This window comes from Pontibacter sp. SGAir0037, from assembly GCF_005491705.1.
Taxonomy (GTDB): Bacteria; Bacteroidota; Bacteroidia; order Cytophagales; family Hymenobacteraceae; genus Pontibacter.
Genome location: NZ_CP028092.1, coordinates 4,437,863 through 4,495,533, shown reverse-complemented (window position 1 = coordinate 4,495,533; position 57,671 = coordinate 4,437,863). Strand labels below are relative to the sequence as shown.

General features: G+C 44.6%; 49 protein-coding genes (2 of these 49 running past the window's edge). 17 read left to right on the top strand and 32 right to left on the bottom strand.

The window, feature by feature from the left end; translation table 11 throughout:
- Positions 1–653 carry the 3' end of a thioredoxin-like domain-containing protein gene (locus C1N53_RS18620; RefSeq protein ID WP_137760749.1) on the top strand. It extends 763 nt beyond the left edge of the window, so only the last 653 of its 1,416 coding nucleotides appear in the window; its start codon lies off the left edge, out of view; the stop codon is at positions 651–653.
- Between the two features lie 90 nt (positions 654–743).
- Here C1N53_RS18620 and C1N53_RS18615 read toward each other — a convergent pair whose 3' ends face one another.
- Both C1N53_RS18615 and C1N53_RS18610 read right to left on the bottom strand, forming a co-directional pair.
- Entirely contained in the window at positions 744–1,301 is a 558-nt protein-coding gene (locus C1N53_RS18615; RefSeq protein ID WP_137760748.1) for an STM3941 family protein, read from the bottom strand.
- Positions 1,302–1,349: 48 nt separating this feature from the next.
- Positions 1,350–1,907, bottom strand: coding sequence for a DinB family protein (locus C1N53_RS18610; RefSeq protein WP_137760747.1), 558 nt, complete (start codon positions 1,905–1,907; stop codon positions 1,350–1,352).
- Between the two features lie 238 nt (positions 1,908–2,145).
- Here C1N53_RS18610 and C1N53_RS18605 point away from each other — a divergent pair, with 238 nt between their 5' ends.
- Complete coding sequence (locus C1N53_RS18605; protein ID WP_137760746.1) at positions 2,146–2,832, top strand: hypothetical protein; 687 nt, start codon at positions 2,146–2,148, stop codon at positions 2,830–2,832.
- Positions 2,833–2,840: 8 nt separating this feature from the next.
- Here the strand turns inward: C1N53_RS18605 and C1N53_RS18600 are convergent, their stop codons facing one another.
- On the bottom strand, positions 2,841–3,392 hold the full coding sequence (locus C1N53_RS18600; RefSeq protein WP_137760745.1) for a Crp/Fnr family transcriptional regulator: 552 nt from the start codon (positions 3,390–3,392) through the stop codon (positions 2,841–2,843).
- A gap of 38 nt (positions 3,393–3,430) precedes the next feature.
- Positions 3,431–3,715 carry an acylphosphatase gene (locus C1N53_RS18595; RefSeq protein ID WP_137760744.1) on the bottom strand — a complete coding sequence of 95 codons (285 nt, stop codon included), beginning with the start codon at positions 3,713–3,715 and terminating at the stop codon, positions 3,431–3,433.
- Between the two features lie 240 nt (positions 3,716–3,955).
- On the opposite strand from C1N53_RS18595, the gene C1N53_RS18590 reads away from it, so the two are divergent.
- The 4 genes from C1N53_RS18590 (at position 3,956) to nuoB (ending at position 9,241) form a co-directional block, all read left to right on the top strand.
- On the top strand, positions 3,956–6,898 hold the full coding sequence (locus tag C1N53_RS18590; protein ID WP_240773273.1) for a glycoside hydrolase family 3 N-terminal domain-containing protein: 2,943 nt from the start codon (positions 3,956–3,958) through the stop codon (positions 6,896–6,898).
- Positions 6,899–6,992: 94 nt separating this feature from the next.
- Entirely contained in the window at positions 6,993–7,901 is a 909-nt protein-coding gene (gene sdaAA, locus C1N53_RS18585) for an L-serine ammonia-lyase, iron-sulfur-dependent, subunit alpha (protein ID WP_137760742.1), read from the top strand.
- A 171-nt stretch (positions 7,902–8,072) separates the two neighbouring features.
- Positions 8,073–8,597, top strand: coding sequence for an NADH-quinone oxidoreductase subunit A (locus C1N53_RS18580; protein WP_137760741.1), 525 nt, complete (start codon positions 8,073–8,075; stop codon positions 8,595–8,597).
- A 92-nt stretch (positions 8,598–8,689) separates the two neighbouring features.
- The gene (gene nuoB / locus C1N53_RS18575; RefSeq protein ID WP_240773481.1) at positions 8,690–9,241 is read left to right on the top strand and encodes an NADH-quinone oxidoreductase subunit NuoB; all 552 of its coding nucleotides are present in this window, start codon (positions 8,690–8,692) and stop codon (positions 9,239–9,241) included.
- Between the two features lie 51 nt (positions 9,242–9,292).
- On the opposite strand, the gene C1N53_RS18570 is transcribed toward nuoB, so the two are convergent.
- The 4 genes from C1N53_RS18570 to C1N53_RS18555 all read right to left on the bottom strand — a co-directional run bounded on the left by C1N53_RS18570 (position 9,293) and on the right by C1N53_RS18555 (position 16,348).
- Positions 9,293–12,322: an ATP-binding protein gene (locus C1N53_RS18570; protein ID WP_137760739.1), complete on the bottom strand. Its 3,030-nt coding sequence runs from the start codon at positions 12,320–12,322 to the stop codon at positions 9,293–9,295.
- 176 nt (positions 12,323–12,498) lie between these two features.
- Complete coding sequence (locus C1N53_RS18565; RefSeq protein WP_168194061.1) at positions 12,499–13,455, bottom strand: Hint domain-containing protein; 957 nt, start codon at positions 13,453–13,455, stop codon at positions 12,499–12,501.
- 98 nt (positions 13,456–13,553) lie between these two features.
- Complete coding sequence (locus C1N53_RS18560; protein WP_137760737.1) at positions 13,554–14,708, bottom strand: histidinol-phosphate transaminase; 1,155 nt, start codon at positions 14,706–14,708, stop codon at positions 13,554–13,556.
- Positions 14,709–14,758: 50 nt separating this feature from the next.
- Positions 14,759–16,348: a flavin monoamine oxidase family protein gene (locus C1N53_RS18555; protein WP_240773272.1), complete on the bottom strand. Its 1,590-nt coding sequence runs from the start codon at positions 16,346–16,348 to the stop codon at positions 14,759–14,761.
- A gap of 299 nt (positions 16,349–16,647) precedes the next feature.
- On the opposite strand from C1N53_RS18555, the gene C1N53_RS18550 reads away from it, so the two are divergent.
- Positions 16,648–17,247 (top strand): NADH-quinone oxidoreductase subunit C, encoded by a 600-nt coding sequence (locus C1N53_RS18550; protein WP_137760736.1) that lies wholly within the window; start codon positions 16,648–16,650, stop codon positions 17,245–17,247.
- On the opposite strand, the gene C1N53_RS18545 is transcribed toward C1N53_RS18550, so the two are convergent.
- Positions 17,240–17,890, bottom strand: coding sequence for a class I SAM-dependent methyltransferase (locus tag C1N53_RS18545; RefSeq protein WP_137760735.1), 651 nt, complete (start codon positions 17,888–17,890; stop codon positions 17,240–17,242). The genes C1N53_RS18550 and C1N53_RS18545 overlap by 8 nt on opposite strands.
- Before the next feature lie 134 nt (positions 17,891–18,024).
- Positions 18,025–18,819, bottom strand: coding sequence for a prohibitin family protein (locus tag C1N53_RS18540; RefSeq protein WP_137760734.1), 795 nt, complete (start codon positions 18,817–18,819; stop codon positions 18,025–18,027).
- Between the two features lie 353 nt (positions 18,820–19,172).
- On the opposite strand from C1N53_RS18540, the gene C1N53_RS18535 reads away from it, so the two are divergent.
- The 4 genes from C1N53_RS18535 (at position 19,173) to C1N53_RS18520 (ending at position 25,656) form a co-directional block, all read left to right on the top strand.
- Positions 19,173–20,384, top strand: a complete 1,212-nt coding sequence (locus C1N53_RS18535) for an NADH-quinone oxidoreductase subunit D (RefSeq protein ID WP_137760733.1) — start codon at positions 19,173–19,175, stop codon at positions 20,382–20,384.
- Between the two features lie 128 nt (positions 20,385–20,512).
- A complete protein-coding gene (locus C1N53_RS18530) occupies positions 20,513–21,373 on the top strand; it encodes a phosphatase PAP2 family protein (RefSeq protein WP_137760732.1) in 861 nt (286 codons plus the stop codon).
- A 213-nt stretch (positions 21,374–21,586) separates the two neighbouring features.
- Positions 21,587–23,998 (top strand): DUF5686 and carboxypeptidase-like regulatory domain-containing protein, encoded by a 2,412-nt coding sequence (locus C1N53_RS18525; protein WP_137760731.1) that lies wholly within the window; start codon positions 21,587–21,589, stop codon positions 23,996–23,998.
- Between the two features lie 146 nt (positions 23,999–24,144).
- The gene (locus C1N53_RS18520; protein WP_137760730.1) at positions 24,145–25,656 is read left to right on the top strand and encodes an NAD(P)H-hydrate dehydratase; all 1,512 of its coding nucleotides are present in this window, start codon (positions 24,145–24,147) and stop codon (positions 25,654–25,656) included.
- Between the two features lie 2 nt (positions 25,657–25,658).
- Here the strand turns inward: C1N53_RS18520 and C1N53_RS18515 are convergent, their stop codons facing one another.
- The 10 genes from C1N53_RS18515 to C1N53_RS18465 all read right to left on the bottom strand — a co-directional run bounded on the left by C1N53_RS18515 (position 25,659) and on the right by C1N53_RS18465 (position 35,071).
- Positions 25,659–26,564: a hypothetical protein gene (locus C1N53_RS18515; RefSeq protein ID WP_137760729.1), complete on the bottom strand. Its 906-nt coding sequence runs from the start codon at positions 26,562–26,564 to the stop codon at positions 25,659–25,661.
- A 196-nt stretch (positions 26,565–26,760) separates the two neighbouring features.
- Positions 26,761–27,321 carry an inorganic diphosphatase gene (locus C1N53_RS18510; RefSeq protein ID WP_137760728.1) on the bottom strand — a complete coding sequence of 187 codons (561 nt, stop codon included), beginning with the start codon at positions 27,319–27,321 and terminating at the stop codon, positions 26,761–26,763.
- Between the two features lie 63 nt (positions 27,322–27,384).
- Positions 27,385–29,106, bottom strand: coding sequence for an alkaline phosphatase PafA (pafA, locus tag C1N53_RS18505; RefSeq protein WP_137760727.1), 1,722 nt, complete (start codon positions 29,104–29,106; stop codon positions 27,385–27,387).
- Positions 29,107–29,279: 173 nt separating this feature from the next.
- Positions 29,280–30,173: an ATP synthase F1 subunit gamma gene (gene atpG, locus C1N53_RS18500; RefSeq protein ID WP_137760726.1), complete on the bottom strand. Its 894-nt coding sequence runs from the start codon at positions 30,171–30,173 to the stop codon at positions 29,280–29,282.
- 64 nt (positions 30,174–30,237) lie between these two features.
- Positions 30,238–31,818, bottom strand: coding sequence for a F0F1 ATP synthase subunit alpha (gene atpA / locus C1N53_RS18495; protein WP_137760725.1), 1,581 nt, complete (start codon positions 31,816–31,818; stop codon positions 30,238–30,240).
- Positions 31,819–31,820: 2 nt separating this feature from the next.
- Positions 31,821–32,378, bottom strand: a complete 558-nt coding sequence (gene atpH / locus C1N53_RS18490) for an ATP synthase F1 subunit delta (protein WP_137760724.1) — start codon at positions 32,376–32,378, stop codon at positions 31,821–31,823.
- A 56-nt stretch (positions 32,379–32,434) separates the two neighbouring features.
- Positions 32,435–32,929: a F0F1 ATP synthase subunit B gene (locus C1N53_RS18485; protein ID WP_137760723.1), complete on the bottom strand. Its 495-nt coding sequence runs from the start codon at positions 32,927–32,929 to the stop codon at positions 32,435–32,437.
- Positions 32,930–33,088: 159 nt separating this feature from the next.
- Positions 33,089–33,346 (bottom strand): ATP synthase F0 subunit C, encoded by a 258-nt coding sequence (gene atpE / locus C1N53_RS18480; RefSeq protein ID WP_137760722.1) that lies wholly within the window; start codon positions 33,344–33,346, stop codon positions 33,089–33,091.
- A 37-nt stretch (positions 33,347–33,383) separates the two neighbouring features.
- Positions 33,384–34,400 carry a F0F1 ATP synthase subunit A gene (atpB, locus tag C1N53_RS18475; protein ID WP_137760721.1) on the bottom strand — a complete coding sequence of 339 codons (1,017 nt, stop codon included), beginning with the start codon at positions 34,398–34,400 and terminating at the stop codon, positions 33,384–33,386.
- A gap of 431 nt (positions 34,401–34,831) precedes the next feature.
- A complete protein-coding gene (locus tag C1N53_RS18465; protein ID WP_137760719.1) occupies positions 34,832–35,071 on the bottom strand; it encodes an AtpZ/AtpI family protein in 240 nt (79 codons plus the stop codon).
- Between the two features lie 340 nt (positions 35,072–35,411).
- Between C1N53_RS18465 and C1N53_RS18460 the strand changes: the two genes are divergently transcribed.
- From C1N53_RS18460 to uvrC, 3 genes are read left to right on the top strand one after another with little or no spacing between them, the layout of a single operon-like run.
- A complete protein-coding gene (locus C1N53_RS18460; protein WP_240773271.1) occupies positions 35,412–38,432 on the top strand; it encodes a tetratricopeptide repeat protein in 3,021 nt (1,006 codons plus the stop codon).
- A 1-nt stretch (position 38,433) separates the two neighbouring features.
- Entirely contained in the window at positions 38,434–40,746 is a 2,313-nt protein-coding gene (locus C1N53_RS18455; protein ID WP_206077585.1) for a penicillin-binding protein 1A, read from the top strand.
- An 11-nt stretch (positions 40,747–40,757) separates the two neighbouring features.
- Complete coding sequence (gene uvrC, locus C1N53_RS18450) at positions 40,758–42,560, top strand: excinuclease ABC subunit UvrC (protein WP_137760718.1); 1,803 nt, start codon at positions 40,758–40,760, stop codon at positions 42,558–42,560.
- A 98-nt stretch (positions 42,561–42,658) separates the two neighbouring features.
- Here the strand turns inward: uvrC and gldN are convergent, their stop codons facing one another.
- The 10 genes from gldN to lipB form a co-directional block, all read right to left on the bottom strand.
- Complete coding sequence (gldN, locus tag C1N53_RS18445; RefSeq protein ID WP_137760717.1) at positions 42,659–43,522, bottom strand: gliding motility protein GldN; 864 nt, start codon at positions 43,520–43,522, stop codon at positions 42,659–42,661.
- A 25-nt stretch (positions 43,523–43,547) separates the two neighbouring features.
- Positions 43,548–45,137, bottom strand: a complete 1,590-nt coding sequence (gene gldM / locus C1N53_RS18440; RefSeq protein ID WP_137760716.1) for a gliding motility protein GldM — start codon at positions 45,135–45,137, stop codon at positions 43,548–43,550.
- A 45-nt stretch (positions 45,138–45,182) separates the two neighbouring features.
- Positions 45,183–45,986 carry a gliding motility protein GldL gene (gldL, locus tag C1N53_RS18435; RefSeq protein WP_137760715.1) on the bottom strand — a complete coding sequence of 268 codons (804 nt, stop codon included), beginning with the start codon at positions 45,984–45,986 and terminating at the stop codon, positions 45,183–45,185.
- Between the two features lie 67 nt (positions 45,987–46,053).
- Complete coding sequence (locus C1N53_RS18430; RefSeq protein ID WP_137760714.1) at positions 46,054–47,076, bottom strand: SUMF1/EgtB/PvdO family nonheme iron enzyme; 1,023 nt, start codon at positions 47,074–47,076, stop codon at positions 46,054–46,056.
- A 222-nt stretch (positions 47,077–47,298) separates the two neighbouring features.
- Positions 47,299–48,258, bottom strand: a complete 960-nt coding sequence (locus C1N53_RS18425; protein WP_137760713.1) for a type IX secretion system membrane protein PorP/SprF — start codon at positions 48,256–48,258, stop codon at positions 47,299–47,301.
- A 164-nt stretch (positions 48,259–48,422) separates the two neighbouring features.
- Entirely contained in the window at positions 48,423–49,226 is an 804-nt protein-coding gene (locus C1N53_RS18420) for a uroporphyrinogen-III synthase (RefSeq protein WP_137760712.1), read from the bottom strand.
- A 68-nt stretch (positions 49,227–49,294) separates the two neighbouring features.
- On the bottom strand, positions 49,295–50,446 hold the full coding sequence (locus C1N53_RS18415) for a DUF4271 domain-containing protein (RefSeq protein ID WP_137760711.1): 1,152 nt from the start codon (positions 50,444–50,446) through the stop codon (positions 49,295–49,297).
- The gene (locus tag C1N53_RS18410) at positions 50,430–51,479 is read right to left on the bottom strand and encodes an undecaprenyl/decaprenyl-phosphate alpha-N-acetylglucosaminyl 1-phosphate transferase (RefSeq protein ID WP_240773270.1); all 1,050 of its coding nucleotides are present in this window, start codon (positions 51,477–51,479) and stop codon (positions 50,430–50,432) included. Before C1N53_RS18410 ends, C1N53_RS18415 begins: the two co-directional genes overlap by 17 nt.
- Before the next feature lie 70 nt (positions 51,480–51,549).
- Positions 51,550–51,954 carry a hypothetical protein gene (locus C1N53_RS18405; RefSeq protein WP_137760710.1) on the bottom strand — a complete coding sequence of 135 codons (405 nt, stop codon included), beginning with the start codon at positions 51,952–51,954 and terminating at the stop codon, positions 51,550–51,552.
- Complete coding sequence (gene lipB / locus C1N53_RS18400) at positions 51,938–52,678, bottom strand: lipoyl(octanoyl) transferase LipB (protein ID WP_137760709.1); 741 nt, start codon at positions 52,676–52,678, stop codon at positions 51,938–51,940. The genes C1N53_RS18405 and lipB overlap by 17 nt, the downstream gene beginning before the upstream one ends.
- A gap of 311 nt (positions 52,679–52,989) precedes the next feature.
- Between lipB and C1N53_RS18395 the strand changes: the two genes are divergently transcribed.
- Positions 52,990–53,352, top strand: a complete 363-nt coding sequence (locus C1N53_RS18395) for a YraN family protein (protein ID WP_137760708.1) — start codon at positions 52,990–52,992, stop codon at positions 53,350–53,352.
- On the opposite strand, the gene C1N53_RS18390 is transcribed toward C1N53_RS18395, so the two are convergent.
- Together C1N53_RS18390 and htpG are read right to left on the bottom strand one after the other, a co-directional pair.
- Positions 53,349–54,275: a toxin-antitoxin system YwqK family antitoxin gene (locus C1N53_RS18390; protein ID WP_137760707.1), complete on the bottom strand. Its 927-nt coding sequence runs from the start codon at positions 54,273–54,275 to the stop codon at positions 53,349–53,351. The two genes, C1N53_RS18395 and C1N53_RS18390, sit on opposite strands and share 4 nt — an antisense overlap.
- Before the next feature lie 211 nt (positions 54,276–54,486).
- Complete coding sequence (gene htpG, locus C1N53_RS18385) at positions 54,487–56,310, bottom strand: molecular chaperone HtpG (protein ID WP_137760706.1); 1,824 nt, start codon at positions 56,308–56,310, stop codon at positions 54,487–54,489.
- Positions 56,311–56,589: 279 nt separating this feature from the next.
- On the opposite strand from htpG, the gene C1N53_RS18380 reads away from it, so the two are divergent.
- Both C1N53_RS18380 and C1N53_RS18375 read left to right on the top strand, forming a co-directional pair.
- Complete coding sequence (locus C1N53_RS18380; protein ID WP_240773269.1) at positions 56,590–56,925, top strand: hypothetical protein; 336 nt, start codon at positions 56,590–56,592, stop codon at positions 56,923–56,925.
- Positions 56,926–57,095: 170 nt separating this feature from the next.
- Positions 57,096–57,671: the 5' end (the start) of a TonB-dependent receptor gene (locus tag C1N53_RS18375; protein ID WP_137760705.1), read on the top strand. The gene runs 1,782 nt beyond the window's last position; only the first 576 of its 2,358 coding nucleotides appear in the window; its start codon is at positions 57,096–57,098; its stop codon lies off the right edge, out of view.

Here is a 57,671-nt window from a genome sequence, read left to right as displayed (position 1 = left end):
AGCAGGTGCTTACAGTAGCTGGAACAGGTGAGTTAAGTTACTATTTTGATGCTGATGCTCTTGCTGAACCTGTAAACCCGAACAGTCCCTGGGACCTGCTCCTCCTGGAGAACAGCATGTATATTGCCAATGCCGGCAATCACCAGATTCTGCGTATGGACCTTAGCACAGAAAAAGTATATCGCTTTGCAGGTAACGGGCGGGAGGCACTCGCAGACGGACCTTTATTAGAAGCAGCCTTCAATCAGCCTAGCGGACTGGCCAATAACGGGCATGTACTGTTTGTAGCCGATGCCGAGGCAAGTGCCATTCGCACTGTAAATACTAAAACCGGCATGGTGCTTACTCCTCTTGGTGTAGGGCTTTTTGATTTCGGTGATGCAGACGGACATGTAGACGATGCGCTGCTGCAGCATTGTGTCGGGGTAGAAGTAATTGACAGCAATGTATACATCGCCGACACTTATAACGGTAAGGTTAAGGTACTCGACCTGGAGCAGCAACGGGTACGCACATTGGCAGACGACTTCCATGAGCCTAATGATGTGCTTTTCCTGAACGGGCAGCTATGGGTAACCAGCACCAACAGCCATCAACTGTTCCGCATTGATTTAACTACAGGCGAGAAAGAGGAGGTAAACGTGCAGCTATAGTATCATATAACTATAGCTCACAGTGGTGTCTATAAATAGCCAAAGCCACTTATGGTGGTAGCCTTAATTTAAAACAGTATAACCTCCATTTTAGGAATGCTTCAGCACCCTTTTTAACTTTATTTGCTCCTGAAGAGCTGGCAGAGCAGCCTGGGCCGCATCTTTTCTTGTTCCTGGCACGTGTGCTACTACTTCCTGAATGAATTGTGTTAATATTTCTGCTTGAATATTTAGCCCTTCCAGTGCAAGGTTAATCTCCTGAGCTTCGTCAATACTACCTGGAGAAGCTTTCACAGCTTCTCCAGCACTATTTGTGCTCAGCAAAACCAGCTTTACAACTTCCTTGCTCTGCTTCTGCAACGGCAAAGCTTTCTGTATAACATCCCAATGTATAAGGCCTTCATATAATGTTCGGTCGTATATCCCCAACTTGTTTATAATCATCTGCGGCTTATGCTCCAGCAACCTAAGCAAACCTATAATAACACCTAAGCTACAAACCAATATACCCAGCCAAGCAAACAGCACAGATACATATACACTGTAATTAAGCAGGTATATACATAAAGCAACCAATAAAGCGGAACTGCCAATCAGCAAAAGCGTTTTGCGGGGCGAAGGGTATAGTTGTATTTCAGTATTAAGCATAACAGAAAGCAGATGCTGCTTATACGTAGCACACTAAGATTTGTAACACTAAGTTAAAATCACCTGCTTGGCCTGATGTGCCTTAACACGTAATGCCTGCTGCAGATGCCGTTCCTGGTGTGTAACAACAAATTCCAGCGTTTCTCCAATGCGCAGCTTCAGCAGTTTAAAAAATTCGACCGGAATAGCTTTTTTATTGATGTTTGCAGCTTTAGCGCTCTGTAGCAAGTTCAGTAGCTTCTCCTGGTGCTGTCTGAATTCTTCCACAGTACCATGGCCGAGCTGGCTGTTGTTCGGGTTCATGTGCTTTACGGTTTTGTGCTTCTTGCTGCTCATAGGCTGCACCATCTCCAGCGATTTTTTCCCGAACCAGCTATAACTGATCGTTGGCAGGTAATTCCCGCCTGAATTTTTGGCAATAGCTTTTGCTAAAGCAGGATTATAATAGCGGCTATAGCGGTTTAGATGCTCCAGGCATTCCAATATGCTCCAGCTCTCAGGGGCAGGCTTGTAGTTTAACACAGCCAGGTCTTGTGGCGCAAATGCTGCCATTACGGTGTCGTGCTGCTTTTTTACGGTTTCGGTGAGCTGATCCAGTGTTTTCATGAGCGCATAGTTTTATTTTGTAAAAGCAAAGGTATCAAGCCTTTCGCTTCCAAACCTTGACTAAAATCAAGATTTATAACTTTAGAGAGCTGCATCAGTTACTTCCGGTATATAGCACCTTATGCCCCATTCCCTGACACTTCAAAATATTACTAAAAATAGCTTACGCTTGCTTTATGTTATATAATTTATTTTCTATCTTTAACAGTAATCACTACATCTTTTTTGCCAATTATTTATGTATAAGTTCATCTTTAAACTTGCATTAACACTGCTTGTAAGCAATATTTTTTACTTGAATGTACATGCGCAGATTGCAATTGTTGGCGATGTGCAGGGCAGGCCTGCCGTTACCCGAAGTTTTACAGACATCCAGGGTTCTGCTTACCTCTATGATAGCTGGGAAAAAGGAAAGGTTAAGATGATGAACGGCACCATTCACGATAATATGGAGCTAATGTATGACCAGGTAAATGACGAACTGATCTTTAAAGGTTTGTCAAACCAACCTCAAACTTTTCTGCATCCTGTGCATGAATTTACCATTTCAAAAGTAGTTAATAACCATGTAGTGGAAGAGCGTAAATTTAGAAAAGGATTTTCTCCTGTTGATGGTGCTAACAATATGGCTACTTATGAAGTCCTAGCCGAAGGTAATACACTACTGTTAAAGAGAACGGCTAAAGTAGTTTTTGAAGATCTTCCGTATGGTTCTTCCACAAAAGTTAAAACTATAAGAGAGAACACCCATTACTACATTGCCGTAGCTGACAAGCTGGTAAAAATAAAAAATGATAAAAAGTCTGTGTTACAGGTCTTAAATAGTAAAAGTACCGAAATAGATAGGTTCATTAAAGAAAACAAAATCAATTTTAAAGATGATGCCGATCTTTCTAAACTGATCGCCTATTATAACACCCTCTGATGTTTCGCCTATCTGAGGCGGCTAAGCGTTTCAGGAGACATGCGCAGATACGAGGCAATATACTTTTTAGGAATGTGTTGAAAAAGGTGCGGGCTACGTTGCATCACACGCTCCAGCCGTTTTTCAGGCTCAGGCAGCAACAGGTCTACCTCCCGCTCAATTTTCCCTACCAGTGCCCTCTCCAGCTCCCGATACCAGAAAGCTTTTACGTTTGGCCGTTCTGCCATCAGCTGCACAAAATCCGCTTTGTTAATCCCCAGCAGCTCGCTTTTCTTTAACGCCTGTATATAATAAGCAGAGGGTTTATTATCGACAAAGGAGGGGAAGGAGACGATTAAAGTATTAGGATATCCAAACCCAACACAAATATCTTCTTCCTGGGTAGGGTAATAAATACGAAGTGCACCACTGGCTACAAAGTATAAACCCTGCTCTACCTGTCCCTGCCGAATCAGGTAATCATACCGGTTAAGGTGCACCTGCTTCTTCCATAGCGGCAGAAAAGCTGCTATGTCTTCAGGAGTGAAGTATGAAATTTGCTGGAGGAGGGTGTGGAGCATTTGTTGCAAAATGTTTTACTACAAGATAAGCAATATTTCTACCTCCTCACCTCAAACTCTCTAAAATCTGCTATCTGCTCCAACTCTTGCACTTCTACTTTTTCTACTCTTGCTCTGCCCGGGCCTTCATGCGTCCACTGTTCAAGCTGCTTTAATGCTGCTGCCTCTCCCTCTGCTTCCAGGTATACCGTTCCGTCAGGCTCATTCTGCACGAAGCCTGTTACTCCAAGTTCTTTTGCTTTGTCTCTGGTGCTGGCCCGGAAGAAAACACCATGTACTTTGCCGTAAACCCGAATGGCAATATGTTTTCTGCTTGTGTTCATGCTAAGTAACTTCATTTATATCTAAGCATCATACGCAGTATTTATCTTTTAAAGCCATGTAAACTGTCCGTAAAGAACAGCTTGTAAATTAATACCTCCCATGCCAGCACTTTCCGGGAAAGGCAACAATGCTTATATTTGATAAATTTACGCTTTACCTTTTACAGCTTTATGGTTCTTCATCGGCTTCATTTCTATATACTGCTCTGCCTTTTCGCCTGCTTCGCAACATCTGCAACTTTGGCACAAAAGAAAAAAGCTGCGGCTCCTGCTCCCAAAGCAACAGGGCTGCAGCCGCCCTTTTTGCAGGAAGACAGCAAAAGTAAAAGATGGGTTGATTCTGTTTTTGCCACCCTTACACCTGATGAGCGCATTGGCCAGCTGATCATGATTGCTGCTTACTCCAACAGAGACAAAGCTTTTGAAGATAACATTGCCAGCCAGATTACACGCTACAAAGTGGGCGGGCTGGTTTTTTTCCAGGGGGGGCCGGTACGGCAGGCAAAGCTCACAAATCGTTACCAGGCGGCTTCTAAGGTACCGCTCTTTTTAGCGATGGATGCCGAATGGGGCGTGGGCATGCGTCTGGATAGTGTTCTTAAATTTCCGTTCCAGATGAGCTTGGGCGCGATACAGGACGATACGCTGATCTACCAGATGGGCGTGGAAGTAGCCCGGCAGTTTAAGAGGCTGGGCATGCATATAAATTTTGCCCCCGTAGCAGATGTAAACAATAATCCGAATAACCCCATTATTGGCTTCCGGGCTTTTGGCGAAAACAAGTACAATGTAGCCCGTAAAGCAGGTGCATATATGCGCGGCATGCAGGACAATGGTATTCTGGCAACAGCTAAGCATTTTCCCGGGCATGGTGATACCGATGTAGACTCTCACCTCGATTTACCCAGCATTTACCAGAATTACAAGCGCCTCGATTCGCTGGAGCTTTATCCTTTCAAAGAATTAATGCGCCAGGGCCTGGGCAGTGTGATGATCGCACACCTCAACATCCCTGCTCTCGATACTACTACCAACCTTCCTTCCTCTTTATCCAAACCTACCATTACAGCCCTTCTAAAGGAGAAGCTGGGCTTTAAAGGATTGGTGTTTTCAGATGCCATGAACATGAAAGGCGTTACCAAGTTTTTCCCGAATGGCTCTGCTGATGCCTTGTCGCTCACGGCAGGTATGGATATTCTGGAGTTTCCTGAGAATGTAGATTCCACTTTTGCAGCTATCAAAGCAGCCGTAGCAAGTGGAAAAATCCAACAGAATGAGATAGACGAACGTTGCAAACGCGTGCTGGCAGCCAAATACTGGGCAGGGCTGAACAGGTTACAGCCAGTAGAACTCCGCCACCTGCATACTGACCTGAACAATCCGCAGGCTGCGTATATCAATCGGAAGCTAACAGAAAACTCTGTAGCCGTACTTCAAAATAACAATAACCAGATACCAGTACAGCAGCTCGACACTTTACGTGTAGCAGCACTGGCCATTGGAACGCCAACAGCAACAGCTTTTCAAAAGAAACTGGCTGACTATGTGGGTGTCGATAATTTCTTTCTTCCGGCCAATAGTTCGCTAGACAATTTATACAACCTGAAGGAAAAACTAAAGGCTTATAACCTGATCATTGTAGGTATACATGATGTAAGCACACGACCAGCTACCAACTACGGCATCACGCCTGAAACAATCCTGTTTGTAAAAGAACTGGCTGCTAACAAAAATGTGATCATGAGCATCTTTGGCAATGCTTATGCGATTTCCAAATTTCAGAACCTGGATAAGATCAACACATTGGTGATGGCTTTCCAGGAAACTCAGAATACACAGGAAGTAGCGGCGGAGCTGATCTTTGGCGGCATTAGTTCCAAAGGCAAAATGCCTGTTACCGCTACAGCCGCTTATAAAATAAACACCGGTCTGGCTACTCCACCTGCCACCCGGTTTACCTATGCCTCTCCTGAGGCTGTTGGTTTAAACTCTCAACTGCTAAGCAGAATTGATACACTGGTACAACAGGCTATTGCAGCCAAAGCCACACCCGGCGCACAGGTGCTGATAGCTAAAGGCGGCCGTATTATCTACCACAAATCCTTTGGCTACCATACCTACGACAATACCACGCCTGTTAAAAATACCGACATCTACGACCTGGCCTCTATCACTAAAATAAGTGCTTCCATTCCTGCACTTATGAAACTACAGGATGAAGGCAAATTTGATTTTAATAAGCGGATAATAGATTATTTGCCTGAGTTTAAAGGCTCCGACAAAGAACAGCTTGTTTTTAAAGATGTACTGACACACCAGGCAAGACTGAAAGCCTGGATTCCGTTCTGGCAAAACACCGTCAGGAAAAACGGCAAGTTTAAGTGGTTCACTTTTAAATCAGATTCTTCGGCCCGCTTCCCGATAAAAGTAGCGCAGAACCTGTACATGCACCGCAACTACCATAAAAAAATATACAAGCAAATCATCAACTCTCCTCTGAATGACAAGGAAGGCTATGTATACAGCGACTTATCTTTCTATCTATACCCTCTGCTTGTGGAGCGGGTAACCAGGCAGAAATTTGAAGATTACCTGCGCGAAGAATTTTATAAACCGCTTGGCGCTACCACACTCACCTTTACACCTGAAAACTATTTCCCGAAATCGCGCATTGTGCCTACCGAAGTAGATACCGCTTTCAGAAAGCAACTCCTGCACGGCACAGTAGACGACGAGGGAGCTGCCATGCTGGGCGGTATATCAGGCCATGCAGGTTTATTCGGCACTGCTAACGACCTGGCAAAGCTTATGCAACTATACCTCCAGAAAGGGCAGTACGGAGGCACCCGCTTTATCAGCGAAGAAACTATTAACACCTATACCAGCTGCCAGTTCTGCCCTACTAACCGCCGTGCCCTCGGGTTCGACAGAGTAAACTCGCCTTACATCGAGAATGGCAATACAGCCAAAGGTGCCAGTGCCGAAAGCTTTGGCCACTCAGGCTTTACCGGCACTTTTACCTGGGTAGACCCGGTGCACGACCTTGTATATGTATTTCTTTCGAACAGGGTGCACCCTAACAGAGAACCCAATATGTTGGGAAAACTGAATACCAGAACGGCTGTGCAACAGGTTATTTACGATGCCATTGAAGCCGCAGGAAAAGCAGCTGCCAAACAATAAATAAAACAGCAACAGAAGCCTTAAATTTTTTGTTCTTTTGTAGTGTAAGAGCCTTTGTTGGCTTTTTAGCATCAGAACAGAAATACTAAATTATATGTCATTATTATTTAATGATTTTAAAAGCTGGGAAAAGCATTGTGCCGAAACAGGTGAACCGCTTTACCAGGCTGTATTGGAGTACGAGATCGACCAGAAAGGGCGCACCGAAGCATTTATCTGGGAAAATATAGCCAGGGCTTACGATGTCATGAAAGATGCCGTACAAACCGGCCTGACCGAAGACATGAAATCCCGTTCAGGTATGGTGAACAACGGTGCTAAAAAAGTAGCCAAAGCACCTGTTACAGTACTTTCACCTGAATTCCAGAAGCTCATTTCCCGTGCTTTGGGGGCCAAAGAAGTGAATTCCTGTATGGGCCGTGTGGTAGCTGCTCCGACAGCCGGTGCTTCGGGTATATTGCCTGGCACCCTTACCACACTGCAGGAACTGCACAACCTGGACGATCGGAAAATACACGAGGGCCTTTTAGTTGGTGCAGGTATCGCTCTTATTATTGAACAGAATGCTTCGCTGGCCGGCGCTGTAGGCGGTTGCCAGGCCGAAACAGGCAGTGCCGCCGCTATGGCGGCAGGTGCTATCGTTTACTGCCTGGGCGGCTCTGTTGACCAAACGTTTGCTGCCGTTGCCATTACCATACAATGTATGCTCGGCCTGGTATGCGACCCGGTGGCCGGACTGGTAGAAGTACCCTGTATTGTGCGCAATGCCAGTGCAGCCGCTATTGCTTTCTCCTCGGCACAGATGGCTATTGCAGGCTTAAACCCCGTTATACCCGTAGACCAATGTGTGGCAGCGCTGGGCGAAGTAGGTGAAAGTATGGAACGTAAGTATAAAGAAACAGCCGAAGGCGGATTAGCCAACACTCCCAAAGCCCGCGAAATAGAAAGCTTTGTACTGGTGCAGGATGTGGAAATCCTGCCGGACGAGACAGAGGAGAGCTAATGTGCATTTAAGTAAATCATTCATCCTGTTCAGTTCAAGTGGTAAATAGTCTTTCCAGAGAACATAATTTCTAATTTTTAATTTAGAAGATTACTCGTGCTGTGCCTTTTAAGAAGTATACATGGAGAGTAAGCTATAATTATTGTAGTTTTGCAGAAACAGCGCTAAGCTATGGCAGAAACATATTTATCGGATTTTGGAACAATCCTGCTATTCCTGATTGGCGGTGCTATTTTTGTTATAATAGGTCTGTTTACAGCCAAGCTTTTAAGGCCACACCGACCTAACCCTGAGAAGCTATCTACCTACGAATCAGGGGAAGAGCCCATTAGTAATGCCTGGATACAGTTTAACCCAAGGTTTTATGTGGTGGCACTTATCTTCATTATTTTCGATGTGGAGCTGGCCTTTCTGTTTCCGTGGGCTACCGTGTTTGGCAGAAGAGATTTAATAGAAGCCACCAACGGCACCTGGGGCTGGTTTTCACTTATCGAGATGTTTATCTTTATTGCGGTACTAGCTCTTGGTTTAGCTTATGCCTGGGTAAAGGGCCACCTCGACTGGATTAAGCCACAGCCTGTTGTTCCGCAAAGTCGCTCTAAAATACCTATGGAGGTATACCAGCGCGTAAACGAAAGGCAGTATAAAAGAAGAGAAGCAGCCCCTACCTCTAAGACCGATCCGCAAGATAGTTAGTGTCGGATTGGCAGACAAACTGAAGTTAGCGCTATGAGAGAAACTTGCTGATAACTTCCAATTCATAATTATTAATTTCTAATTCTAAACGTATCGTGAACGCAAAGACAGGAGAAGGCGGGGTAGTGATTACAAAACTGGACGACCTGATGAATTGGGCTCGTTTATCAGCACTATGGCCTATGGGCTTCGGGTTGGCTTGTTGCGCTATCGAAATGATGGGTGCTTATAGTTCTGGCTACGATATAGACCGTTTAGGCGTTATTCCGCGCGCTTCGCCCCGGCAGTCGGATGTGATGATTGTGGCAGGCACTGTTACCTTTAAAATGGCTGACAGGGTGCGCAGACTATATGAGCAGATGCCGGAGCCGCGCTATGTTATTTCTATGGGCTCCTGCTCTAATTGCGGCGGCCCTTACTGGGAGCACGGCTATCATGTAGTAAAAGGTGTAGATCGTATTGTTCCTGTAGATGTATATGTGCCTGGTTGCCCGCCACGTCCGGAAGCTTTGATAGGCGGCTTTATGCAACTGCAGGAAGTTATCCGGAAAGAGTCGCTTCGTGCTCCACGGGCAGTGCAACAAATTATGGCAAAGCGGGCAGCACAAATGCAGCAGCCTGTGGCCAATGCCGGTAAAGTATAGCAAGCTAAAAGACATAAGCTTAACTTCGCTTTGGTCTTCTAGCTTGTTCCCTTAATCCTTTGCTACACGCAAACTATATGGTTTCAGGTGCACTTCAAAGGTGGTGCCTTCTCCAGGTTGACTGCGTACCTGAATACGACCGCCATTTCGCTCCACCATATTGTTTACTAGGTATAAACCGAGTCCGTTTCCCTCTGCCTGATGTGAAAATCTTTTAAAAGGTTTGAACAGCTGCGCCCCGTGCTGCTCCAGATTTATTCCTATGCCATTATCTTCTACCTTCAGCACCACCCCCTCCTCATCAGGTTCTGTCGAAACATAAATAACCGGAGGCCTTTCAGCAGCACTGTATTTGAGCGCATTATACACCAGGTTCTTTATAATACTAAGCAGGAAAGCCTCCTCATATACAATGGTTTCCGCCTTGCTGAAATCTGCTAGCACCTGCCCCTGCTTTTGCTCTAAAGCAAGCTGCAACTCAGGCATAACCTCTTCAAAAGCATGGCGAAAAGTTATTCTATCGGCTCCCCTGTTCCCCCGCGTTTCAAGCCGGATAATATTCAGCAAGCCTTTGATAGTCATGTCGAGACCTCTGACAGAACCTTGTAACATGGCTAACAGCTTTTTCTGCTGTTCAGGATTGGCCTCATACTCAAATACCTTTAGCAGTCCCTGCAGGTTATTCACCGGCGTTCTAAGATCATGAGCAGCTATGTGTACAAAGTTATCCAGCATCTCATTCGATTTCTGTAAAGCATGATTTCTGCCTTCCGAATGATCCACAGCTTCCTGTAGCACCTGCACTACCTGGTTTCGAAGGTTTACCAGGTGAAGGTTTGTTTTTACTCTCGCTTTCAGCTCCCGTTCATTGAAAGGTTTTATCAGATAATCGTCGGCTCCCATTTCAATACCTTCCGCCCGGGCCTCTTCCCCAGCCCTTGCCGACAGCAGTAGGACAGGCATAAGCTTGGTGCGTACATCAGCCCGGATACGCTGCACTAACTCAAAACCGTCTGATTCAGGCATCATAACATCCGAAATTACCAGGGCAGGAGACTGTTCTGTTATCATACGCCAGGCTTCTTCTCCGTTAGAAGCTCTTACTATGTGGTAATCGTCCTGCAGTATGCGAGACAAATACTGCTGCATATCTTTGTTATCATCAGCTATAAGAATGGAAGGTTTAGTTCCGGCACTTGTGGAGCCTTCTTTAACTGTACTGCTATGATCTTCGGCTGGCAGAACTGCATGTTCCCATCCCAGAATGGGTGCTAAATCATTCTCCCAGGGCTTATCATGCCGCTCAACATGTGTGGAGTCCTGTGATACAGATGCAGCTGGCAAATGCTCTTTACCTAATGGTATAGCTACAGTAAAAGTAGTACCTGCCTCAGGTATGCTTTTTACATCTACCGTTCCACCGTGCAGCTTTACCAATTCCTGCACCAAAGCCAAGCCTATACCTGTACCTTCAAAGCTTCGGCTTCTAGCTTCTTTTATACGATGAAACCTTGAGAAAACCCGCTTCAGCTCTTCTTTAGCTATACCTACACCTGTATCCGAAACAGTAAGCACAGCCTCCTGCCCCTGTTGTGTAACCGATACCCTTATCTCTCCTTCAAATGTGAAGTTCAGGGCATTAGAAAGCAGGTTAAACAAGATACGCTCCCAAAGATCTGCATCAAGGTATACTGGCTCTTTTATAGGAGTACACCATACCTCGAATTTTAAACCGGCTGCCTCCACTGCCGATCGAAAACTGCTGCATATATCCGTAGTCAGAGCAGTTATATCCACAGGTTTAAAATAAGCCTGCAACCTGCCTGCCTCTGCTCTTGAAAAATCCAGCAGCGAATTTACCAGCTTCAGCATCCGCTCGCCATTCCGCTTTACCAACTGTAGCTGATCCTGAATATCAGTCGGCAACTCCTGCTCCAGCACATGTCGCAAAGGCCCCAGCATAAGCGTAAGCGGTGTGCGGAACTCATGACTGATGTTATTAAAGAAAACTGTTTTTGCTTTGTCTATCTCGGCCAATGCCTCCGCGCGCCTGCGTTCTTCTTCGTAAGCCTCTGCATTGGCAATGGCGCGGCTTGTATGCTCCGCTATAAGTCTGTAAAAGGCAATATACTCATCATCTACTACTCTGCGTGCACTGAAACCCGCTACTAACACGGCATAGGGCAATTCTCCTTTATCCTGGCCCATACGGTTTACCGGCAGCACCAATGCCTGCCCCGGCGATTCCGGCCAGGCTCCTCCTGGCAAAGCACCGAAGCGCCCCGCCAGGTCTGTTAGCAGTTCCTGTTCTCCCAGGCGTGCTACTTTTGCCACAGGCCAGCCTTGGGTTACGTCAGTTAGTTCCTGCAGCTTAATTGTTGCCGGGCTTACAGCGGTATCTGCGTCTATAGTAACGGTAGCTGCCAGGCGGGCTACTTTTTCATTTTTATCGATAAGGTATAGTAAAGCAAACGGAACATCTTCAGGATTAGTGGCTAAGGAAGCTGCAATAGCTTTACACGCTGCCGCTGCATCTTTTGCTTCGTTAATGGTTGCTGCTATATGGCTAAGCATCGCCAGCCGGCGCTGATTTACCACATCCGTTGTTGTTTCAATCGCTGTGGCATAAATACCTCCTACTTTACCAGTTTCGTCATATATCGGGCTGTGCGAAAACGTAAAATAGGCCTCTTCTAAAAACCCGCGCCTGTTAGGCAATACCAGCTGGTCTTTAAAATAAGTGGTTTCCCCATCCAGCACCTGTTTAAAGATTACGTCCAGAAACTCCCACATCTCGCTCCACCACGGATAGGCGGGCTCTCCTAACGCACCAGGATGCTTCGACTGCATGATAGTCGCATAGCCATCGTTGTAAAAGTGGATGAGTTCCGGCCCCCAATGAATCATCATCGGGATTTTAGAAGACAGCATAATGCTAACAGCAGTGCGTAAACTCTGTGGCCATGTATCAATGGGCCCAAGCTTGGTTTCAGACCAGTTCAGCTGCCTGATACGGTCTCCCATTTCACCCCCACCTTTAAAGAATTTTTCGGCACTTACACTAGTCGCTCTATTCTGCATAGCTGCTCCTCTAACGCTTTTAAAATCACCTACTATAACCAAATTATGCTAAGTTATAAATAATTAAAGGCCGCACCAAACCTGATTAGGTATACCCCACCAAAACAAGAAACCCTGTAGTTCTGGCCACAGGGTTTTTGCATGACAAGGATTAATAAACTATTCTAATTTTATCTTTATTTCTGTTTTACTACCACATCGTTCATCAGAAAAGTAGTACCCTGATCGGCTACCATGTTGTATACCTTCTGTACGCCACCTGCAAACTCTTTCTTACGCAGCACGGTGTAAGGTTCGTATGAATTTGTTTCTTTGTTAAAGCACAAGATTTCTTCTCCCTCGGCTATCTCTCCTATCTTTTTGTCGCCTGCCCTTGTTTTCATCGGGTGATTCGGAGTAGCCTCTAATACTTTGTCCTTTAGATGTATTGTAGTCTCTTTTTTGCCAGCCTTCTCTTCTGCAGCTATAACTACCAGTTGCGTAATGGCATAATTCTTTGCCTCGTGTGCCACCAGCTCTCTTACCTTAGTCACAGTTTCCAGCTTTGTTTCAGGATTCACGGTCACCACTTCGTCGCCTGGTAAAATGTCTCTCAGCAGCTTTCTGCTGCCGTTGGCCATAGCTACTACCTGGTCGCCCGGAAAACAGATGTCATTCCCGTAGGTAGCCGACTCTGCTTTTAGATCTTTACCCTGATTTATTACCTTATACTGCTGGAAACCTAATTCTTTCGACAGGATATAGGAGAGCTTCAGCACATAGTTTTTCTCTTCTTTATCGATGGCATGAATATCTTCGAAGTACTGCTCCCATACCTTGCCGTCGGCTGTAAAATTGGGTAGCACCGCTTTATACTGTTTGCCTTTCTCGTTGGTATAGAAGATCATCAGGCCCAGCTCCTGCATCCCCTCTTTTGCCATCAGTTTGTACAGATCGATGCGCTTTTTCAGCCCGTCGTCACCTGTAATAAAATAGGGCTTGCGCATTTCATAACGATCCAGTATGTAAGTATTTTCTATTTTCACATAGGTGTCTTTATCTAAATTGTTAATGGCAAAAGCTTTTGCTTTCTTATACTCATCCATGGTAAGCGGGCGAGGATTTACAGCTGCAGTCTGAGCCTTTGCTGTCATACAGGTAGTTAGAACAAATAAGTAGGCTACTATAAATATCTTATGCATGATAAAGCGTAAAAGTTAAAACAAGTGGTTTATTTAAAGGAGAAGGTTTTTTATGAAATCTGCCCAAAGGCTTCGGCAAAAACCTGCATTTCGTCCATGCGCCCGATGCTCACGCGGCACCAGTCCTGGTTATTGAAAGCCCACGTTCTGATGCTGACTCCCCGCTTCATCATTTCTTCGCTAAAGCGCCTGCCCTCCATGTTGATCGGGAACATAACAAAATTGGCTGAAGACGGGATATACTTATAGCCTTCTTTATCGAGCACGCTGTACAGAAACTTTTTAGATGCCATTGTCTTCTGCAGGGCATCTTTCAGGAAAGCCTGATCCTGATAGCTGGCCAGGGCTGCCTGAAGCGAAGTACAGGAAATACTGCCTCCACCTGAAGTAAGCGCCTTTAGTTGCTTAATCATATCGGGTTGTGCGATGGTATACCCTACACGCAAACCTGCAAAACCATAAAGCTTGGAGAAAGTACGGGCAACAATAACGTTTTGGCCTTTCTTCACATTCTCCATCAGGCTGGCACTTTTCGGATCATCGAGGTAATCTATGTATGCTTCATCTATGAACACCGGTACTTTTTTGGATACACGCTCACAAAAAGCTTTCAGCTTCGCGGTGTCTACTACCGTGCCTGTCGGGTTGTTGGGGTTGCACAGGTAAACAAGCGCGGTACTGCTGTCTATCTTTTTTTCCATGGCATCCAGGTCCAGTTTGTAATCAGCCGTAAGAGGCACTTTTACAATATTGGCACCAAACTCACCTGCTGTTTCGGGCAGATCGGCATAAGACGGATCGCCAGTGATAATAGAACCGCCTTTTTTGCTGAAATGCATGGCTGCTGCATGCAGTAAGGGCGAAGAACCTGCATCAATTAATACCTGCTCCGGCTTTACTCCCTCGTAGGCTGCAATTTTTTGCGTCAGCTCCCGGCCAGCCACAAAAGCATACTGGTAGCTTGTAGAAAGCGAGTCCATAATAGCCTTCTTGGCTTTCTCAGATGGCCCGAACGGGTTTTCGTTGGCACTTAACCTGGCTTTTATTTCGGGCGGAGCTGCCAGTAAAACAGATTCATCCGTTATAAATTCTCTGATGCCAGGTACAGGAGCAGCCTTGGCTGTAAGCGAAGCCAGGCCAGCCGGCAGTACAGTAAGGCCGCCAGCCAGAAAAGCACTGGACTTTAGCCATTTTCGGCGATTCATAGGATGTGACATGGTAGTTTAGATTTAGGTAAGTTTATAGTTTCAGCTTGTTAGTTACTTCCTACAGCAGGATATGTCACCCGCTGCTCATTCACACGGCTATGCACCGCTGCTACCACACTTCTGGCAGATTCAAATGCTCCGGCCATCCAGGCGGTTAAATAAGTCATGTGCTCCCCTGCAAAGTATACCTGCCCTTCCGGCTTCTGCAGCGCCTGGTAGTGTGTTTTCCGGTCGTCGGAGCTATACACGGCCCAGCCACCCAGGCTGTATGGCGACTTGTGCCAGCTTACCGAATAAGAGGTTTCGAATTCTTTAGGGTATTGCACATGTATCTGGCTTCCTTTCTGCAAGGCAAACTGCTCACGCTCTATATAAGAAAGCTCTCCTATTCTGGCAGCTTTATCGTTAAAATTGTAGTACCCTATTAGCACACCCTTTTTGCTGAGGTAATCGTTGGAGGGGTAAAAAATCTGGGTGAGGTCGTTGTTGGTGTGGGTAATGCCGCCAAAGATATGTTCGTCTTCTTCCCAGAAACGGCGCTTGAACTGCAGCCCGATTTTCCCGGTCTGGATATAAGGCACAAAATCAATAGCACGACTTACATCAGAAGAAAAGTTATGGTTAATGTTGCTTAGCACAGGTAGCGGCAATGTGCAGATGCACAGGTCTCCTGTTATAGTTTGTATGCCTTTTTTATCTTTATACGTAATCTTTACACCCTGCTCCTGGTTCCGGATATCCGTTACCTCGGCCCCAAGCTTTATACTTTTAGCTACCTGCTTCTCCAGGGCCTGTGCAATTCTATCCATACCGCCTACAGCCTGGAACATAGTCATCTGCAGTTCATATGTATATTCGGCTACATTGTAGAAGTCGGGGTCTATCAGGCCCGATTGAATGATATCAGCCAATTTATGCGGATCGGCTATCTTCCCTGTTCTCTCACCTGCTCCCGGAGCTTCTATGTATCCTCTTCTGGCAGATGCCTTGTACAGTTTATCTATATCCAGGCCACCCTCTGCCCGCAGGTACTCAATTACTTTAGCTGCATCTTCGTGCGAAAGCGCTGTATCTACCTGTTTCTGGTCGATGGCTTTTGCAAGAAGTTCACTCATGTAGCCCCGCATATCGTTGTGTATTTCGCGGGCCCTTACTTTTTTATTAGATAAGCTACCATTGCCTTCGCTATAGAAGTAAGCGCTTTCGTTTACGTTGTTATAAACTTCCAGTGGTACGCCCAGTTCCCGGCAGTAGTGCAGGCTCAGTTGGTGATGGTGTGGAATTCGCGAAGGGCCAGCATTAAAATACAACCCGCTATCGAAGCTGGCTGTTTGGCGCAGATTAGATGTCTCTGTTTCTGTAGCACCGTTACGCACGCTCCAGCAGCGCCCCCCGGTTCTTGTTCTTGCCTCTAAAATAGTACACTGGTAACCAAGCTTGCCTAATTCATAGGCAGCCGTCATGCCTGCCAGTCCTGCCCCTAATATAATAATGTGTTTGCCTTTACTTTCTCCTTCCAGTTTAAAAGCATGTGCAGGAGCAGCAGGCATTAGTCCCAGTGCCAGCGCTGCCGGATAAGCGCCTCCAGCCAATATGGCACTTTTAGTAAGGAAATCTCTTCTGGATAAACTTTTCAACGATAATTCTTTATGTTTTCAAGTAATTTATCAAAAGAAAACATAAAATAAAATCATTTTTATAAAATTATAATAATTATGATGATAAAAAATCAACAACACCTCTTTTTTGTTGAAAATAATTAAGTATTTACTACTAACCATATGGCAGCGTTGCAGTAATTACCTATATTGAGAAGGCTGATTTGCACAAGTATTCATTTATAGCTAAGGCACCTGTATTGTAGGCAAGTTTATTTTAACTTTGCACCGGTTGTGGCTGCCAGAGCCGGTTTGTTTTTAATGTTATTTGTAAGAGCATGTTATTTGAAGAGATAAAGAATTTTATAACTGAGCAGTTTGGGCAGGATGTGATTGTAGCAGAGAATACAAATAACCTGCAGCCTTACCTGGTACTACAGGCAGAACGCCTGCCGGAGGTGTGCCTGGAGCTTCACGACAACGAACAAACCTATTTCGACTTTCTTTCCTGTATAACGGGTTTAGACAATGGCCCGGCTGCTGGCACTATGGAGGTGATCTACAACCTTTACTCTATCCCTTACGACCATCACCTGATGCTAAAGGTTACAGTTCCCCGCCATCCGGCTGACGCGCTGCTGCCGGAAGTGCCAACTGTAAGCCATATCTGGCGCACTGCCGACTGGCACGAACGCGAGGTATATGATCTGTTAGGAATATCTTTTAAAAACCACCCGGACATGCGCCGCATTTTATGCACTGCCGATTGGGAAGGGCATCCGCTCCGGAAAGACTATAAATTACAGGATTATTATCATGGCATTAAGGTAGCGTTCGACGATCATAACGAGTTTAATGGCTTTAAAGGAGAGCCACATGAATTAACGGGTACTCCGACACCTTTTTCGGATAAGCGTGAAAAGCCTGGCACTACTTGATAGGTTTGTACGACAGGAACCAGTAGTATTGCATATTAACAAAATTTATGTCGGTTGCCTTGCCGTCTAAAGCTTCTCTAATAAGCTGCTCGGTAGGGAAGTTCTTCAGCACCAGGTGCTCCGATCCGTTTTCGAGTGTACGCAACTGGTACGTGTTGCCATGCTCATCCTGCTTTACAATAGGAGAACTGCTACCCTCTACATAGTTATTATCTATAAGCACTACGGAGCCGCCTATATCTACAAAGTTGTTGATGATATTAACAAACTCATCCAGGTTCTCCAGTTTAATATGAGACCAGATAAAGCCGCCAAAAAGGTTGCGGCATTTCAGCACGCTGTCTTTCAGATCAAAAAGATTAATTTGTTCAAAGCTGACATTAGCCTTTTTATAGCCTTTTGATTCGGCCACTTCGAGTACAGCTTCGTTAATATCGGTGGCCAGCATGGCTTTTGCGACAGATGCTATACGCTCGGTCCAGTAGCCGGTGCCACAGGCAATTTCAAAAATCAGTTTTCCAGCAAAAAACTCCTGCAAAAGATTTGTTAGCTGTAAAAGTTCCTCCTGCCTCTCTGGCTTTTGGTAAATGCATTCATACTCTTTCGCCCTATCTCTGTAATAAGTAGTCAGATCCGTATTCATTCTTTTAAGCTTTTGCTGATTTTTGCTGAAACTGTGCTGGAATTTATATTCTAACCACAATTTACTTAAATAAAACGCATAAACTACTATGAATAATGTCCTAACACTTAAAAAAACAAGGCTTTTACCATCTTTTACTGCACATTCCGGAAGAACACAGGCGAATTACCATACAGTGCTGTTTTACCATCCCACTTTTCTATAAACTGCTGCTGGATAAGTAAAGGTGTAAGCGTTTGTTGTCGTAGCTGGTTTGCTTTTGCCTCTGCTTCGGCTTCTATAATCTTTTTCTTAGCCTGTGCTTCGGCCACTTTCAACTCGTTTTCTACCTGCATGGCCTGCTGTACTGCCTGGTTTTTCAGGTTTACAGCTCGCACAATTTCTTCCGGGTACTGCAGCCCGCTTGTCATCTGCTCTAGCTCAAATCCTTCTTTTCTTAAAGATTCGCCTAGTGCCTGCTGCACCTTGTCCTCAAAAGATTGCCTGTTAGAGATAATACTATCGGTGCTGTATTGGTTAAATTGAATCCGGAAAGCATCTCTGGTATAGTTGTAAAGAGTAGTTTCGGTAATCTGCTCGATGGCTTTGCGGTATTTGCTAAAGATACGGGGGCTTTGGCCGGCAATTACTCTAAAAGAAATTGTTGGGTCTACGGTAAAAACCGAACCATCTTTGGCATTTACTGTGAAAGCAGCATAATCTACTGTTTGCACAAAAGTAGGAAACTGAAACACGTCTTCTGTTAACGGATTATACCATACACGCCCTGTTACCAGCGATACGTCCTGTACGCCCTTATCAGTGCCATACAGCTTCACCAAAATTCCCTCGTGCCCGGCATCAATGCGGGTGCAGGAGGTCATGGCTGTAACAGAGAAGAGGATTATCAGAATAAAGGCAAGGCTAAAGGTAAAAATCTGGCGGCTCATCAGGCTTTTAGTTTGGTGATTATGTATCGGATAATTATGAAATTGAATATCAGCAGCAACAGAAGCAAAAGCACTCCTCCTGCCACCGCCATATCAGATGGAGTTCTTAGCAAGGCCGCTATCTCCGAAAAAGTGAGAATGTCTGTCAGTATCAGCAGCGGTATAAGAAGCAGGGATCGATAGTTCATAAGGCAAAACCAATATATTCAAACATAATCATATTAATGCTAACTCACAAACTTAAACCTGGCTATAAAAATCAGCCTCAACAAAGCTACCCTTGCTTTCAAACCTACTGCTTAAGTCGTGTTTTTTCACGAACTTTGCTCTTATTCATCATTTAGAGTTTATCATTGAGCACCACGTCCATCTACAAAGAATACCTGCTGCAATCGGAGCCGAATAAGTTTGAGGCGGAAAACCTGAAGGCGGGTGAAATGATTATCAACATGGGCCCGCAGCACCCTTCCACGCACGGTGTACTGCGCCTGGAGGTAGTAACGGACGGAGAGCTGATCGTAGATGTGGCTCCTCATATTGGCTACCTGCACCGCTGTTTCGAGAAGCATGCCGAAAGTATGGCTTATAACCAGACTATTCCTTACGTTGACCGCATGGACTACCTGGCCGCCATGAACTCAGAACATGTGTGGTGTATGGGCGTAGAGAAGCTGTTAGGTATAACAGACCAGATTCCAAAGCGTGTGGAGTATATCCGGGTGCTGGTGGCAGAACTGAACCGCATTGCCTCTCATTTTGTGGCTATTGGTACTTATGGCATCGATATAGGCGCCTTTTCACCTTTTCTGTGGCTCATGCGGGACCGGGAACATATACAACGCCTGCTCGAATGGGCCTCTGGCGCGCGTATGCTGTATAACTACATCTGGGTAGGTGGCCTGTACTACGACCTGCCTATTGGCTTCGAAGAGCGTTGCCGCGAATTTATCAACTACCTGCTGCCTAAGCTTGATGAACTCGATACAATTCTGCTTACAAACAAAATATTTATAGACAGAACTGCCAATGTAGGCATTTTACCCCTGGATGTTGCCATAAACTATGGTTGCTCCGGCCCTATGCTGCGATCTTCCGGCCTAAAGCATGACTTGCGTCGGGTAGATGGTTATTCTGTTTACCCGGAACTGGATTTTGAAGTACCTGTGGGAACAGGTTTGGTAGGCACTACAGGCGACTGCTGGGACCGCAACTATGTTCGGGCACAGGAATGCCGGGAGTCGGTAAAAATTATTCGCCAGTGCCTTGATCAGCTGGAGGGTGCGCATAAGCGTACACCTGATTTTGACCCACAGGCTGCTTGCCCGAAGAAGCTGCGCATGACTGGCGAAAAAGAGCTTTATTTTCGGGCCGAAACACCACGCGGCGAGTTAGGCTACTTTTTCCGTACCACCGACCGCAGCGATGTGCCTTTCCGCTGCAAGGGCCGCTCTCCCTGCTTCTCAAACCTGTCGGTGCTCCACGAGATCAGCAAGGGTTGTATGGTAGCCGATTTAATTGCGATAGTCGGCTCCGTAGATATTGTACTGGGAGAACTGGACAGGTAACAGGTGAATCCTGCCTTATCAGCTTCCTTTATTACTAAATTGTTAAGTAACACGTATAAGGTCAGGTATTTTATATAAAAAGTAGAAATGCCTGACCTTATACTATCATTAAAATTTCCTCACCAGTAATGTCGAAAGTTTTAAAAGTACCCCAGTTTGCACTTATACACTTCTTTTGCCTTGTTTTCTTGATAAACCCTGCTTTTGCACAGGAACAACAAAAGCAGGAAAAAACCATTGAGCTTTCGGATACGGCTAATGCCCTTCCTCCCGATACAGTTCTTCCTGGCCAAAAGAAACCATTTACCGATGCCCAACGCTTAGAGGCCGATAATGTCCGCTTTCTGAAAAGAGCGGTGCTGCCCTCAGCAGTTCTGATTGGAGCAGGTATTTACACTGTAGGTGGCAGAGGTATTTTGAGCAGCCACGACGTATTCGACTACAGAACCAGAACGTTCCCGAACTTCAGCACCAATGCCGACGATTTTATAATGCTGGCCCCACTGGTCGGGCTCTATGGTTTTAACCTGATTTCTTCGCAGCATCGCCACGAGCTTCCTCGCCAAACGCTGCTGCTCATCTCTGCAGGCGCCTTAACTTCTGCCATTGTATGGCCTGTAAAAACAATAACTGATATCGAGAGGCCTAACGGTAAACCTACGGCATTTCCTTCCGGGCATACGGCTTATGCTTTTACGATGGCTACTTTCATGGATAAGGAGTTCCGCCACAAAAGCCCGTGGGTAAGTGTTGCCAGCTATGGTATAGCAGGTGCTACAGGAGCTATGCGAATTCTCAATAATGCCCACTGGTTTTCTGATGTACTGGCCGGTGCTGGCGTGGGTATCTTATCTGTAAACACTGTTTATTGGATACACGGCAAGCTGGTAAATAACAGAACGCTGAAAGACAGAGGCATTAATACTTCTTTTGTGCCTGTTGTACTGCCTACCGGTAATATGGGCATGGGGCTTTCGCTGCAGTTTTAAAAACTACGACAAACGTATCACGCATCAGGACACGCGACTTTCTGACAAAGTGTTACAAAAAAGTTAAGATGCGCTCTGCCACTTGTTATGCCTTTAATAACCTGCTCACCGAACAGGCAAACCCGGAAAATATTAAGCATATCATTTTATTTAAGATTTTAATGGCGTTTCTTCCAGAGCAGGAGGAAACGCTTTTTCTTTTATATTTACCTTATGCCACATATCCGACTGCTACTCCTGCTTTGTACATTGTTCGTTTCTGCCACTGCTTTCGCACAGGTATACACTATACGCGGCACTGTGCGCGACGCCGAAACAAATGAGAAGCTTGCCTTTGTGAGTATAGCGGCCAATGCCGGAGAAGCAGGCACCACAACCAACTTGGAGGGGCAGTATCAGCTTCGGCACCAGCAACCAGTTACTAGCCTTCGTTTCAGCTACGTTGGATACACACCGCAGGTGCTTGTGCCTGATTCAACGGGTGTGTTAAATGTATACTTGCGTCCGGCAGCTGCCCGCCTGCAGGAGGTGGTGGTACGCTCCGGCGAAAACCCGGCACACCGTATTATCAGGCTGGCCACCCGCAACCGCTCCCGCCACCATACAGGTAATTTAAAAAGCTATACTTACCGCACCTATAACAAATTTATACTTACCGCCACCGATATCACCAACCTGGATCTGAGCGATACGCTGCAGCTAGCGCCACAGGATTCTTCTTACCTGAAAATGCGCAGCCTGCTGGCCAGGCAGCACCTGTTCCTGGCAGAAAGTATAACAGACTATAGTTATCTGAAACCTGACCTGAGTAACGAGAAAATATTGGCAACACGGGTATCAGGCCTGCAGCAACCCAGCTTTGGCATAGTGGCAGCAGAAGCCAGAAACTTCTCTGTGTATGAAGACATGCCCGATTTTTTTGGGAAACGCTATTTAAGCCCGCTTAGCCCCGGCAGCACACGCCGCTACCGCTTTACCCTGGAAGAGACTGCTGTTATAGGCCAGGACTCTGTTTTTATTATTTCTTTTGAGCCTGAGCAAGGCAGAAATTTTGATGGGCTTCGTGGCCTGCTGTATATCACCAGCGATGGTTGGGCGGTTCAGAATGTGATGGCAGAGTCGGCAGTAGCAGACGACAAAAGAGGCATGAAGCTACAGCAGCAGTTCAAAAAAGTAAATAACCAGCAGTGGTTCCCGACAGAGCTGGATGTTGAAGTAACTGTACCACAGATTGTCATGCGTGGCCATCAACCTTACGGCCATATCCGTACCTACATCACAAACATAAACCTGAACCCCGATCTGCGCCGCCGCGACTTTAGCCCCATTGCTTTATCGCAGGCTCCAGGTGCACACCGCCAGACAAAGATGTTTTGGCAGGAGCAAAGGATAGATTCGCTTCAGGAGCAGGACCTGCGCACGTATCAGCGCCTCGATAGTGCCGGGAGAGCTGTAAACCTGGACAGGAGCATCCGCCTGATGGAGTACCTTACTACAGGGCAATTGCCTGTAGGCATTATCAGCCTGGACCTGCGCCGAATCCTGCGGGTAAACAGTTTTGAAGGATTGCGTTTGGGTATAGGTGCACATACCAACAAACTTTTGTCGGAGCGTTTTACCATAGGCGGCTACTGGGGCTATGCCTTTGGCGATCAGAAACAGAAATACGGAGCCGATGCTTCTCTCATACTGCACAAACCCTCTGCTTTAGCCTTGCAGATGGCTTTTTCTGAAGATATAGCTGCTCCCGGAGAGCGCCACTTTCCTTTCCGGAAACGCTCTATTATCAGGGACTACCGCCCGTACCTTCTCCCCCACCTCGACTATGTAACCGAATACAGCACTTCCCTTTCAGGAAGAATTGCACGGTACATGCAGGCTCAGGTAGAGATACGGCAACAGGAACGCAGGCCAACTTTGGTGCCGCCGGCAACAGATGCGCCTGCTCCTGCCTATCAGATAGCAGAGGCTATTGTGGGGCTTCGGTATGCATACGGCGAGCAACTGATGCAGCAGTTTAACCAAACAATGGCTCTCCCTTCTTCTTATCCTGTGCTGTGGTTGCAGTATACCAAAGGGCTCGACAATATGTTAAACGGCAACTACAGTTACCACAAATTTGATATACGCGCAGAGGCTTCTTTTCAGCAGCGAACCTTAGGTGAAACCAGGTTTACGCTGGCAGGTGGACTTGTACAGGGAGATGCTCCTTTTGTGAGTTTATATAACGGCTATGGCAGCTACAGCGACCGGCATCATATTTATGCCGGAGAAGGCTTTGAAACGATGTATCCCTACGAATTCTTTTCTGATCGTTATGCAGCTCTCTTCTTGCAGCAGAACTTTGGCAAGCGGCTTTTACGAACCAAGTTCTTTAAGCCAGACCTGGTGGCGCTCACCAATATTGGGTTTGGAGATATTGATCACGAACTTCCGGCTCTCGAAGGAATGCAGTACAGCTCCATGCGCAAAGGCTTTTATGAATCCGGGCTCCTCCTCAACAACATTATCGGCTCTGCCTTTACAGGTATAGGTGTTGGCGCCTTTTACCGCTACGGCCCTTATGCGCTACCTCAAGCCTCAGATAATTTTAAGGTTAAACTTACCCTCACGCTAAGCTTTTAATGCAGCTCCAGGTTTGTAACAGTTATCACATTATCCAAAAGCCTGCATTTAACGTCTATTATGATACAACAAACTCTGTAAGATCACTTAATTAAAAAAATATCAGGCGCATTTATGCGTGCACCGGTTTTAACATGCTAATTCCTATGAAAATTTTATCTGCAGCACAAACAAGAGAAGCCGATGCCTATACTATAAACCAGGAAAACATATCATCTGTGGAGCTAATGGAGCGTGCTGCCAGGGCTTTTACAGGATGGTTTGAAAACAAGTTTCCTGCTCCTCAAACAGTTTATATTTTCTGCGGGCCAGGCAACAACGGTGGTGACGGACTAGCGGTAGCCCGCCTGCTTTGTGAGCGGTTGTATAAAGCAAAAGTTTATGTCGTTGGCGATTCCGCAAAAGCATCTCCTGACTTTAAAAAGAACTTCGACAGATTACCTGATGAAGTAGATTACCTGCACATTTCTTCTTCAGAAGCCATACCTGACCTGCCTTCAGGCGCCTGTGTAATAGATGCGCTTTTCGGCACCGGGCTCAACAGGCCTGTTACAGACTTGTTTGCTCATGTAATCAAAAGACTCAACAACAGCCGTGCCTGCATCACTTCCATCGACATGCCTTCCGGTTTATACACCGATAGCCAAACACCAGCCGAAGGTGCCATTGTAAAGGCAGCTTACACCATCAGTTTTGAACTACCAAAGCTTTCTTTTTTTCTGCCACAGCACGAGTCATACATCGGTGACTGGCATGTTGTACCTATTGGCCTTTCTGCCGACTTTATTTCATCTGTTGATACAGATAAATATTATACTACTGCTACAGATGCGCAACGCCTGCTGAAGCCCCGCAAGAAGTTCTCCCACAAAGGACTCTACGGGCATGCTTTACTGCTAGGTGGTGCCATGGGTAAAATGGGAGCAGCCGTACTGGCAGCAAGGGCCTGCCTGCGCTCAGGAGTCGGCCTGCTGACGGTACAAACGCCGGCTGTGGGTTATAGCATTATACAAACTGCCGTACCGGAAGCCATGACGTTGGTAGATAAGAACAGAAAGTATCTTACAGCGCTGGATGAAAGTATAGAAAAGTATAATGCCATAGGAATTGGCCCGGGCATTGGCACCGAAAAAGTGACAAAAACACTTATAGGGCAGTTGCTGGCTACTACCCAGGCACCTTTGGTTATAGATGCCGATGCCATTAATCTTATTGCCAGCAGCGATAGGCTAAAATCACAGTTACCTAAAAACAAGGTTATTTTCACACCTCATCCCAAAGAGTTTGAGCGGCTGGTTGGAAAAACAAAAGATAATTATGACCGGCTGGAGCACCTGCGGGAGTTCTGCCAGGAATATGCCTGCTATGTTGTTCTAAAAGGAAATCACACAGCTATTGGCACCCCGGAAGGAAAAATTTATTTTAATACTACAGGTAATGCAGGTATGGCCACCGGTGGAACTGGCGATGTGCTTACGGGTGTACTTACTGCACTGGTCGCACAGCAATATACCCTGGAAGAAGCTTGTGTTTTAGGGGTATACCTGCATGGTTTGGCCGGTGATTTAGCGAAGAGCCAAGTAGGCGATGTTTCCATGATCGCTTCTGACCTGATTGATTATCTGCCACAGGCATTCCGGCAAATGGTCCAGGTATAGGCTCAGCTGAAGGCAATATACACCAGGCCAGCATGCACTAACATAGCACCATCTGCCAGAAGCGCATAGTAAATGCGGGGACGATCTTCGGCAGAGAGCACAACAACAGTAGCAGCCACAACCGCACCCAACAACAGCATAAGCAGAAGCGAACCACTTGCAGAAAGGAAGCTGAGCAATGTATAAAACAGCAATAAGCCCAAAGACAACAACTTGGTGTTACGAATGCCAATCAGCCCGGGGAAGGTAAGCGTCTGGCTGTCTCTATCATAGCTATAATCTCTGATATCGAACAGCAAAGCTAAGGCTCCTATAAAGAGAAACCGCCGGCCAAACAATTCCAACACTTCTCCCGACCACGTGACCTGCTGTTCTGCATGCATCAGCGGGAAGAGTGTTGTTACAGCCGCCCATACGTAGGTAATCAGGAACACCTTCAGCAGGGGGATGCTCCTTAAAGGCCTTACTTTCTCTCGCTTATAGATAATGGGAATGGTATAGCCTACCGATAAAACAGCCAGATGAACAATAAACCAAAAGTTAATCCTGAGCCCATATCTAAAGTAGACCACAGCAGCTGCTCCTATGCTAATTAACCCTGTTATGGCCAGCAGGCGCTTGTGACGTATGCCCCATGGTTGCCCTTCCTGCACAATAAGCTGCCTGGGGTTAAGCAATATACTCTGGATGCTGCTAAGGTTGTAAGTAAAAAGAGTAGCCATAAAAACAAACACTGCCATTGGCAAAAAAACTGGCAAACCAGCCAGCAAGTATGTTTCTATAGTTAGAAAGAAGGCACAGAATGAGATAAAGACATTACTATACAACAATGCCTCCAGCATGAGATGCAGACTTTTCCTGAGGCTTGTCGTCTTCGCTATGTATGCTATGCTACTTTTATCTTCCATGAACCAACCTGCAATTTCGCAACAAATCCTTAGCTATAAAACCAATTGTACGCATTTAGAACAATGGCCGGTACATTGCTTTAAGTATACGCCTGTTCACAATTTCCTGAGCCAGGATATTCGACTCAGCCTATAAAACAAAAAGCCTGACGTACTATTGCGTACTACGTCAGGCTTAACAGGAAGTGTAAAAGTGTTAGATCACATTCTTAGGTTGTGGCACCCCGAATGTTGTGTTATACAACTCTATACTCTCCTGAATAATTTCGTAAGCTCTTTCGCGCCCCAGGAACTGCTCTACAATAACCTCTTTATGCTCCAGTTTCTTATAGTCTTCGAAGAAACGGCGCATCTCCAGCAGCGTGTGCGGTGGCAGCTCCGAAATATCGTTGATATGGCGAACAGACATATCGTTGTTTGCAACAGCGATAATTTTATCGTCTTCTTCGTTATTATCAATCATCTGCATCACACCAATTACTTTGGCATCAATCAGACACATTGGCTGCACATCAATAGAGCAGATCACCAATATATCAAGAGGGTCTTTGTCGTCGCAGTATGTCTGCGGAATAAAGCCATAGTTGGCAGGGTAGTGAATGGACGAGAAAAGTACACGGTCCAGCTTCAGCATTCCACTTTCCTTATCTAATTCATATTTCGCTTTCGAACCCTTCGGAATTTCGATTATGGCTGTTACCACACCTGGAGCTTCTTCCCCGAAACTCACGCTGTGCCATGGATTGTTATTCTCCATATCTTTATAAATTAATATGTTGTTTACTACTTTATGTATCACAGGCTTTATATAAAGCCTTTATTATTTCATCAATTCCTGTAAGGGCTTGCCGGTAGCGCCGTTTGGTTCCATAATGTACAGCCATGATGCAATGGTGGGAGCTATATCTTCTACATGCACTTCTGTAGAACTCTCGCCACTTTTCACTTTCCAGCCATAATATACCATTGGTATGTGTGTGTCGTGAGAGCCATAAGAACCATGCGTGGTGCCTTTTGTTCCTGCGCCATCAAACCAGGCTGGCTCCAGCAGTACAATAACATCACCTGATCTTTTTAAATTATGTCCACGGCTTACTTTTCCCATTGTACCATCTGTCCAGTCAGAACTGTGCACATCGGCAGCAACAACTGCTTTGCTCACTCCTTTAAACTGCAGTACATAATTTGCTACTTTTTCCTGCATTTCCCGCAGGTTCAGTTTTTTCTCTCTGATCAGGTTGTGGTTTAAATAAACCTGCATGTTTATAGTGTACTCCACCCATTTGCCCTGACCATATTCTTTTGTTAAGTACTCTTCCAGCGACTTTGTAAGCTCTCTTGCATTAAACACGCCTGCCGGCACTTTGTTATCTGTTAAGAATGCGGGCACATGGGCAGCACCGTGATCAGCGGTAAGAAACACTAATACGTTTTCTGTACCAATTGTTTCATCTAAATAAGTTAAAAATTTTTCCAGTTCCTGATCAAGCCGTAAATACACATCCTCTACTTCCACTGAGTTCGGGCCAAAGGCATGCCCGACATAGTCCGGAGAAGAAAGGCTTAAGGCCAGAAAATCTGTCTGCCCGTTTTGGCCTAGCTTTTCTCCCTCTATAGCCGCTCTGCCAAAATCAAAGGTAAAGGTATTACCAGCAGGCACAGAACGCAGCAGCTCATAATCTTTTCCTCTTAAAGACGGTAGATTATGCGGAAATACCGGCTGATCTTCTCCTCTGAAGGCACTCTCGTATGGTGTATTATCTGCGGTGCTTTCTGTATACTGGTCTATCGGCAACAATGTGTTCCAGGGCTGGCTCAGGTGCTGATCCGGGTATTTCTGGTTGTTAAACTCCTCTACCCAGCCTGGCAGCGACGGCATATAAAATGTACTTGTTACCCAGTTCCCGGACTTCCCGTCAAACCAGTAGGCTCCGTTTGCCATATGCCCGGCTGGCAATATCGCTCCTCTGTCTTTTAAAGCTACGCCTATCACTTTAGATTGTTTGTTGGTAGCCAACCGTAACTGATCTGTGATGGTAGTGGTAAGAAGGTTTGCCGGCGACATTTTGCCAACTTCCTGGTTTGTGCTTCCAACAGTCTGTACTGTAGCATCATCGGTACAATATACCGAAGCTTTTAACTCCCGGTTATACCAGTTATTGCCCACTATACCGTTTACAGCAGGTGTTGTTCCGGTGTAAACCGAAGCATGCCCCGGACCTGTATAAGTTGGCACATAATTGTAATGCGCATTCTTAAAGTTGTATCCTTCTGCTACCAGCCTTCTAAATCCACCGCTTCCGTATTTATCCCAGTAACGGAACAGATAATCGTAACGCATCTGATCTACCACAATGCCAACTACTAATTTTGGCCTTGCCAGAGGAGACTCTTTCTTAAGTTGTGAACTGCTATTCTCAGCAACCGGACCTGAAGAAGATGCCGTGTTTGCAGATCCCGTGCATGAGGCAAAGGTTGCAATAACACCAATAAGAATAGATTTGATAAAATTATTTGATAAAATTCTCTTTTGTGGCTCCATTATTTTTGTTTAGCTTATTACAAATATAACAAGCTATTGCAGCATCACTTTGGTTACCTGCTATAAGTTAAAGTTTTAACAATTAAATAACATATAAAAGTAATACCTAGTCCTGAAAAAAGCAACGCCCACCTTTTGGGGTGGGCGTTATACTTATTTAATATTGTTTTTCCTTATTCTGCTGCCAAGGCTTCTGCACCACCCACAATTTCCAGAATTTCTTTGGTGATAGCTGCCTGTCGGGTTCTGTTATAAGTTAGTTTTAACTGTTTCAGAAGCTCTCCGGCGTTTTCTGTTGCCTTATCCATTGCGGTCATTCGGGCTCCATGCTCAGAAGCATTCGATTCAAGCACTGCTTTGTAAACCTGTATCTTCAGTGACTTAGGAATTAATTCTTCAATAATTTCTTCTTTTGAAGGTTCGAAGGCATAGTCCGGTATAACAGAAGAGCTTTTGTTTTCTTCCACAGGTTTTTCAACTATTGGTAAAAACTGCTCAGTACGCACAATTTGTGTTGCAACGTTCTTAAACTCGTTATACACCAGTACTACTTCATCAAACTCACGGTTTACAAACCCGCTCATAGCTCGTTCAGCAGCGCCTCTCACAGTATCAAAAGAAAGATTTGAGAAGATTGTACTATAGTCAGAGATAACCTTGTAGCCTCTTTTTGCAAAGGCTTCAGCACCTTTTTTACCTATACCTAAAAAAGTAACGTTGCCTGCTGCAAACTGGCTGCTGTACTTTCCGTTGATCAAAGAGGTAGCAGCTTTGATAATATTTGAATTAAAAGCACCCGCCAGACCACGATCTGAAGTAACAGCAATAATCAGCACACGATTTACTTCGCGCTTTTCTGAGTATTGGTTTGTTACCGAACCCTCATCTGTGATAGAAGACAAATTCGTTAAGATCTCATTCAGGCGCTGCGCATAAGGGCGCATACGTATGATGTTATCCTGCGCACGTCTCAGCTTCGCAGCCGCCACCATTTTCATGGCTTTTGTAATCTGCTGTGTAGACGATACCGATGTAATACGGGCTCTAACCTCTTTTAAACTCGCCATATTTTCTTTGTTATGAGCAAAAGAAAGGATATAGGCTTAAGCCTATATCCTTTATGCATAACTTTTAGTTACTGTATTTAGATGAAAGCTCTCTGGCTACCTGCTTCAGAACACCTGTCGTTTCATCGTCAAGTTTACCAGCTAACAAGGCATTCAGCGTGCCTACGTGTTGAGCACGTAATGTACGGGTAAAGTCTTTCTCGAAATTTCTTACTTCGTTTACAGGCACTTTATCCAGAAGGCCGTTTGTAGCGGCATAGATAACAGCAACCTGCTCCTCTACCGGCACCGGAGAGAATTGAGCCTGCTTCAGGATTTCCAGGTTACGACGACCACGCTCAATCGTAAGTTTGGTAGCAGCATCCAGGTCAGAACCGAACTTAGCAAAAGCTTCCAGTTCACGGAACTGAGCCTGATCCAGCTTCAGCGTACCAGCTACTTTTTTCATAGCCTTAATCTGAGCAGAACCACCCACACGTGATACAGAAATACCTACGTTGATAGCAGGACGGATACCAGAGTTGAACAAGTTAGTTTCCAGGAATATCTGACCATCGGTAATAGAAATTACGTTTGTCGGGATATAGGCAGAAACGTCACCGGCCTGTGTTTCGATAATCGGAAGTGCTGTTAAAGAACCGCCACCTTTTACCAGGTGCTTGATAGAAGCAGGCAGGTCGTTCATATTGCTGGCAATTTCGTCAGAAGCATTTACCTTGGCAGCACGCTCTAACAAGCGGGAGTGCAGGTAGAATACGTCACCAGGGTAAGCTTCGCGGCCTGGTGGTCTTCTTAACAGAAGAGATACCTCGCGGTAAGCTACTGCCTGCTTCGAAAGATCGTCATAAACAACCAGCGCCGGACGGCCAGTGTCACGGAAGAATTCGCCAATGGCAGCACCTGTAAATGGCGCAAAGAATTGCATTGGAGCCGGATCAGAAGCAGAAGCCGCAACAACTACTGTATAGTCCATTGCACCGCCATCCGTTAATGATTTTACTACTTGTGCTACTGTAGATGCCTTCTGGCCTACAGCTACATATATACAGAATACAGGCTGTCCTTTTTCGAAGAACTCACGCTGATTCAGGATTGTATCGATTGCCACAGCCGATTTACCAGTCTGGCGGTCACCGATGATTAATTCACGTTGGCCACGACCGATTGGAATCATAGAGTCAATCGCTTTGATACCAGTTTGCATTGGCTCGTTTACCGGCTGGCGGAAAATTACGCCAGGAGCTTTACGCTCGATTGGCATTTCGTACAGCTCACCAGCAATAGGGCCTTTACCGTCTATTGGCTGGCCAAGAGTGTTAACAACACGTCCGATGATACCGTCTCCTACTCTAACAGAAGCAATGCGGTTTGTTCTTCTTACTGTGTCGCCTTCTTTAATTTCGCTGTAGTCACCAAGCATTACGGCACCTACATTGTCTTCTTCCAGGTTCAGAACAAGTGCCTGAAGTCCGTTTTCAAACTCTATAAGCTCGCCAGACTGTGCTTTTGAAAGGCCATAGATACGAGCGACACCGTCACCCACTTGCAGTACTGTACCAACTTCTTCCAGTTCTGCCTCAGAACGGAAGTTTGATAACTGCTCTCTTAGTATGGCTGATACTTCGTCAGGTCTTACTTCTGCCATGATTATAATTTATTGATATAGGAGTTGTCTGTAAAATTATTTTTAAGCTTGCGAATTTTATACTTCACAGAGCTATCTATTTGTTGGTCGCCAATACGAAGCACAAAGCCTCCGATAAGCGACGGATCTACTATTTCTTCTAATTCGACTGCTTTACCAGTTTGATTGGCAAGGCGCTGTGCCAGTTCCTGGCGTAGTGCAGGTGTAAGCGGAGCTGCTGACGTAACAGTTGCTTTCTGAATGCCCTTTCTAAGGTTGTACTGCGTTTTAAACTCAGACGCCACAACATCAAGCAGGGATTCACGGTTTTTACGTGCCACTATGTTAAAGAAAGACAGCGTCATGTCCTGCACCTTTCCTTTAAAGATGCCATTGATAACAGCTAGTTTCTTATCAGATTTAACAATCGGGTTACGCAGCAACAGTTTGAAATCGCGGTTTTGAGAAACAATGTTTGAGAATAATTTCATATCCTCATTCACCTGCTCTAAAACGCCTTTTTCTTCTGCCAGCTCTATCAGCGACTTTGCGTATCTGGAAGCAACTCTAATTTCTGACATATTGCTTTTTTATAATCGAAGATGTTGCTCATGAAGAGCCGCATCAGCTATGTTTATTAGTTTAGCGTTACTTCGTTAATGTATTGCTGGGCCAACGCCTGCTGCGCCTGAGGATCGTTTAACTCTCTTCTCAAAATACGCTCTGCAATTTCTAATGACATAGCAGCCGCCATATTTTTTACTTCTGCTATAGCAGCACGCTTCTCCGTTTCAATTGCTTCGCGGGCACTGGCAATCATGCGCGATCCTTCCTCATTAGCTTTCACCTTAGCCGATTCTACTATGTTATTACCAGCTTCGGTAGCTTCTTTCAGAATTTTATCACGCTCTAAACGTGCTTCAGCCAAAAGTTTTTCGTTTTCAGCTTTTAAACCCTGCATTTCGAGCTTTGCCTTTTCAGCAGCACTTAATGCATTTTCGATGTTTGTTTCACGCTCGCGAAGAGCATTCATGATTGGCTTCCAAGCAACCTTAGAAAGCAGGAACAGAACAATAAGGAATGTTAATGTCTGCCAGAAAATCAGCCCTATACCAGGAGTTACTAATTCCATTTTTTATGAATGTTGTGTATTTAATCGTCTAATACCGCTACTCTTCACAAGTAGCTTACAACTATAATTACAAATTTAAATCTCTACGTCTGGGCCATGCGCCCAGACGAGAGATTAGCAAAAGCTTGTTAGCCTTTGATACCTTTACAGAAGGTTGCCTTATAGAACGACAATCAAAAGACAAACTACCACACCGAACAGGGTTACACCCTCGATAAGAGCAGCTGCAATGATCATCGCTGTCTGGATTTTACCACCAGCCTCTGGCTGACGTGCAATAGACTCCATAGCAGAGCCACCGATTCTACCGATACCTAGACCAGCGCCAAGAGCTACTAGACCAGCACCGATACCAGCACCAAGGACACCTAAACCAGCACCTTCTGAAACAGCTTGAAGCAAGATTGCTAACAACATAATTATAGTTATATAGAGTTAAAAAATAAAATTCCTATTAATGATGCTCCTCTTCATGGTGATGTTCTTCAACAGCACCGCCAAAATACATGGCTGAAAGAAGCGTAAATATGTACGCCTGCAACAGCGCCACAAATAACTCCAGGAAGTTCATGAATGTAGCAAAGGCCACGCTAAGAGGTCCTACTGCAAAACTTCTGAAGATGAAAATCAAACTAAAAAGCGAAAGAATGATGATGTGACCAGCTGTGATGTTTGCAAACAAACGCACCATCAGCGAGAAAGGCTTTGTCAGGATACCGATCAATTCCACTGGTATCATAATCGGAGCAAGCCATCCGGGCACACCTGGTGTAGCAAATATGTGTTTCCAGTAGTTCTTATTTCCGCTAAACACTGTGATCAACAGCGTAATCAGTGCCAGCACAAGCGTAACTGCTATATTACCTGTTAAGTTGGCTCCACCTGGCATTAAGCCTAACAGGTTGTTAAACCATATAAAGAAGAACACGGTAAGCAGGTATGGCATATAGCGCTCATACTTAGGACCAATGTTTGCTTTGGCAATCTCATCACGAATAAAGATAATGATAGGCTCAAAGAACGACTGTATTCCCTTTGGAGCTTTACCAGGATTTTTCTTATACATTCCTGCAATGGTAAAGAACACACCAAACAGCAACGCTACACTAACAAACATAGAAGCCACGTTTTTAGTGATAGACAGGTCATACAAACCCGACTGATCTTCTGTAGGCTCGCCCTCTGCATTCGCCCGGTAGATATGCCCATGCTCTAACACATAACCATTATAGGGAACCGTTTCGTGGTTTTCGTCATAAAAATTATGCGAGGAAAACACATTCACGCTCCCGTTATCGATCAGGATAACAGGCAGGTACAGCGTAGCACCATCTGCAAAGTGCCAGTTGTAATCATCAGCGATGTGATGCGTGATCATATCACCGGCTTGAAATTCCCCGCCTTCCACAGGAGCATCAGCAAAAGCTGATATATTTAAGAAGGAAAACAACAGAACAAATAACTTCTTCATTAAGAATAGTTTAGAAGCAATATTTACGAGCAAGAACACACTTACTTAGTATGCCTTTTCAAATTGGGCCGCAAGTTAGCCAACAAACTATAAATTTCAAACCCTGTAAAGAGGAAATATAACATAAAAAAGTTCAAAACGAAGATAAGTATACCTGCCTTCACAAAATAGGCATAGCCCAGCACCACCGCCAGACTTAGAACAAACCGGAAACCTACCGCGCTGAAATAATATACCTGAAAATTTTCGGGATCGTTTTTAACGCCTAAGTCTGTAATATAATAGGCGAACCCTGTCACAAAAACAAAGAAAGCTCCTATGTACCATATATACTGATGCACCAGCATATGGCCTGTAAAATACATCAGCATCCAAATGACAAGACCTATGATACCCGAAAAGATGACTAGATTTCTATAAAAGAGCACGTATTATTTTTTTATAAGTGACATAACTGCTAAAACCATTGAAGCGACAATTGCAACTATTAAAAATGTTATAGTGAACCATGGTTTGTCTGTTCCTAGTGCTTTATCCAGCTTCTGGCCTGCAAAAGCCGCTATCACCATAGCACCAATCATCTGGAAAGCCAGACCGGAATATCTAACATACTCCTTTATATTATCTCCACGCTGAGGCTTTTCAGGCTTTTGTTCTGAAGTATTTCCCATACCTTTAAAATGCATACAAAATTACTGCTTTTTACGTGGTTCACAGCAATTAATGCTTTTCAAGCTAAAATAAAGGAGTAGCTGTTCCTTTGCAGCTTCACAACTCTGCCTGAAACCAATTCTTATTTTCTATAGTTCAATAGCAGGTTCTAAGAATGACTGTTAAGCTATAAACACATACTTTAGTTAATATTCAATACTTTATTATATTTTTGCAAGATTACCTGCTACTGTAAACTTTTAGTGAAGCAGTAACCTGTTGTAGTTGCTATACTTAACAGAATAGCCGCAGCGTTATTTATAATATCGAATAAAATTAGTGTTTTAGCCACCATATCACGTGTACGTTACTATCTTGAATACCCGGTTTATCTACATACTGCTTTTAGTTGCTGCCACACTTACCACAGCATGTTCTGTTGAGCGCAATAATCCGCTTAGCAAAGCCTACCATAATACTACTGCGCATTACAACGGCTACTTTCTGGCAAATGAAAAGATGGCGGCTATCGAGAAAAGCCTGCAGGAGCAGATGGTTTACGACTATAATCTCATGCTTCCTGTTTACCCTGCCATAGACTCAAATACTTATAAAGCATTTGAGTCCGACCTAGAAGATGTGGTAAAGAAGGCATCTTTCCCGATTCAGTATCATAAGAACAGCAAGTGGATAGACGACAGCTACCTGCTGGTTGGCAAAGCACGCTACTACCAACTTAACTTTACAGAAGCCGCGCAAACCTTTAAGTACATTAACACCAATAGCACCGACCGCCATACCCGCCACGAAGCTCTGGTGTGGTTGATGCGCTGCTTTATGCAGGAAAAGGAGTGGGATAATGCCTGGGCAGTTTCTGATGTGCTGCGAAAGGAACGATTGAATAAGGATAATGCCCGGGAACTCTATCTGGCACGCGCTCAGTATCACCTGCACCAAGGCGACACAGCAGCTCTTATGGAAAACCTGGCTCTTTCAGTACCTAACTTTGAAGAGCGGGACGACCAGTCGCGTGTCAGGTTTTCATTAGGAAGGCTTTACCAGTTTACAAGCCAGGACAAGGAGGCCTTTAAGCAATATAATAGAATTCTGAAACGTAACCCGCCTTATGACCTGGCTTTCTTCAGCAGGTTATACCTGGGGCAGGTAACAGAGCTGTCTAACACCCACGACAAAGATCGTATAGCAGGTTATTACCGCAAAATGCTTAAAGACAGTAAAAACACAGAATACCGGGACAAGATATACTATGAAATGGCGCTGTTTGAACTCCGCCAGCAAAATTACGATAAGGCAATGGACCTCCTGCAGCAGTCTTTGAAAGAGAATGGAACACTGCAAAACCAGAAAGCCTATTCTTACCAGTTGGCAGGTGAGATTTATTTCGAGAACCTGGGCAAATTTACACTGGCACAAGCCTATTACGATAGCGCCGTTCAGGTGCTCCCTCAACAGGCACCGGGTTATGCACAGGTGGTGGAAAGAAAAGATGTACTAACAGACTTTGTTACACAATACAATACGATTCAGACACAGGACAGCCTGCAGCGCCTGGCTAAACTCAGCGACAGCGAACGTATGGCTTACCTGCACCTGGTTGTGCAGCAGGAGGAAGAGCAGCGCCTGCAGGAACTGGCCCGGCAGCAGGAAAGACAGCAAAACGATGATATGCGCGCCAGCAGCCCTGTGAACAGCAACAGGAACAATACTGCTTTTGCCAGCAATACTACTACAGCCAGTGGCGTATGGTATTACGATAACCCGGCAGCCATGGCAACAGCACGCTCAGAATTTGTGCGCAGATGGGGCAACAGACCACTTCAGGACAACTGGCGCCTTCAGAACCGGGGCAACAATGAAGAACCGGCCCCTGCTATTGCTCAGGCTACAGCAACAGAAGCTCCGGCCGAAGATACTGAAGCCCGCCAGGAGGCACAAGTACAGACATACCTAAAAAACATCCCGCTTACCACATTGGCGATGCAGCAGTCAGAAAAACTGATTGAGGATGCTTTATTTAACCTAGGCAAAATTTATAGCCAAAAATTGAACGACAGCAAGCAGGCTGCCGATACATATGCGCAGCTTTTAAAGCGCTACCCTAATTCTGAACATGCTCCGGAAGTAAACTATAGCCTGTACCTGATCTACGAAAAATTAGACGATGCACAAAAACAAACCTACTATACACAGCTGAAGCAGAAGTATCCGAATACAATTTATGCGAAACTGGTAGATGATCCTGCCTATATGTCTCAGAATGCAGAGGAGAATGTAAAAGCGCACCAGCTGTATGATTCTGCTTACGGTTTGTATGAGCAACGTAAGTATGAGCAAGCCTCTGCACTCCTTAAGCAGTTGCAAAGCCATTACCCGCATAACGATATCAGCGATAAAGCTGCTTTTTTAGGCGTAATGATAACAGCCCGTACAGAAAAGCCACAGGCATTAAGGGAGCAGTTAAACCGCTTTAAATCCGGTTATCCAAGAAGCCCGTTAATTGATAAGGCAAATCAGTTGTTGGCTACCTACTCAGATCTTGAGCAGAAGAACCTGCTACGGAAGGACGCGCCGTCTGCCGCAGCGGCTACTGATCAGGAGGCACAGCTATCCCAGGCCAAAGCTAACCTGGATATGGCAGCGACCGCTGTTGCTTCTACAGAGAACAGAGCAGTTCCTCAGCCGAAGCAGCAGCAGGAGAAAAAGCCAGAAGCTGCCAGCCCTGCCGTTACTATATCAGAAACGCCTAAAGCTGTAACTACTCCTGAAACAGTAAATCCGGTTGAAGTAAAACAGGAAGCTCCGGCTAAACCGGCCACGCCTCCAACTGCGGCCAAAGAAGATGCAAAGCAGCAGGAAGTAGCTACGCAGCAAGCAGAAGCCCGACAGGCAGCCCAGGTGGAGCAGCAAACCAATGCTGCTATAACACAGGCCAAGCCAGAAGACCTGGTGGTAACAGATTCTGAACTTGCCCCGCGCGACGCTTCAGCCGATTCGTTACAGTACTCCACCGATCAGGACTCTATTTACTACTATGTTATAGCGTATCCTTCTAACTCTCCTGCCTTTAAAGACATGAGAGAGAAGTATGAAAAGTATAACAACACTTATTATAAAAACCAGAACCTAACTGTTGAAGCTATCCGCTACGAAAGAGATAAAGTCATACTGGTAACCCGCGCTTTCAATAACTTTAAGATAGCGCAGGATTATAATATAAAACAAAAAGGACCTTTGGCACCTGTCGGAAGAATTAGAGGAGTAGATTTCACTACCTTTGTTATCTCTTCTGCCAACTATAAGATATTTTTGCGGAAGCAAGACTTAAAAGACTATCTGAACTTCTTCAGAACTAATTACTAAAATGAGTACAACCACCACTCGTCAGAAAGAAAAGAAAATTTACCCAAAGGTAATCACAACATTATGGCTGCTTTTTGTGGGTGGCTTTCTAGTTTTTGTACTGTATGTATACGCAGTAAGCATTAACTTTCTGAACCTGTTCGGAGAGCTACCTAACCTGCGCACCCTCGAGAACCCTAAAAGCGCTTTGTCTTCTGAGCTTTACTCTGCCGATAATGTTGTGCTGGGAAAATATTTCCGTGAGAATCGTTCGCCTGTTGAGTACGATGAACTTCCCCAGAACCTGATTGACGCCCTGGTAGCCACAGAAGATATCCGTTTCGAAGAGCATGCCGGCATCGATCCCGAAGCCATGGCACGCGTAGCAGGCTCTTTATTGATAGGCACTTCTAAGGGTGGTGGCAGTACCCTTACACAACAGGTAGCTAAAAACCTTTTCAGAACCCGTGGCGAAGAGTTGAACACCGGCTCTTTAAACGATGTTCCTGGCTTGCGCACGCTTATTATCAAAACAAAAGAGTGGCTAATGGCCGTTAAGCTGGAGCGGTCTTATACCAAAAAAGAGATCCTGGTAATGTACCTGAACATCTTTGAGTTCGGGAGTAATGCTTTCGGTATAGAATCCGCTGCTAAAACCTTCTTTAACAAGAAGCCTGGCGATCTGGAAGTTCAGGAATCGGCAGTGTTGGTGGGCCTTTTTAAAAACCCGAACTACTATAGCCCTAAATTTAATCCTGAGAACTCTAAAAGGAGGCGCAATGTGGTGCTATCTCAGATGGTTAAGTATGGCTTTCTGCCCCAGGAAGAGTATGATAAGCTAAAAGAAATAGATATAAAGCTTGATTACCGGGTAGAAAACCAGAACATTGGCCTTGCTCCTTACTTCAGAACGGAAGCAAGCAAGTTTTTACAGCAGTGGTGCCGCGAAAATGGGTATGACCTTTATGCCGATGGTCTTAAGATCTATACAACCATCGACTCTCGTATGCAGCGCTATGCCGAAGAGGCCATGGTGGAACACATGAAAGAAAAGCAAAAAGAGTTTTTTGATCATTGGAAAGGCAGAAACCCTTGGATAGATCGTAACGGAGCCGAGATAAAAGATTTTGTTCAGACTGCTATTAAAAGAACAGACCGCTACCGCAGCCTGAACAGAAAGTATGACGGCAACCAAGACTCCATCAACTATTACCTGAACAAGAAAGTACCGATGACTATTTTCACCTGGAATGGTGAAAAGCAGGTAGAGATGAGTCCAATAGATTCGCTGAAGTACTACAAGCACTTCCTGCAGGCCGGTTTTATGGCCATGGAGCCTCAGACAGGTTATATCAAAGCATGGGTGGGTGGCATTAACTATAAGCACTTTAAATACGACCACGTAAAGCAAGGGGCCCGTCAGCCTGGGTCTACGTTTAAGCCATTCCTGTATACAGCGGCTATTGAAAGCGGTTATTATCCATGCTACGAAGTTATTGATACGAAAGTATGCGTCCCGCTACCTGACGGCAATATGTGGTGCCCGAACAATTCGGATAATAAGTATTCAGGGAAAAAGTACACCCTTAGAAATGCGCTTGCAGAATCGGTAAACTCAATTTCTGCCTTCCTGGTTAGTAAAATTGGCCCCGAGGCAATGGCTGAAACGGCTAAGCGAATGGGTATTTCTACTCCTCTGGATGCCACTCCATCGCTGGCTTTAGGCGTAAGTGACGTAACGCTTTACGACATGGTTGGTGCTTATGGTACGTTTGTAAATAGTGGAACCTGGACTCAGCCAACGTATATCACACGCATTGAGGATAAACATGGTAATGTATTGGCTGAGTTTGTACCTAAAAAAGTAGATGCGCTTAGTGAGGAAACAGCCTATATGATGGTGCACATGTTAAAAGCTGCTGCCGAACCAGGTGGTACCGCTTATTACGGCCTGCGCCATCGGAACGGGTTGAAAAATGAAATAGGCGGTAAAACAGGTACAACACAGAATCAATCTGATGCGTGGTTTATGGGCATTACGCCAAATCTGGTGTGCGGCACCTGGGTCGGTGGCGAAGATCGTTCCATTCACTTCAGGAGCATTGCCCTGGGGCAAGGCAACAAATTAGCGATGCCGGTATATGGCAGATTTATGCAGAAAGTGTATGCCGATAAATCGCTCGATGTGTCAAAAGAACCTTTTCCTAAACCTTCTACGCCTTTATCTGTAGAATTAGATTGTTCTAAGTATAATAACGGGGCACCTGCAGACTCTACCAAACAGGGTGAGTTTTTACAACTGCCTACCGATATTGACCTGGACGCTGTTATCTAATAAAAACGTGCATGGCTGCAAATGAGAGGCTGAGGGAGAAGATATCGCACCTTCCTCATAAGCCTGGTATATATAAATTCTTCGACGAAAAAGGTATTATCTATGTTGGTAAAGCAGTTGATATCAGGAAACGCGTTAGCTCCTATTTCAACCGCTCTACACAGCATAATAAGAAAACACTAAAACTGGTTTCCCAGATCAAGGATATTGAGTTTACCATAGTAGACACAGAAGCAGACGCTTTTCTGCTGGAGAATAACCTGATCAAACAATACCAGCCGAAGTATAATATCCTGCTAAAGGACGGCAAAACGTATCCTTACATTTGTATAGTGAATGAGCGTTTTCCACGGATCATTAGCACCCGCAATAAAATAAACGATGGTTCGCGCTACTTTGGCCCTTACCCAAGTGGTACTACTATGAATGTGGTGCTGGACCTCATCAGGACGCTTTATCCTTTACGTACCTGTACCTACAACCTATCTCAGGAGAACATTGCGGCCGGTAAATTTAAAGTATGCCTAGAGTATCATATCGGCAACTGTAAAGGCCCGTGCGAAAATCTGGTGGATGAAACAACTTATAATGAGTACATCTCCCAGATCAGAAGCATTTTGTCTGGTAACTTGTCTATTGCAAAAAACTACTTTAAAGAGCGCATGGCAGTTGCGGCTGAAGAATATCAGTTTGAGGTAGCGCACCAGTATAAGCAAAAGCTGGACATGCTGGATGATTTTCAGGCCAAGTCTACAGTGGTAAGTAATACATTAACAAATATTGATGTATTCACGATTACGTCTAACGAGAAGTGCGCCTTCATTAACTACCTGAAAGTGATGAACGGTTCTATTATCTTAACGCAGTCGCTGGAGATACAGAAAAAGCTGGATGAAGCAGACGAAGACATTATGGCCTCTGTTATTGTGCAGTTGCGCCATGAATTTGAAAGCACGTCCCGTGAGATTATTACCAACATAGAACTTACACTTCCTTTAGATAATGTAACTGTTTCTCTTCCCCAGATCGGCGATAAGCGCAAGCTCATAAACCTATCGCTAAAGAACGCGTTGTACCTGCGCAAGGAGCGGGAGGGCCGGCAGGAGAAGAATAAAGACCTAGGTGAGCAGCGCGAGCTCCGTGTGCTCGAGACAATGAAGAAAGACCTGAGGCTTACTGAACTGCCACGCCACATTGAGTGCTTCGATAACTCTAACTTTCAGGGCGATAATCCGGTGGCCTCTATGGTGTGCTTTAAGAATGGCAAGCCGAGTAAAAAGGACTACCGCCACTTCAATATTAAAACTGTGGTTGGGCCGAACGACTTTGAGTCGATGTACGAAATTGTTACCCGTCGCTATAAACGACTGCTAGAAGAAAACCAGCCACTGCCTCAGCTCATTATTATTGATGGCGGTAAAGGACAGTTGAGCTTTGCGGTACAGGCACTTAAAGACCTAAACCTATGGGGGCAAATAGCCATTATTGGTATTGCGAAGCGACTGGAGGAAATCTTTTATCCAGGTGATAAACTGCCTCTGTATATCGATAAAAAATCTGAATCGCTTAAACTGATACAGCGGCTGCGCAACGAAGCACACCGTTTTGCTATCACCTTCCATAGAAGCAAGCGTGATGCCAGCACTTTAAAGACAGAGCTAACTGAAGTAAAAGGAATTGGCCCCGCCACCGCACAAGCACTTCTTTTAAAATACAAATCTGTTAAGAAACTGAAAGAGCTGTCGCAGCAGGAACTGGAAGAAGAAGTAGGCCAGTCTAAAGCGCAGATTTTATACAATTTTCTGCACCAGTAACATTTACTTCAGGAACAGGTAGGATGGCATAAAAAAGAAGCGGGAGGCTCTGTTGAACCACCCGCTTTCTTTTTGTATAGTTAAGCTAAGTTATCAGCTTAGTAGCTCCAAAGGCTATATTCATACTCTATAAGAGCTTCAGCAGCGTCCTGAGCAGCTAACAATCCTTTTCGTCCACCACCGTAGATGTCAGCAAGACCTCTATCGTTCGGGTTAGAAATTTTTGTGATGTATGAGCTGAATAACCACAGGTCGAAAGCGTCGGCAAGGTTTTTATGCTGTGCATCATTCTGAGCATTAAACCAGATAGCCACATCAGGATTGTTCCTGAACACTTTTACCAAGTCATTCATCCTGAAAGTACCTACCGTCTGCTCAAACCCTAATGGGTTTAGAGTAGCAGGCACTTTGATGCTGATTGTCTGAATGTCATGATACATGCGTGAACGCTTCTTATCAAACACGACATTCTCTTTCAGCTCAAGCAGGTATAGTTGCTTTGCAAAATATTCGTTGCTTGCCGGAGCAGAAGTCTCGGTGGCTGATGAGCCTAAAGCTGCGCCCCATGCATCATCTTCACTTTCCTGCTGCTCACCAAAACCTGCTGCAATTTCTTCTTCTGTTAATGTCGCCCCTTGTTCTTTTGGAGTCATATTTCCAAGAAACTCCTCTTTCGTGAGTGGTACATTTACAGAATCAGTCTTATAAGCAACAAGTTCTCCACTTTTCACAGCATCAATTAAGATTCTGGTAATCTCTCTGTTTTCAGAGAACATAGGCGTGTTTTGCTTTTCACGCAAATCGATTTTACGCCAAACTGTTTTCTTAAACAAGATATCGTGCTCCGGAATCGGCCTTGCCGACGGGCTGCTTGATTGCGTATTAGGCACTTGCTGTGCAAAAGCTCCTAAAGAGAGCAGTACACCTGCCGCTACACCACCTATTGCTTTTATCAGTTTCATACGCTTTGTTAGCTTCTAATTTTGATTAATTAAGCGGAACAGTAAAAATTCCATCTCCGCCGGCATTTGCTGCCACAGCATTGCCCTGGTAGTTCAGGCGCTTTACTTCAAGTACCTCAATGGTAACCCGATCACCTTTACCCGCCTTAGATGCAAATCTGCTCAGGTCAGCATTTGGCCCATTAAATTCAGCCTGATCGATAGGGTTAGATCCTCTTACCAGGAAAGCTCTCCATTTGGTTACTCTGAAACGAGCTTCCTGTGGTAAAGCCTGGCTAAATCCTTCGTCAGCAATGGCACGCATTTCTACGGCTCTGATAGACTGGGCTGGAATACCTCTTTTCTGATCGATTGGCTTACCGTTTACTACTACGGCAAGAGAAGGTTTCGGAATCGGACGGACTCTGAATTTTTCAGAACCAATTGCGTTTCCACCGCTACTCACATTAAGAGTAACTTCAGTTGCGTTAGGAATAATTGTTACTAACCCCTTTTTAGCACCTTTTATAGCCGAACCGCCTGAAGCCGAGAAGCTAGGATCATATACCGCACCTAAAGCAGGTACTTGTACGTTCAGCTCATTGGCACACTGGAAGTACAACTGCTGAATAGCAGCAGATTGAATCTGGATAACTGGCTTTGCCACTATGTAAGTTTCTTCAACCGGAAGGGTTTGTGTGTTTCCTCCCTGGTTAATAGTTACCTGCCCTTTCCATGTCTGCTTAGAGTTTCCTTCTGCATCATAATTATTAGCAGCAGCCGTAAATTCAATAATACCCTTTCCGCCTTCTACTTTCACAGGTTTACCCTGGAACGTCATCGTTGGTGTAATGGCATCTGAAGAAGCAGCAATAAACATTTCTGCTCTATATTTGGTACCAGCTGCAACTACTTTAGACTCTGCACGAGCCATGGCAAAAATTTTCTCAAATTTGATAATATCCGCACCTACTTTAGCAGCTAAACTTTGCAAAGCATCCGCTTCATACTTCAGCACTTCAGATTCTTTCTGGGAAAGGAAAGCCAAAGCAGCTACAAGTGGCGTTTCTTCAAAGCCCAGGTGCGCAAAATCCTTTCTTCTCTGCACCGGATCATTCTTTGCAATAGGATCTTCGTTACCATCTAATGCAATGCTCTGAGGGATGTTTTCGTTGTACTGACGCAAAAACTTAGCATAGTTGTTCAGCCTGTCCTTCAGTTCATAAGCAGCGCCGTTGTTAGAACCACCTATCATGGTCATGTTTACAATCTCATTTGCTTCAGGGTTCACGTAGTGCCCTTCGGCATTCACATCTCCAGCTCTTCCGATCAGTTCCTGTCTTACGCCTCTTATGTAGGTAATAAGTTCTTCTGTTTGTTTTCTAACAGATTCTGCATTTGAAAGTACCCGTTTGTCGTTTTCTGTTCCGGGGCCTTCACTCACAGACTTTCTGATATTTGATACTACGCCGGCATTATCTGATATCGTTTTATCATTCAGTTCCTTTAAACTGTTATCCAGGAACTCAAACTTTAACAGAATAGCCGAACTCACGTTCAGAGCTAAAAGAGCGGTAAGTACTAAGTACATCATACCGATCATCTTCTGCCGTGGGGTCTCTTTTCCTCCAGCCATTTTTTATACTATAGGGTCTTTGTCTTTTGTTGATTTTGTTAATAGTTAGCTTTTCATAGCTGTTAACATATTACCATACACTGTGTTAAGAGAGTGTAGGTTCTTTGTTAATTGTGCTACTTCCTGCTTAAATTGTTCGGTATCTTTTCCTGCGTCAGTCAGGTTTTCCATTGCTACGCTCAGGCTACCATAGAACTTGTTCATGGTTTTCAGGTGATTATTTGTATCCTGAAGTTCCATTTCATACACAGCGTTTAATGCTCCAAGGTTGCGTGTCATGTTCTGCACCTGGTTGTGGTACTCTTTTGCATCTACAGCAGATCCTGCCATTTGCGACAAGGCATCAGCAGTAGCAGCATAAGCTTTGTTTATTTCGCCTAACTGACCTGCAGCATTTCTTACTTTAATAGTATAATCATCTGTTGCGGCAGCAGCCTGGCTCAAGTCTGCCATTTGAGCAGTTGTTTCGCTCAGACGGTTCAGGCCCATACCAAGAGAGTTCATAGTTTCAGGAGTTACGTTGGCATCACGCAGCATATCATCCAGTTTTCTAGTTAAACCAGATCCGCCGCCTACTGCTGTTGCTGTTGCAGGCATTAAAGCTTCTCCAGTATAATCGTCTGCTAATTGCGGATAAACACGTGCCCAATCCGGCTCATGCGACTGTGGCTGAAATGCACTCAGAGCAAAAATAATAGCTTCTGTACTAAGACCTACTATCAACATCAAATCGGCACCATCCCAGTGTTGTATTTTAAACAACGCTCCCACAATAACAACCGCAGCACCAAGGCCATATATTTTAGGCATTAATACATCGAATAAAAAGTTGCCTCTAGCTTTGCTCATTTTATTTTCTAATTAGATTTTGAGGTTTAATAAATATAAAGGTTTGAAAATTAAGTTTGTTATGCGATTATCTTCTGAATTCTCTTCCGGATGATCTTCCCAAATAAGTCACCACGTTTCGGAAGCCAATGTAGGATCTGGCAGAATCCTGGTACTCGAAGTTTCTGGTACCGGTCTCCAGGAAGTAAGCTATATCTTTCCATGATCCGCCTCTCACAATTTTGCGGGGCTCGTTGTCGTCGTTATAAACCGGGTTAAGGTCCCAAACCAATGGAACAGCAGCATCAGCATAGGCATCTTCGCACCATTCTGCCACGTTACCAGACATATCGTAGAGGCCAAAGTCGTTCGGGAAGAATTGCGCTACAGGGGCCGTATAAGTAAAGCCATCGCTGTAGTAGTCGCCTCTGCCGGGTTTGAAGTTTGCCAGCAAACAGCCTTTTGCATTGCGCAGGTAAGGTCCGCCCCAAGGGAATGTAGCCATATCGCGTCCCCCTCTTGCGGCATACTCCCATTCTGCCTCAGATGGCAACCTGAAGCCCGGGATTGGGGCTCTTCCTCTTTCGGCATTTGCCTGGTTTTTGTGCTTGGTGCGCCAGGTACTGAATTGTCTTGCCGCAAACCAATCTACACCTACTACCGGATATTCATCAAAAGCAGGGTGTGTATAGTAATATTCCATCAGCGGGTCACCCATGTGATAAGAGAAGTCTCTCACCCATACCGTTGTATCAGGATATAACTGCGACATAATGTACTCCTCTCCCAACACATCCAGAGAGTCTTCCATCATCACATTCATAAACTGGCGGTATTCATTGTTCGTGATTTCTGTTTCATCCATATAGAAACCACTTATAGTTACCTGCTTATTCATATTAGCCATAGTGGCCGCAATGTCCTGATCTGCCTGTCCCATGTGGAAAGTTCCACCAGGGCAAGCCACCATACCGTAAGGGACTTCCTGAGCATTAAATTCTGGCCTATCTTCTGCTCCGACAAGATCACCTTGCGGACCTCTTCCCATACCACAGCCTGCTAGTATCACCACCGCCAAACCGAAGAAAGACAGTTTATGTAATTTGTTCATGATGATTCTTAAAAAAGTAAAATTTCCTAGTATAAATAACTGCACGCATTTATAGGTGTAGCAAATATATGAGAATAATAAATAATTAAAACAAATATTTGTTTTAGCATTAAATTATATTATCTCAACGGCACTACCTTCCCTTTATTGTTTATAATTGTTTGTATTTTTTCTGTTTTTGTAAAAAAACTTATTTAGACATTTTCTTGATAAAAGCATACTTTATCTCGAGAAATAATAACGAGGAGTTCGAACTGGCGGACGGAACCTGACAACTGGTTCAGGCAATCTGTATGACATCATCACCTCATGTGACGATGGGGCTTTTGCATATCTATTTAATGTAGTGAAATCAAAAGCATATCCAACTCTTAGTGCATTCCCCTCAAATAAGCTTATACCTACAAGCGCACTAACAGCTTCTTGATGCCGATAATTCAAACCGAGCCAATATTTTTCCAGAAAAGTTGCCCTGGCTCCTGCATCGAACGAAAATGTCTCAGTATCATGCTTTAATAATACTGTTGGTGTTAAAGTGACATCCCTAGTCAAAGGAAAATTATAGCCTCCTGTTACATAAATATGGTGCTCTCCTAAGACCGTTCCCACACTATCTCCTGTCACATCCTCAAACTCATACTTTGATTTAAGTAAATTTGTTACTCCCCCACCTGCATAAAATGTTGAAGATTCGTACCAGACGCCTGCCCCCAGATCATACTTGGTGTCGGAACTATTAAACGGTACATGAGGATCGTTATCCTGCCTGGCCCTGTAGCTACCTTTTTTATAATTATTAATATTTCCCTGAACCCCCACTCCTAGTTTACCCTCGCCGATATTAATATGGAAAGAATAAGAAAGTGCTGCATTGGTAACCGTAGTGTTGGCAATTTGGTCTCGCAAAAGATTTATCCCTAAACCTCCCTTTAGAAAATGGACCGGCGTGTGTGCTGAAATGAGCAAAGTCTGAGGGGAGCCACCATCATCGAAAGATGCATTATAGCCAAGCCACTGATACCTAAAAAGTGACATAACCTCAGGGCGGTTTGTGATGCCGGCATAAGCAGGACTTATGTACAACCCATTAAAACCATAATGGCTAAACTGAGGCTGCTGTTGCGCCTTTGCAAAGGGCTGGCATAGCAGCAACAGTAAGACTATTGGTAAAAGCTTTCTCATAGGCTGTTGCAAGAAGGCAAGGTATAGTTAGACAGAATACGGAACAACAACAATCAAATATAGGTATTAAACGCTAAAACGCAAAAGCAAGTATGTTTGATACATATCTCGCTTTTGCGTTTTAAGTATTATGGAAAAATAACGTAAAAGTTACAGCCTTCTACTTATTTTTTTGCCTTCATATTCTGAATGTATACCTCTATTGCTCCGGTCATGGAAGGGGCATTTGGCATAGGGGCCTCAATATCCAACTCTAACCCGGCATCGCGCACAGCCTTAGCAGTAGTTGGCCCGAAAGCGGCAATGCGTGTGTTATTCTGCTTAAAGTTCGGGAAGTTGATAAACAGCGAGCTTATTCCTGACGGGCTGAAGAAAGCTATACAATCGTACGTTACATCATCCAGATCAGAAAGATCGGCTGCTACCGTCTTATAAATAATAGCTTCTGTATGCTTGATTTTGTTTGCCTCCAGAAACTCCGGAATATCTTCCTTCCGAATGTTAGAGCAAGGGAACAGGAATTTCTCGTTCTTATGCTTTTTAATTACCTCGAACAGATCCTTGGCTGTTTTTTCACCTACAAATAACTTACGCTTGCGCAGCACGATGTACTTCTGCAGATAGTAAGCTGTCTGATCTGAAATACAGAAATACTTCATATCGGCAGGCATCTCAATTTTGCTTTCCTGGCAGATTCTGAAGAAGTGATCTACTGCATTACGGCTGGTAAAAATAACGGCTGTATGTGCCAGAATGTCAACTTTATCTTTTCGAAATTCTTTATAAGGAACTGGCTCAACCTCAATAAAAGCTCTGAAATCCACCTTAATACCATACTTTTCAGCAATAGACAAATAAGGAGAATTGTCTGTAGTTGGTTGTGGTTGCGTTACAAGAATGCTTTTAATAGGAATTTCGTGTCTGTCTGGATTAGCCCAAGGCGTTACCGTTACATTACTCTCAGCCATAATGTATAGAAGTTATTTATTTTTATACCCGCTCTTCCCGTCGCTGAATAGCAATAATATTCTAAAAGTTAGAAAACAATTAACTTTAGCACTACAGCCAACGGAATTACTTCTGTGGCGCAAAGGTATGAAAATAAATGCAAATTTAGTACTGTGGCTTTCTTATTTACAGTTATAAAAACCCTGAGAGTGGTGATTATCAAAAGTAAGGAAACAGCCAGGCTCGATACTAACAAAATGGTTTGAGGCTGTGATGTGTTTAGCCCCAGGTACAGGAGCATAATAAAGGGAAGAAAAATACCCAGGAAAAGTATCGTTCTTATAAATTCATTGTACTGCACATGCACGACCTGCTCCAGCTCGAAAATAAAACCCATTACTTTTAAGAAAAGGTATTTGAGCAGGATAAACACAAAAACTACCGCTGTATAAAACAGGATTCGGGTAATAATATCTGCCTCTGAAACAGGAAACAACCTGCTTATAAACTGCACCTGCTGTACATTGGTGTGTATGGCAACAATAAGAAGTGCCATAGAAAGCGAGAAAGCAATTACAAATAAAATACTGGACCATGAGGTGATAGGCTTTGCAAGCGTTCCTTCCTCCAGTTTATTTGCTTTAAAAAAAATACCCGGGTTGTAGATGTTTTGAAAGTCTGCCGTAAAATTAGTTCTCAAGCTCCCATACAGCAAGCCGATTAAAAGCACAAACACTACAAAGGCCGTATGGTTGGGATAGTTGCTTAACCTTGTAAAATTAAACCTGCTCCTCCTCTGCTCCGTGCTCTGTTCCGGCAAATGATTTTTGTATGTGCTCACAAGCGGTTGCTGTGCCGGATGCCAGGCCGTAAGCAGATATTTTCCCTGAACCGCATCAACTCCTTTACTGTAAGCAGACAAATCCAATGTATAATTTGCTGTTGAATCTGCCAAAAAAATCAGCTTATTGTTCAGGTACAGGCATAGGTTCTGCTTGGCAGCAAAGTCGATCAGGAATGGTTGCCGGGGGTTGATGAACAGCCACTGATGCACCGCATTATAGTTCGCATGCTCTCCTGCTATGTAAGGCACAAGTTGCCCCGAGGCCGGGTTTTGCACCATCCAGTCGGTACTGATTGTGTTCTTTTGCTCCAGCGGTAATACCTGTGCCCTGAGGGGCTGCAACAGGCAGAAAAAAATAACTACAAATAATAAACCCGCCTTAAACTTTTGAAGCATGAGGCTCACTCTTTGATTTATAAACACCTAAAAATATGCTTAGTAAAATTGACAGGAACAGCAAACTTAACAAAATGCTCATGTTCCCCCATTGCTGAAAACTCACAACAAAAATAATAACCAAAACATTTATGGCACCCAACGTCAGCACTGTTCCTATCTGGCTAAAGCCCATCAGCAACAGGCGATGGTGAATGTGATTTTTATCCGGGATAAAAGGAGAGTTGCCTTTCAGTATTCTGATGGAGAAGACTCTTAAGGTATCGAATACCGGAATAAACAGGATACCCAGCGCAACAGCAGGCGAAGCAGCAGACTGCCTCATCTCGACAAACTGAATAGCCATTACCGAAATAATGAATCCGCAGAGCAGAGAGCCGGTATCGCCCATAAAAATGGTAGCTTTATGAAAATTGTACCGCAGGAACCCGAGCACTCCCCCTATCAGGCAAAATGCTACAAAAGCATAGTTGCTATAGGTGTTGCCTCCAAATATAAAGAAGAACACTCCAAAAGAGCTGGCAATAATTAACACAATAGTTCCTGCCAATCCATCTAGGCCGTCAATCAGGTTAATTGAGTTTGTGATGCCTATAATCACCAAAAAAGTAAAGGCATAGCTAATGCCAATCTGCAGCTCTCCTACGCCAAATATACCCTGAAAGCTTGTAATCCGGATGTCGGCCACAAACATTACAATGCCAGTTGCCAATATTTGTACGGCAAATTTTTTCATTGGGGCAATAGCCACTAGGTCGTCTTTAAGTCCTATAAAGAACATGATCACGCACCCTGCCAATAACTGCTGCACTCCGTTATCCAAATCTACAAAAATGGTAAGAGACGAAGTAAAACCGGCAAACATAGCCAAGCCTCCTAACCGGGGCGTAAGCGCATCATGCACTGTCCGGAGGTTAGGCTGATCCAGTATATTTTTAAGGTGCGCCACTCTTATGATAGACGGAACCGCGAATATAGCAATTAGGAAAGCCCAGATACAGGATAAAATCAGAGATAACAATCTTGGTTCCATAAGCTGATTGGCAGCACAGCACAGGTTATGACTACTGGTGCACCCGTTATATAATTAGAAACTGCTATACCTATGAGTGAAGCACTCCCTGCATTTGCAGCATACCAATATTAATAAAGTTCTCTTCAGTGATAGAGTCCGGCACGAATACAAATTTTTTATCGTAGATCTGCCGGCCAATGTAGTAGCTCACCCAATACTCATTGTTGATATGAAAAATTGCCGGATCGATGGGTTCTATCTGTACGAAGCTTTTGGCCTCTACTTTTTCAAACATGTGCCGCAACACCGATGTTTTTACCTCATTCCCCTCTGATGTACCGTATCCTTTCGACGAGACCAGCACGTTTTCAATAGGAAAGGGATTGTTATTTAATAAATAAACATTCCACTCCTGCACATTTAACTCGTTATGCTGTGTGGCAATAGCTACTGATATACCTTCTACTGTATCAAAATTAATGTCTTTCTTCATGTGCAGCTGTTATGATTTTAGCCTCAAAAAGGTGTGCCAGGTGAGTAAGCAGTTTTTCTTCCACCTCAGGCAAAGGCACTTCCCGCCCCAGCTCTTTTGCTAAAGAGGTAACCTGTTTATCGGATATACCACAAGGTACTATATTATTAAAATAATCTAAATCGGTGTTTATATTAAATGCAAACCCGTGCATGGTTACCCAGCGGCTGCACTTTACCCCCATAGCGCAAATTTTGCGGGGGTTGTTTTGCTCCACATAGTCAAGCCACACCCCTGTCAGGCCCGGAATACGGCCTGCCTCCAGGCCATAATCTTTCAGTGTCAGAATAATGGCCTCTTCCAGAAAACGCAGGTATTTATGTATATCTGTAAAAAAGTTATCCAGGTCCAGAATCGGGTAACCTACTATCTGGCCAGGCCCATGGTATGTTATGTCTCCTCCCCTGTTTATCTTGTAAAAAGTAGCTCCTTTCGCCTGCAGGCCAGCTTCATTGATGAGCAGGTTCGATTCGTGGCCGCTTTTGCCCAGTGTATATACATGCGGGTGCGAACAGAATAAAAGGTAATTGGGTGTTATGGCCTGGCTTTCAGCTTCAGCAGTTCTGTTCTGCGCTTTTAGCTCCAGTATAGCATTAAAGAGCTTATCCTGGTAATCCCACGCCTCTTTGTAGTCTATCAGGCCCAGACGCTCAAACTGTATTTCCTTATTTTGTAATAAATTCAACTTTCTTGCTCCCAAATTAAATTATAGCAACTATAACACAAAGCAGACTTTTTTAATATCGCTGAGCTTCAACATTACTACAACATGCTTCTGAAATACCTGCTGCCTGCTTTAAAGTCGCTTTCTTTACCTCTTTAACCACAACAGTTAACAATTTATAGTTCAAAGATAGATTTACAATTATCTATAAGCAAATAAACTGAATGCAGGTCTACAGAAACAACCAGTACATTGCATTATACCTATACTATGAGCAACAACCTGCTGCTACAGTTAAGGGTATAGCTTTAAGCAATAGCAAACAACTTATAATGACTTCTCAAAAAGGCGAGCATATTCGTACCGGGCAAAGCGGTGAAAGGCAGGCAGCTGTTTACCTGCAGCAGAAGCAGTATACTATCCGCCACCGAAACTATAAGTATAAACGGGCAGAGATTGATCTGATAGCCCAGAAAGATGATACCCTGGTCTTTGTAGAGGTGAAAACACGTGCTACAGACAAATTCGGGTTTCCGGAAGAAGCCGTTAACTGGAAAAAAGAAAAACAGATCTTAAAAGCGGCAGAACAATATATTCAGGCTGTCAGTTGGGAGCAGGATATCCGTTTTGACATTATATCTATTACTTTAACGGAACCTGTTACCATACATCATATAGAGGATGCATTCCATTAGCGCTGCGCCGCAGATCGCTTATCCAGCTTGTCTTTTTCGTACACTAAGGTGCCATGCCTGTCATACTCTCTGATTAAAACAGGCTCAGCGGGTGCATCAAAAGAACTTTTGGGATACTGAAACTCATAGTGGCGGCGGTTTCGGAAATCATAATGCTTTATCCAGATGCCGACTTTGCGGCCTTTATCATACTGCCCAGACCACTCTACCTGCCCGTTCTCATAAAAGCGATAATATGTGCCCTGCACCTGCCCATAGGCATAAGGAATAACCTCTTTGATTTTTTTTGCCTCACCGGGATAGTACGACACCACCGCATCTCGCAGAAAGCCTTTCTCATAGTGTGCTTTATCTACGAGTGTGCCTTGTTCATCGCCTCTGTAGCGCTCCCACCGCAGATGCTTGGTACCCATAAAAAAGTACCCCTCTTCTATTACCTGATCACCTCTTCGCTTCTTATAAGGGCCATGCAATATTTTGTCTTTTGCAGGGTCTGCATCGGCACTTGTAACACGTATTTTCCCGCTCTTGGTATTGTAATAGTATTTCTGCTGTACGTAAGGGTCGGTTTCTGTATGCTGAGGCAGGTAGCTGAAAATTTCCACAATTTGCTTATCACCTCTGGGTCCGCTTTTTGTAAAGCCCCTGCTTACTTTCTGGCCCATAAAGTAGCGCTTGCTGGGCTTTTTCTTTTTCTTTTTTTCCTCCTGCCCCTTGCCTTCATCCAGGGGAAGTTTGGTTTCCAGCGATGGTTCTGTTGTATCACCTTCCGCCACGGCTATAGCACCCGCTTTACTTCCGTTCTTTAACTGCGCTTGGCTCAGGTTATAGTCGCTGTTATACTTAGTTGCGCCACAGCCACTCATAACGGTAGCTGTTAAACTCCCTAAAACCGCCCAGACCAATAAGAAGGATTTACGCATTTTTTGTTTCAAAAGTAATTGGTGCTATAATTTAAAATACTTTCACAGAACAACGTAAAGATGCATATAAATCATATACACGCCAATATTGTAACCGATGTTCCCTATAACTTTACGAATGGGCTGTAAGTTCACTAAGCCCGTTTTGGAGAAAGCAAAAAAAGCGGCACCAAACGGGCACCGCTCTTTGAAAGATAGGTTATTACTGTAATTATTCTTTATCTATCAGCTCTACGCTACGCTTAACGAAGGCTGTAAGCGCAGAACCGGAAAGCATGTTCTGAGACAGCAAAGCCAGGTCGAATGCCTGACGGGCAATACGCTCTTTGTTCTCATCTTTTGCCTTTAAAATGCGTTGGTTAATGCTATGGTTGGCATTGATGGCTACCTGGTAAGTATCCGGCATATCGCCCATAAACATCATACCGCCACCGCCTGTGCGATTCATATCTTTCATGCGGCGCATAAATTCTGGCAGAGTAATTACCACTGGTGCATCGTTCGGAGAAAGCGGCTCTACCTCTACCATCATGTGTTGGTTACTGATCGCCTGCTCGTAAATCTTTTTAAGATCCTCTTTCTCTGCATCACTCAGCACACTTTCCTTGTTCTCGTCTTTGGCAATCAGCTTATCAATGGTTTCAGAGTCTACGCGCTTGAGTGTGGTTTTCTCCAGCTTCTGCTCCAGCAACCCGATAAAGTGGCTGTCAATAATCGTATCAAGCTTCAGCACATCATAACCTCTGTTCTGAGCAGCCTCTACAAACGCATGCTGTTTATCTGCATCAGTGGTGTAAAGCAATACCAGCTGATCATTTTTGTCAGTCTGGTTTGCCTGCGTCTGCGCCTTGTATTCCTCTAAAGTATAGCATTTGCCTTCTGTGTTCTGCAGCAGCACAAAGTCTTTTGCTTTCTCATAGAACTTATCGTCTGAAAGCATGCCATACTTCACGAATACATTAATGTCTTTCCAGTTCGTTTCAAAAGTAGCTCTGTCTTTTTTAAAGATCTCTGTCAGTTTATCAGCTACTTTTTTCGTTACGTACGTGTTGATTTTTTTAACGCTGGAATCGGCCTGCAGGAAAGAGCGGCTTACGTTCAGCGGAATATCCGGCGAGTCGATCACGCCATGCAGCAGCATCAGGAACTCAGGCACCACATCTTTTACCTCGTCGGTAATAAACACCTGCCGTGAGTACAGCTGAATTTTATTGCGCTGCAGCTCAAACTCGTTTTTAATTTTAGGGAAATACAGGATACCTGTCAGGTTGAAAGGGTAGTCTACATTAAGATGAATCCAGAACAACGGCGGTTCAGAGAATGGATACAGCTCTTTATAGAAGTTCTTGTAGTCATCTTCAGCCAGTTCGGATGGCTGCTTCGTCCAGATAGGAGTTGGGTTGTTGATTACCTCTCCTTTGAACTCCACCTCTACTGGTAAGAACTTGCAGTACTTGTCCAAAATGGTTTTGATGCGGCTTTCTTCCAGAAACTCTTCTGAATCCTGAGCAATGTGCAGAATCACATCTGTGCCACGCGCTTCTTTTTCAGCGTCTGTTATAGCAAACTCTGTGCTGCCATCGCAGATCCAGCGGGCAGGCTCAGCGCCTTCTCTATAAGATCGGGTAATAATTTCTACCTGATCTGCCACCATAAAGGCAGAGTAGAAGCCAAGACCAAACTGGCCAATAATCTGGTTTTTATCGCCAGACTCTTTAAAGCGCTCTACAAATTCTGTAGCGCCCGAAAAAGCGATCTGGTTGATATATTTTTTAATCTCATCTGCTGTCATACCGATACCCCGGTCTGCAATGGTGATGGTTTTAGCATCTTTATCTACCGTTACCACCACTTTCAGCTCGCCCAGATCACCTTTAAACTCACCAATAGAGGATAAGCGCTTGATCTTTTGAGTGGCATCTGCAGCATTGCTTACCAATTCACGAAGAAAAATTTCGTGGTCAGAGTAAAGAAACTTCTTGATGATCGGGAAAATGTTTTCGGTGTGAATCGAAATATTACCTCTTTCTTCCATGTTTATATCTTAAAAATTTTGATTTCTACTGGAATAAATGTCCTCAGCAACAATTGTCAAATCCTGTTCCAGAGAAAGAATATGGCAAAATTTGTGACAGGTTGGCAGCATCTGCTGCTATTAGCATAACCAGGCAAGTCATAGACCCGCCTGAAACTAAAATTTTGGCATATATCGGGCATAAACGAAAGCTTTAGAAGCACCCGTATTTTCAGAGGTTTGCAACAAAGATGCAGGTTTATTGAAATTTTTATACATTTGCCTTCGTTGTAATACAGCTTGGAATTTTTCCTGAGACATATCGCCCTCTTTTTGCTCCTGCTTTTTGTGCGGGTAATGGTACCTGACGGCCTGGTGCTGGCAATGCATACCCATACCCATACACCCCACGAAGAGGGAATGGTAGTTAAGCAACATCCCGGCCTGGAAAAGGTGGATACGGCGCATATACATTGCCCTGTTGAAGATTTGTTCGGAGCCCCTTACCATGCTAGTTTAAACCACATCCGTTTTAGCCAGCCGGCGCCTTACAGCATGTATGTGGCTGCCAGAGCTTCTGCCTGGGGAGGTTTGCCTGGCTCCTCCTCTCATCTTCGGGGGCCTCCAACTGCTTAAGCATTTTCTGTTTCCTGCTTTCTGCAAGCCACTTTTTCAGGTAATCTTTACCTACGTTTTATTCTGCACATGTACGTCTTCCTGTAGTAAAAAAGGCGCGGTATGCACAGTACCTAAGTCCTTGTTACTATAATGGCTATACTTCTGATGCAGCAATTAATTTTTTTCTAGTGATAAGAATAAGATATTATTTTCTGGGTCTGCTGTTGCTGGCTGCCACTACTTCCATTGCCCAGATGCAAGCCCCTTCCGATACCCTTCTGGTGGAGGAACAGGACTGCGGGCTTACGATTTCTGGTAAAGCAATCGACCATGACACGCGAGAGCCATTGGTCGGAGCTACCATTTATATTCCGGAACTGCAACGAGCTGCTATTACGGATGAGTACGGCAACTACCACTTTCACCACCTTTGCCGTAACGCCTATACACTTTTGGTGAGTTACATCGGCTACGAAAACGAACGCATATCTCTGAAACTTAGTGCTTCTGTGGTTCGCAATTTAACAATGCATACAGATGCGCGCCAGCTCGGAACGGTAGAGATACGCGGGCAACGGCTTTCGGAACAGGCACAGGCTTCCGAAACACTTACAGGCAGAGCACTGGCAGAAACCCGTGGTCTTTCTTTAGGAGAGTCGCTAAAGAAACTGACAGGTGTAAGCTCCGTACAAACGGGGCCCAACGTTTCTAAACCTGTTATACATGGCTTATTCGGAAACCGTGTCCTGATTATGAACAATGGC

Coding starts and splice junctions, on each gene's coding strand:
- C1N53_RS18465 (WP_137760719.1), bottom strand. CDS start 35,071: ATGGGAAATACTTCAGAACAAAAGCCTGAAAAGCCTCAGCGTGGAGAT.
- gldN (WP_137760717.1), bottom strand. CDS start 43,522: ATGAAACTGATAAAAGCAATAGGTGGTGTAGCGGCAGGTGTACTGCTC.
- C1N53_RS18605 (WP_137760746.1), top strand. CDS start 2,146: ATGTATAAGTTCATCTTTAAACTTGCATTAACACTGCTTGTAAGCAAT.
- uvrC (WP_137760718.1), top strand. CDS start 40,758: ATGGCTGCAAATGAGAGGCTGAGGGAGAAGATATCGCACCTTCCTCAT.
- pafA (WP_137760727.1), bottom strand. CDS start 29,106: ATGGAGCCACAAAAGAGAATTTTATCAAATAATTTTATCAAATCTATT.
- C1N53_RS18615 (WP_137760748.1), bottom strand. CDS start 1,301: ATGCTTAATACTGAAATACAACTATACCCTTCGCCCCGCAAAACGCTT.
- C1N53_RS18570 (WP_137760739.1), bottom strand. CDS start 12,322: ATGCAGAATAGAGCGACTAGTGTAAGTGCCGAAAAATTCTTTAAAGGT.
- C1N53_RS18560 (WP_137760737.1), bottom strand. CDS start 14,708: ATGAATCGCCGAAAATGGCTAAAGTCCAGTGCTTTTCTGGCTGGCGGC.
- C1N53_RS18600 (WP_137760745.1), bottom strand. CDS start 3,392: ATGCTCCACACCCTCCTCCAGCAAATTTCATACTTCACTCCTGAAGAC.
- C1N53_RS18510 (WP_137760728.1), bottom strand. CDS start 27,321: ATGGAGAATAACAATCCATGGCACAGCGTGAGTTTCGGGGAAGAAGCT.
- atpG (WP_137760726.1), bottom strand. CDS start 30,173: ATGGCGAGTTTAAAAGAGGTTAGAGCCCGTATTACATCGGTATCGTCT.
- C1N53_RS18530 (WP_137760732.1), top strand. CDS start 20,513: ATGTCGAAAGTTTTAAAAGTACCCCAGTTTGCACTTATACACTTCTTT.
- C1N53_RS18545 (WP_137760735.1), bottom strand. CDS start 17,890: ATGAATACGGATCTGACTACTTATTACAGAGATAGGGCGAAAGAGTAT.
- atpH (WP_137760724.1), bottom strand. CDS start 32,378: ATGTCAGAAATTAGAGTTGCTTCCAGATACGCAAAGTCGCTGATAGAG.
- gldM (WP_137760716.1), bottom strand. CDS start 45,137: ATGGCTGGAGGAAAAGAGACCCCACGGCAGAAGATGATCGGTATGATG.
- C1N53_RS18595 (WP_137760744.1), bottom strand. CDS start 3,715: ATGAACACAAGCAGAAAACATATTGCCATTCGGGTTTACGGCAAAGTA.
- C1N53_RS18540 (WP_137760734.1), bottom strand. CDS start 18,819: ATGAGCCGCCAGATTTTTACCTTTAGCCTTGCCTTTATTCTGATAATC.
- C1N53_RS18550 (WP_137760736.1), top strand. CDS start 16,648: ATGTTATTTGAAGAGATAAAGAATTTTATAACTGAGCAGTTTGGGCAG.
- C1N53_RS18520 (WP_137760730.1), top strand. CDS start 24,145: ATGAAAATTTTATCTGCAGCACAAACAAGAGAAGCCGATGCCTATACT.
- htpG (WP_137760706.1), bottom strand. CDS start 56,310: ATGGAAGAAAGAGGTAATATTTCGATTCACACCGAAAACATTTTCCCG.
- C1N53_RS18610 (WP_137760747.1), bottom strand. CDS start 1,907: ATGAAAACACTGGATCAGCTCACCGAAACCGTAAAAAAGCAGCACGAC.
- gldL (WP_137760715.1), bottom strand. CDS start 45,986: ATGAGCAAAGCTAGAGGCAACTTTTTATTCGATGTATTAATGCCTAAA.
- C1N53_RS18455 (WP_206077585.1), top strand. CDS start 38,434: ATGAGTACAACCACCACTCGTCAGAAAGAAAAGAAAATTTACCCAAAG.
- C1N53_RS18515 (WP_137760729.1), bottom strand. CDS start 26,564: ATGGAAGATAAAAGTAGCATAGCATACATAGCGAAGACGACAAGCCTC.
- C1N53_RS18410 (WP_240773270.1), bottom strand. CDS start 51,479: ATGGAACCAAGATTGTTATCTCTGATTTTATCCTGTATCTGGGCTTTC.
- C1N53_RS18565 (WP_168194061.1), bottom strand. CDS start 13,455: ATGACAGCAAAGGCTCAGACTGCAGCTGTAAATCCTCGCCCGCTTACC.
- atpA (WP_137760725.1), bottom strand. CDS start 31,818: ATGGCAGAAGTAAGACCTGACGAAGTATCAGCCATACTAAGAGAGCAG.
- sdaAA (WP_137760742.1), top strand. CDS start 6,993: ATGTCATTATTATTTAATGATTTTAAAAGCTGGGAAAAGCATTGTGCC.
- C1N53_RS18430 (WP_137760714.1), bottom strand. CDS start 47,076: ATGAACAAATTACATAAACTGTCTTTCTTCGGTTTGGCGGTGGTGATA.
- atpB (WP_137760721.1), bottom strand. CDS start 34,400: ATGAAGAAGTTATTTGTTCTGTTGTTTTCCTTCTTAAATATATCAGCT.
- C1N53_RS18405 (WP_137760710.1), bottom strand. CDS start 51,954: ATGAAGAAAGACATTAATTTTGATACAGTAGAAGGTATATCAGTAGCT.
- C1N53_RS18415 (WP_137760711.1), bottom strand. CDS start 50,446: ATGCTTCAAAAGTTTAAGGCGGGTTTATTATTTGTAGTTATTTTTTTC.
- atpE (WP_137760722.1), bottom strand. CDS start 33,346: ATGTTGTTAGCAATCTTGCTTCAAGCTGTTTCAGAAGGTGCTGGTTTA.
- C1N53_RS18425 (WP_137760713.1), bottom strand. CDS start 48,258: ATGAGAAAGCTTTTACCAATAGTCTTACTGTTGCTGCTATGCCAGCCC.
- C1N53_RS18485 (WP_137760723.1), bottom strand. CDS start 32,929: ATGGAATTAGTAACTCCTGGTATAGGGCTGATTTTCTGGCAGACATTA.
- C1N53_RS18395 (WP_137760708.1), top strand. CDS start 52,990: ATGACTTCTCAAAAAGGCGAGCATATTCGTACCGGGCAAAGCGGTGAA.
- C1N53_RS18525 (WP_137760731.1), top strand. CDS start 21,587: ATGCCACATATCCGACTGCTACTCCTGCTTTGTACATTGTTCGTTTCT.
- C1N53_RS18390 (WP_137760707.1), bottom strand. CDS start 54,275: ATGCGTAAATCCTTCTTATTGGTCTGGGCGGTTTTAGGGAGTTTAACA.
- C1N53_RS18580 (WP_137760741.1), top strand. CDS start 8,073: ATGGCAGAAACATATTTATCGGATTTTGGAACAATCCTGCTATTCCTG.
- C1N53_RS18420 (WP_137760712.1), bottom strand. CDS start 49,226: ATGGCTGAGAGTAATGTAACGGTAACGCCTTGGGCTAATCCAGACAGA.